This window comes from Phytobacter palmae, from assembly GCF_039409775.1.
Classification (GTDB): Bacteria; Pseudomonadota; Gammaproteobacteria; order Enterobacterales; family Enterobacteriaceae; genus Phytobacter; species Phytobacter palmae.
Map to the genome: position 1 here is coordinate 113,394 of NZ_JBCIVJ010000009.1, position 57,671 is coordinate 171,064.

Genomic DNA, 57,671 nt, shown 5'->3' on the forward strand with positions numbered 1-57,671 from the left:
GCAATCTTGCAGGCTATGACGCCGTTCTGGATTGAATACTCACTCTATGACGAGTGTCAGCGTCATATTTATCCGCTGATATTTGAAAATAGCTCGCGGGTTGAATTGACGTTACACCAGAGAATGCATCTGTGCGCCGCAGCAGGTAAGGCATCAACCTGGGCCAGAGGCCCAACGTCTGAAACCCATTTAGCCTGGCAAACCGCGCTGACGCTGGCAGAAAAACTCGACGACAAAGAAATACGCCTGCAGGCGCATTACGGATTATGGCTGTATTGCCTGCGCACGGGCGATCTGGATAAAGCGCGTGAGCATGCGCAGTCTATGTGCGAACTGGCGCGGGAAATCAATGATGCGCAGGCCCATGCCGCCGGGCTGCGTATTCTCGGCGTATCCCTGCATTTTTCAGGTCAACATAGCGAAGGTCGCCAATATCTGCTGCAATCTCTGGCCTGGTACGAGCAGGAGAATATGAGTCATCCTTTCCGTTTCGGGCTTGATCAAGAGACCGCCGGTATGGCTTTTCTCTCTCGCTTACTCTGGGTTCAGGGGGAGTATAAGGCCGCGAAAAAAATGGCCTTACGCGGTGTTAAAAAAGCCGCGCGTTTGCAGCATGCCTGTTCTCTTTGTTGTGCACTGGCCGAGGGGGCCTGCATGACTGCGGCACTGGACCGTCATCCACGCTGGGTGATAAGGGCGGCAAACTGGCTGGTTCACCTGGCGGAAAAACATGATTTGTATTTCTGGAAGACCTATGGGGAGTTGTTTCTTGTCTGGGCTCAGCAGTTCAGTGATACCGATGTCAGTCAAACGACGCTGTTTAGCTCGCTGCGGGCGATGGGACTGGACTGGCAATATTCCCCTTTGTTATCCGAAATTGATGCCAGCCTGGCGCAGCAAATCGCCAGCCGGGAGCAGGAAAACTGGTGCGCGCCTGAGCTGATGCGTCTTTGCGCCACACAATTACCACCTCAGAAACAACGCTTGCTGCTGACGCAGGCTCTGGATAAAGCGCGGCAGCAACAGGCTCACGGTTGGGCCCTGCGTATTGCGTATTCACTGGCAACAGCGCAGGCCGCTGCCGGCGAAAATGGCGCGGCTAAACAGGTATTACTGGAAGCGTTACAGGGTGTCGATGTCTCAGACAGGACGACAGATGTCAGAAAGGCGTTGGCCCTGTATGCCCGAACCGCGCGTTAATATTTTCGTCTTACGGCAATAAACATCCCGCTGAGTACGAGCGCAGCCCCCGCTAAAGAAATCAGCGTCCAGTTATACCCGGCATGCAAAAACGAAACTGGGGACGTATCGTTAATATCTCCTCTATTGGCGGCATCTATCCTAACCCGCACCTTACCGTCTCACATGCCCTTAGCGCGGCCATCAACAACCTGACCCGTAGCTTAGCGCTGAGCGTGGCGCCGGAGGGCATTCTGGTCAATGCCATTGGCGTGGGCGCTGTTGCGACGGATAACTGGGCGCAGAATATGCTGCCGAATGTCCGTCTTCGTCGTCCTGAACTGGCGGAAAAAACGGACGAAGAGGTGATGGCGCTATTGGGCAAAGAGAAAACCCCGGTGGGGCGCTTTGGGCTTCCTGAGGATATCGCTGCGATTACGGCATTTCTTCTTTCTCAAAGAAATCAGTTTGTTACCGGACAAACAATTGAAGCGTCAGGCGGAGCAAATCGCTTTATGTGATCTCTTACCTTCCCTGAAACGCTATTCCCGGACGTGAAGCATTGCGTCTGGTTGAACCGCGCCGCCAGGTCGGTGCGGTTCGCCCCCCGGATATGGGGGAGGCCAGGCTAAGCGAATGAAGAGGATTGCCGGTGGGGATAACCCGAGTTGAAAAAGCTAACACAGTGCCGTTATTTTACATGTGGCTACGTTAGCAGAAGACAACGCGCGTAACCCAGGCTTTTCGCACATTGCTGGCGCCATTAATATTCTGAATGGTGAACGGCAAAAATCCGCAGAATGCTAATTAATAACATGCTGAGCTTTGATATTTCAAATATCCACAGATGGCAAAATATACTATATCTTTTGATTCGATATCAGGTAATTTGGGCTTAAATAACTTTGCAGGGTAATGATTATCACGATAAGAACCCAGTAATGTGCAGGCTTGCTCACATTATTTATGTAACATCATTTGTTTTACTGGAATATATTTTCTCTGGATCTTTTTTTCGATTTTTTCATTAAATTAAATTACGTAACTGACGATAAGTAAGTTGATGGCCAGGTTTTTCTGATTCCTCAAAAGAAATTAAAAAACTGCAATCGGACAAGAAGTAAAAATGAAACAATTTTTTGAAAATTAAAAAATCACCGAGGATACCGCTATGTCGAAGCTGTTACCGTCAATAAAAAATCTGCCTGTGGCTGCTAAACTGTTCGGCGGGTTTGCAGTTTTAATCCTGATTATTGTTTTGTCCTCCCTCATCAGCATTCAACAGTCTTTCAGTATTCGTGACCATGCGTTAAAGGGGAAATTAATCAACGAAATCAGCACCGATCTTAATACAGCTCGACGTAACCGTTTGACTTATCAATTAAATCATGATGAAAAATCGCTTCAGGCGAATAGAGTCGCCATCGAAAAGATGGATCAAAAAGCGATTACGGGGCTGGATTTTACCTGGGACAGCGATGCCCGTGTTTTATTTGATGAATTGCGCAGTTCTATTCCTGACTACGCCAGTCATCGGGATACCTTCGTTAAACTCGAACAGGCGACCGTCGGGAAAGCGCAGAATTTAACATCGCCGAATCTGAAAGCGGTACTGGATAAATTCAGCTCCCGCCTTGAGCAGCAGGAAAACGTTTCAAAGGATGAAGTCGCGTTACTTAATCGCCTTAATAGTCTCTGGGCCGCCGTTTATCAAATTCAGTCAACTGCCGGTAAGCAGGGGATGGATACCTTTAAGGCGCAAAACGATGAAGCGACGAAGATTGTACATGCTGAAAACATAAATCTTATCGCCGAAGACAAAGAGATGGCCCAGGCATTCCTTAACGGGATGCAGGAGAATGTCACCGCATGGGCGAGTGCTCAGAAAGAATCGCAGAATGCCGCTACAGAACTTACGGGCGTTGCAGAAAAAATTAATACCATCACTGCGGATTTAGTTTCGGGTCAGACTCAAAAGAACATCGATATTATTCAGCGTGTAATGATGATTATGGGCATTGTGGCCATTTGCGCAGTGCTGACAGGTTTACTGGTTGCCTGGCTGCTGACCCGGCAGATGACTCGCCAGATTAAACACAATTTAACCCTGGCAGAACGCATTGCCGAAGGCGATCTGACCGCCAACATTGTGCCGCAGTCAACCGATGAACTTGGTCGTCTGACAATGGCAATGGGCGTAATGAACGATAAGCTTCGTGACATGATCACCCAAATTAAGGAGTCGGTAATACACGTAGCGAATGCTTCGTCGGATATTTCCGCAGGCAATACTGATCTTGCCTCTCGTACCGAAGAGCAGTCCGCTGCGGTGGTCGAAACGGCAGCGAGTATGGAAGAGTTGACCTCAACGGTTAAACGCAACGCAGACAATGCGCGTGAAGCCAGCCAGCTCGCAGGCGTGGCGGCAGAGCATGCACGTTCCGGCGGCAAAATTGTCTGGGATGTCGTCAGCACGATGGAAACCATCACCGAAAGCTCCAACAAGATCACCGATATTATCAGCGTAATAAATGGGATTTCCTTCCAGACCAATATTCTTGCGCTTAACGCTGCTGTTGAGGCGGCACGCGCAGGTGAGCAGGGCCGCGGATTCGCAGTGGTGGCAGGCGAAGTAAGAAACCTTGCCCAACGTAGTGCGCAGGCCGCCAAAGAGATTGAAGGGTTGATAAAAGAGTCCGTGCAACGTGTGACAACCGGTTCAGAAATGGCCAATAAAGCCGGTTCGACCATGGAGCAGATTGTCTCCTCAGTCACCAATGTCAGTGGGATCATGAACGAAATCTCAAGCGCCTCAGAAGAGCAGAGCAGGGGTATCGATCAAATTGGCAAAGCGGTAACGGAGCTGGATTCCACGACCCAGCAGAATGCCGCGCTGGTTCAGGAGTCGTCTGCGGCGTCATTATCACTGGAACAACAGGCTGAGCAGCTGGCACAACTGGTTTCCGTGTTCAAACTGAATTCAGACACCACTAAGCCGAAATACGCACCCGCGGCAGCGCGTACCAGGGTTAGTCTGCGACCCGCAGCGTCAACGGCTAATGGCTCTGACTGGGAATCGTTCTGACATTCAGCCAATAAACACAGTGCCCTCTGATAGATGAGGGCACTGCTTCACATGCAATGCGAGACCCGAAATACGCCGGGCGATGCGTCTGGCTGTCGGTTGAACTCATTCTTCGGGAAGCGCAATCGCGTAGCCCCCCTCAGTTTTGAAAATCCCGGCAAACCCAACCTGGCCTAAATGCATGCCTGCAATCAGCCATTTTTCACGCACGGCCTGAGCAAGTATCTTTTTCCGGGTATCTTCGGCCTGAGCGGGATCGGCATCAAACAAGATGGTCGCGGCGGGTTGTGCTGTCTGAATATAGGGATAGTGAACGATATCGCCCCATATCAGTAAGCTTCTTTCATCCGAATCAATGCGAAACCCGCAGTGCCCGGGCGTGTGGCCCGGTAACCAGACCGGAGAAATTCCCTCAGCGATGTTCTCCTCGTTAAAGAAGCGGACATTGTGTGCATAAGTATCCAGCGTTTGACGGGCCAGTCTGAAATTACGCTGGCCGCGCTCACTCGCCATGTTTAGCTTTTCATCATCCCGCCAGTAATCCGCTTCGCGATAATGCAAAAGGAGTTTTGCATGTTCAAAGACAGGTCGTCTTTCAGCATCAAGCAGACCGCCAATGTGGTCCGGATGGCAGTGCGTTAATAATACGGTGTCCACATCGTCCTGGCTGACCCCGACGGCTGCGAGGTTGGTTTTAAGTTCTCCCCCTGCCTTGTTCAGACCGCCTGTACCGGCATCAACCAGAATGGTTCGCCCCCGGCCGCGGATAAGATAGCAGTTGATATGGATATTGCCCGGTTCTGCGATCCCGGCATGGTACTGAATGGATGCGGCATCCGCTGTTGCAATGCCTGAGAGTAAATCCAGACTGGCAGACATAAAGCCGTCACTTAGCGCCGTGACCTGAAAATCGCCAACCTGGCATGACGGGAAAGAGGAAGCGTTCATTTTTACCCCACAATTCGTGTTGTGCGTCCGGGTGCGAAGCTGCGAATGCGCGCCATTAACCCCCAGGCCTGTCGGCGAGAGAAAATGCCGCCTCCATTGTGGCGATAGGCCTCACAGTCAGACACATTCGCATCCTTCACCGTATGAAGGGCACGAAAGCGCTGAGACGAACGAAATCCGCTCACAGAGACCAGCGCCGGTACTTTTTCCTGACGATAAAATTCATTCCAGCCTCCCTCGCTCTGTGGCCCGGTATATGAGCACTTCACGAAATAGAACATTTTCCTGACTCCTCATGCATAAACAGCAGCCCATGGCCTGGGCTGCTCAATGATTTCTTCTCATGCTACGAGCTGTTTTTAACGCGATAAATCGATAATATTTCATTAATCAGTGACATTAACTCACTACATGGCGTTATCAGTGGCGAAGAAGAGTCTCGTTTATGCGCAGAAAAATACCCAGTAGCACTTCCCTGCAGGCGTTTGATGCCGCCGCACGACACGGCAATTTTGCCAGGGCCGCGGAGGAGCTCTCCCTGACAGAAGGGGCGATTAGCCGCCAGATAGCTCGCCTTGAATCTTTGCTCAACTGCAAATTGTTTGACCGTACGGGAAGCCGCGTAAAGCTTAATCCTGCCGGAACCCGCTATGCCCGTCATGTGCACGAAACCCTGGAGCGGCTCGAAAGGGATACCCAATACATCATGGGATTGCCAGAGGGTGGCCGGAGTCTGGATATTGCCGTCCTGCCGACCTTTTCCAGTCGATGGCTGATCCCCCGCCTGAAAGGCTTTACGGCATTGCACCCGGACATCAGCTTAAATATCGCGGCCAGCACCGACCCTTTTATTCTGACCGGAAGTGGCTTTGACGCCGTGGTTCATTTTGAGCATCCTGCCTGGGCTGGCATGCGCGTGCAGTTCCTGTTTCAGGAAACGCTGGTTCCGGTCTGTCATCCTTCGCTGTTATCAAAAGCGGATATTTTTCAGCAGTTAAATACCCTGGCGCGTATTCACAGACGGCAGAATCCGGAGGCGTGGCCTCTGTATGCACGGGAAAAGGGGATAAGCCTGGATAATCCGGGCCAGGGTGTACGTTACGATCTCCATGAGATGGCCATCGCCGCCGTTCTCGCGGGGCAGGGGGTGGCGCTGGTGCCACGGATATATGTCGAAAATGAATTGAAACATGGTCTGCTCGTCTCCCCCTGGCCGGAATCCGTAACCCTGAGCAAAAGATTCTGTTTAATCAAACCCGCTGAAACGGGAATGAATAACGCCGCAGTAGAGGATTTCGAGCGCTGGTTGCTTAATGAAATAGCGCCCCATCCCGAAGCCCCGGCGAAGGCGCCCTGACAAGCTACAAGCCCGGTCTCCTGGCTCAGTGACACTACAAATATTAGTGGTGATTCGCGATTATCTTGCTGTTGACCTCAAGTTAACTTGAGCTTTTATGATGCCAGCCACAAGTTGACACGGAGTTATTCTGAATATGCAAGATATTGATGTTGGATTTACCCATGTTGCCTTTATGGTCAGGGACCTGGACAAAAGTATTGCTTTTTATCGCCGCTATGCCGGCATGGAGGTGATACATCTGCGCGCACCCGACCTCCCTGATGCCCGTAAGGTCGCGTGGTTAAGCGATCATACACGCCCGTTTGCGCTGGTGCTGGTTCAGGCCGATACCGTGACAGATACGCCGCTGGGCCATTTTGGTCACCTTGGCGTCGCCTGCGCAACCCGCGAAGAGATTGACCGTAAAACGGAGATGGCAATAGCGGAAGGCGTATTACGAAAAGCACCGGAAAACCTGGGCGACCCCGTCGGTTATTATGTGTTTTTTGCCGACCCAGACGGCAATACACTAGAACTGTCATTCGGTCAACGCGTCGGACTCGAAGCGATCCAGGCTGAAAAGCGGGATGCCCGTTCACAGGAAAGATAAACAGGCAAAGAGCGTGCCGCCTCGCAGATTCTGGTTTGCGGGGCTTTCAACATAGTGATGCGCTAATTGCCCGGATAACTAAAGAGAAGAGAGGATACATGGCACTGGCGTTGCCGCTACACACCCGAAGATTGTTATTACGCGCACTGATACCCGCTGATTTGCCGCAGCTTGCGCGCTACCGTAACCAGCCGGAGGTGGCCCGATTTCAGAGCTGGGATCACTATACCCTGCATGATGCGCAGAAATTATATGCGCAGCAGTGTTCGCTGGCATTCAACAGCGAGGGAACCTGGTATCAACTGGCCGTTGAGCGACTGAAAGATGGGGCGCTGATTGGCGATCTTGGTATCCATTTCTTTGACGAGGGAAGACAGGCCGAACTGGGTATGACCTTTGATCTGCAATATCAGAAGCAGGGGTATGCCAGGGAAGCAATAAATAACCTTATTGCCCTGCTTTTTAATGAGTTTGCCAGGCATCGCCTCACTGCTGTCGTTGACACGCGCAACACATCGGCGGTGAATCTGCTGGAAAAGCTCGGTTTCCGCCGTGAGGCACATTTCCGCCAGAATATCTTCTTCAAGGGCGAGTGGGGCGATGAGTATCTCTATGCCCTGTTAAAGAGCGACTATTTGGCTTCTTTATCATCGCCCGGGTAAATCGTCTCCTGCGGCACATTCTTTTATCGGCAATCGACTCGTACAGTCGGTTGTCGGACAACATGCTTGCCGTATCTGCTGCCCGCAACCTGAAAAGAAATTCATTATGCCGACAGATGGTGTTATTTCACTGGCACAGAGGATCGCAGTTATGGTGATATGAGTAATCACTCATTAACAGGGCGAAGAGAATGCGTAACCTGCCACCGACTGCCACCCTGCGCACCTTTGAAGTCGCCACGCGCCATGCCACCTTTACCTCTGCCGCCGAAGAGTTGTGCATTACCCAAAGCGCCGTCAGTCATCAGCTAAAAAACCTGGAGGATCTGTGGGGCCTGCAACTTTTTCAGCGCGGTAAAACCCTGAGCCTGACACCTGCTGGCGCCGCGCTCGCGCCGCTGGTGCGCGAATTTTTCAGCAAACTGGAGACCACGCTTGCCGATCTGCGAGAGCAAAATGGCCGCGTGCGGTTGCGTGTAAATACCACCTATTCGTTTGCCCTGAAATGGCTATTGCCCCGTCTGCCAGCGCTGGCGCGGTTACATCCGGAGATTCTGGTGTCGCTGGACAGTTCGGATAAAGTCATCAATTTCGCGGGAACCGAATCCGATGTGGCCATTCGTTTTGGCCACGGTAACTATCCCGCGCTCTTTACCGAATTTTTGTTTCGCGAACAGATATTTCCGGTGGCCAGTCCGTCACTTTTACAACGTTTTGGCACCCCCACCGAACCCGCTGAGCTGTTGCGCTACCCGCTATTGACCCGTGACGGTGCTGACCTGGTGCCCAAATGGGATGCCTGGTTTGAGCAAACCGGCGTCAATATCAATGTCCTGCATGAGAGTGTGCGCTTCGCGGATACCAATATGACGATTGAGGCCGCGCTTCTCGGGCAGGGAATTGCGCTGGCGCGCAGCGGACATGTAGAAAAAGAGATTGCCGAAGGGACGCTGATTCGACTTTTCGACATCCGCTTTCCTTCACCGGCGGCCTACTATTTTGTCTGCCCGCAGGGGATCGAGACGCAGGCGCACATTATCAAGTTCCGCCAGTGGTTGCTGGACGCGTCTCTCCAGGCGCAGCGGCATTATCGATAAAGTATGAGCATTTGTTCATGCCAGGATGATAACTCTTCACTGTTCAACAGGGTAAGCGCTGTTTAGCATCAGCGCATGCCTGTAACCATTATTTCACTGACCCTGTTTGCAGCCTTGCTGCATGCCACCTGGAATGCACTCTTACATGGAGGCACTGACAGGTTATGGTCGATGACCATCATGTGCGTTGCGATTGCCGTGACAAGCGCCGTCGTTGCGCTGTTTCTGCCGCTACCTGCTCGCGCAAGCTGGAAATATGCGCTGCTATCCGCCCTGTTGCATGTGGGCTATAACTGGTGTCTGGTACGCAGTTACCAGAGTGGAGAGCTTAGTCAAACCTACCCGGTTGCACGAGGGTCTTCGCCACTTCTGATAACCTGCGCGGCGGCGCTTTTCGCCGGGGAAAAAATCGCCCTGCATACGCTTGGCGGCATCGTGCTTGTTTCGTCCGGGATCCTGATGCTGGCATTCAGAACCCGTCGGCTGGCAATGCCGGGAGTAAAACAGGCCCTGGCGACCGGAGCTTTTATCGCCGCTTACAGCGTGGCAGATGGAATAGGGGTACGCCTTTCCGGTAATGCGCTCTCTTATACCGTATGGATGAGCATGCTCTGGGGGGGACTGATGCCTGCGCTTTATATCAGCCTGCGCGACAGCAAAAGTTTGCTTCGCTGGCGGCCGGGTTTACTGAGTGCGGCGGTGGGTGGGCTGGTGTCGCTACTGGCATATGGCATCATTATTTTCGCCATGGATGCAGCACCAATGGGTGCCGTCTCTGCGCTGCGCGAAACCAGCGTGCTGTTTGTGGCGATGCTCGGTTATCTGTTTTTCGGCGAAGCGTTGACCTTTAGAAAATTACTGGCGTGCGCGGTGATTGTTACCGGCACACTGATCATGGGCTAAGTGAATCAGGAGAACCAACGATGTCAGAAAATCCGACCATCGCGCTAATTGGACCCGGCGCGATCGGTACAACCATTGCCGCCGTGCTGCATGAGGCGGGCCGCGCGCCGCTGCTTTGCGGACGTACGGCTCATCCGGCGTTAGTGTTACGTCACGATGAGGGCGAAATTGTGGTGCCGGGGCCGGTATTAACCGAGCCGGCGAAGATCAAACATCCCGTCAGTCTGGTTTTTGTGGCGGTGAAAACAACTCAGAATGCCGACAGCGCGGGCTGGCTGAGCGCATTGTGTGACAGAGACACGGTAGTCTGCGCGCTGCAAAACGGCGTGGAGCAAAAAGCCCAGCTTGAACCCTGGGTCAATGGCGCAACGGTACTGCCATCGGTGGTCTGGTTTCCGGCCCAGCGTGAGCCGGATGCCTCCGTCTGGCTGCGTGCCAGTCCGCGACTGACGCTGCCGGATGTCCCGCAGGCAAAACGAGTCGTTGATGCCTTGCATGGCACGCGCTGTGCGGTTGAACTGTCGGCAAATTTCCCTTCTGTCGCCTGGCGTAAGCTGCTGCAAAATGCAGCCGCTGGCCTGATGGTACTTGCCAATCGCCGCGCCGGAATGTTCTCCCGTGAAGATATCAGCGAGCTGACGCTGGCCTATCTGCGTGAGTGTCTTACCGTTGCGCGGGCTGAGGGGGCGGAACTGAACGACGAAGTTGCGCAGGAAATCGTGGCGGGTTTTCAGCGCGCGCCAGCTGATTTAGGTACATCAATCCTCGCTGACCGTCAGGCTAACCGGCCAATGGAGTGGGATATTCGCAACGGTGTCATACAGCGCTACGGCCACCGCCACGGTATTCCTGTTCCCATCAGCGATGTACTGGTTCCACTGCTGGCAGCCGGCAGCGAAGGGCCGGGTTGACGCACCCTCCGGGCTACTTACTGACGCTTACAGCAACTGGACACCGATGGTTTTAAGCCGTCTTTACCTAAGACGGCTTGCGATGTACCTGTTGGCAGGGCGACACTATCTGGCGAAGGAGACGCGGGTGACGTTGTCACCGTCTTCAGGCGTTTCGGCATTGGGGTTAATGCGCCGCCGCTCCCCCTCCCATAAGTGAACCATACCCGGTATGGCAACCCTGTTTGTGGCGTCTCTCTCCTGGCACCCTTTGCCTCCACTCTATCCCGCCGTCCGCGCCTTTGCGGACTGGATCGCCGACACGCTGCATTATTTCTGGCTTGCCACCGCGCTTAAAAATTATACTGGATATTTAACCAGGTAATTGTATACTAATTCTGCAAGTTGGTGGTTTTTAGCATAAGTGGTGAACGCTATGGTGATTCCTTTGGATACTCTCAATTTGAACGATCGGTCGCCAGTGATGAGCAGCCGTGAAATCGCAAAGCTGACAGGGATAGCCCACAATGAAATCAAACGCATGGTCAAAAGCCTTGAGACAACTCAGCGCCTGTCGCAGCCGGTACAGACGCAGCTCTATGAGCGAGAAGGGGAGATGCGTCAGGAGTTCCTGCTCAACAAGCGGGATTCAGTGTTGACCGTTGCGCGCATTTCGCCCGGTTTTACTGCCGATCTCCTGGATAAGTGGCAAGAGCGTGAGCGGACCCTGAACCTGCCGGACTTCACCAACCCTGCGGCGGCGGCCCATGCCTGGGCCGAACAGTATGAAAAGCGTCAGCAGGCAGAAGCGCAGCTCGCGCTGACGCTGCCAAAGGCTGAGTTTTTTGACTGGTTCGTCAACGTTGATGAGTCGCTGGGTTTCCGTCAGCTTTGTAAAATGCTCAAGGCCAAAGAGCCCGAGTTTCGTCAGTTTTTGCTGGAGCGCAATATCATGCAGCGGGTCAGCGGCACATTACTTCCGGCGAAACAGTACACCCAGGCAGGGTATTTTACGGTGCATGATGGCGTAGGTGAAAATCAGCGCACCTGGTCACAGGCGCGCTTCACGGCGCGGGGAGTGAAGTGGGTTGCCGGGCTGTGGGCCGGGCATCTTGCGTCACGTCAGATAGATCTGCGCCCGCCAGAACGTACTGAACCCTCCGCGCCCGGTCGCAACTGGCTATAAATGTTGCGCCCGGGTGTCCATACTTTTGTGGATGCCCATTGCCATCACCTGCGCCGGGTGGAACAGCGACAAGCTTTCCACCTGCGACAACAGCAGGACTTTGCGGAAATCTACTGCCGCGCGCACGTCAATATCATGGTCGGCGTACCATGCGCTGTAGTTGTGCTCAACGTGCAGATCCAGCGTTTCGCGGTCACGATAGCCGCTCAGCATAGGTATCAGCACAATGTTATTGGCATCTCCACTGTCGAAGGTGGCGGTGTGGATCATCCCGATATAGATACGTTGCGACGTCAGGGTTATCCAGGCGAGATCGCCTTTCTCCATACACTGATAAACCAGCCCCTCAACCCCGTTGGCACGGGATAAATGCTTGTACAATTCTCTGCGCCCGCTGGTGTCAAGACGCGCGGCGGGTGACCAGTTTGAACGCCATAAACAGAAAAAGACGGCGAAGGCCAGCATAATGACGACCGGTGCCTGGATGCCCAGAAAGGTCCAGTTCATAAACGTCATATGCCAGTGGTGATACTCCGGGCCAAAGATACCGGGTAAGGCATTCGTGACGAGTGAGCTTACCAGCAATACCAGCCATAAAACGGCGGTCGCCAGCATACCCTGTAAAACAAAGACGCAGCCATAAAGGGCGACCAGAAAATAGACATCCCAGCCAAAACTGCGTTTGAATTTGAAGCGGGTTGAGAGATCGTGCGAGCTATACCAGTAACCACAAACCATCAGTACCATAAAAATCGCTGTGCCCATCCCTAAGCCCTCTTTAAGGCATCGACATGCCGTTTGAAATCATCCTGGACCTTCTGGCAATGGATATTCACCGACGTGTTACCATCCGCATCAACAACAATCCGTTCGCCATCCTCAATGGCGTCCTGAATTTCACTGTGGCTCATCACCTGCAATAAGGCGTCCGGGCTGGCAAATAAAGATTTAAAAAACGTTCTCATCAAAAAACCTCCGACACTAAGTATAGAGGCAAGTGGAGACTCTTCCGGTGACAGCAGGCGTGAAGCCGGGTTTGATAAGCAAATCCAGATTATCGCTACCCGGCGCAAGGCGGGTATAACGACAAAGAAAAGCGGCCTTACTGGTTCTCTTCACGCTTCTGGCGAAGCGTCAATAAAGGCGTGACCGAAATACCATGGACGAACACGCTGAGGGTCACAACCGTGATGGCAATATCCGCCATCCTGTTGGCATCGCTTCCCGCCAGACCATTAACCCAGGCATAAGCGATATAGTTGAGGCTACCGATACCACGGATGCCGAGCCATCCGAGGCTAATCCGGTGAAACAGTGACTCTTTCGTACGCCATGTCAGGATCAACACCGCCAGCGGCCGGATGACAACAAAGATAATGAATGCCAGCATCAGAGCGGTCGCGTCCCAGTGCAATGCGAAAGTCACCCCCAGCACGGTGACCAGCGTGGCTGCCAGCAAACGCTCCACCGTATCCCCAAAAGACAAGGCATCGCCGATAACCAGACCGACTTGCTTTATCGGGTTACGCTCTTCAAGCGCATGTCGGGTATGGGGATTGACCTGCATTTCAGCAGGCAAATCATCGTCTTCCTCCTCAGAATGACGCTTCTGTACGCTCACTTCCGCACTACGCAAGCCGACACCTGCGGCAAAGGCCGCCAGAAAACCGGAAGCGCTCACCGCCATGGCCAGGGAAAAGCTCAGACAGATGAGGGAGAGGGCGATGAAGTCGCTGGGGGCCACTTCCCCTTGCGCATGGCGGGAACGGGTCGCTGCAAGGCCAATGACCCGGCCCAGGAGAAAACCAATCAGCAACCCGCCAACCAGCGCCCAGACCAGATCAATACTTAACCAGCGTAGCCATTCATCCCCGCTTATCGTATCGCCTGCTTTATACCAGATCAGCGCCAGCATCAGAAACGGCAAGGCGGTGCCATCGTTCAGCCCGGCCTCGCTGGATAAAGCGATTCGCAGCCGATCATCATCGCGCGCGTCGTTGATTGCCACCAGGCTTGCCAGCACGGGGTCTGTCGGGGCCAGGATAGCCGCTAACGCCAGTGAGAGGGGCCAGGAGAGGTCTGCCAGAAAATGGGCCACAACCATGATACCCCCGATGGTTAATAACATACCGGGCAGGGCCAGCACTATTCCCATCTTCCAGTAAGGGGAACTGAGTGGAAGGCGGATTTTAAGGCCGGTAATAAACAGGGATGCCGCCATGGCAATTTCGGTTATCCGGCTGGTTAAGGATGCGTGTTCGACGATATCCAGATTTATCAGGCCAAGACCCCACGGGCCGCAGCCAATACCCACGATAAGATACAGCCCAAAGACCGGTACCGGTACGCGGCTAATCCAGCCATAAGACAACGACATCAAAAGTAATAAAACACCGGTTGCTGCGGTCCACGCCAGGTATCCCATACATCTCCTCAATCCTCTGCACAGCGCCTGTTCATCGAAAGGGTATAGTCCTTAACCGCCCGTTCTTCCAGGCCGCACAAGCGGTGTAAAGTACAAATAACGATTTCATGTTGCTGAAAATCATCATGTTTTATGACCGAAATACTCCCGATTCTGGTTTTGAGTACGCCCTGGGTGAAATTTCCTAAGCTTTATTGACGTGAATTTACAAAAGGGGTGGGCTGTGTCTCAATCAACATCGCTTTTATGGCTGCGAGTCACTGCTGTTGTGGTGATCCTTTTCGGACTCGGATTTTTGCTGCCCGGCGGCTGGCTGGCTTTAATTGGCGGTTCGCCCGGATATCTGCTTTTTGGCTGCGGTTTCTTGTTCAGTGGTGTGTTGTTGTGGCGCAGGCGTCTGGCAGGGGTCTGGATTTATCTTTTAACGTTTGTCCTGTGTGTAATCTGGTCGTTATGGGAAGTCGGTCTTGATGGCTGGCAACTGATGCCTCGCTTACTGGTGCCTGCGGTTTTGGGTATATGGATAAGCATGCCATGGGTGATACGTCCCCTGACGCTCGCTGCACCGGCCAGACGGAACGGCAGCGCCGTCGCCCTGGTTTATGTGGTCGCTATTATCGGCGTTTTCTGGAGCGGCTGGCAGATTTCAGATGCCCGATTTGTCCATCACCAGTCGTTCCCGACAGAAAAAACACCCTCCCTCGTGGACGGCGAAAACGAGTGGAAATATTACGGTCGTACTGCCGATGGTCAGCGATATTCACCGCTGACCCAGATAACACCTGCGAATGTCGCGCAACTGAAGCTGGCGTGGCGCTTTGACTCAGGTGACGTTATGCAAAAAGGGGAGGATAAAGCCGGACGTGAATTTAACCTTGAAGTGACGCCCGTCAAAGTGGGCAATGCGCTGTATATCTGTACCCCCCATCGCCAGGTGATCGCCCTTAATGCCACGACAGGCAAGATGTTGTGGAAATTCGACCCGCAGAACGATACCTCGGCAAATGAATATCTGGCCTGCCGTGGTGTGGCGTGGAGCGAAAATAGCGGGGATACGATTTGCCCGCAAAAAATTATCACCACCACGGCGGATGCCCGGATGGTGGCGCTCAACGCGCAGACGGGGAAACCCTGTGGCAACTTCGGTCATAATGGCTTTGTCAGCCTGACCGATCATCTGGGCGAGGTGCCGCCTGGTTTTCATTTCATCACCTCACAGCCGATGGTCATGGACGGGCGCATTGTGCTGGGAGGCTGGATATACGATAACCAGTCCACCGGTGAACCCTCTGGCGTTGTACGGGCCTATGATGTTAACAGCGGTGAGCTGGCATGGGCCTGGGATATGGGGCGCAATCCACCCACGGCGCCGCTTAATCCCGGCGAGAACTATACGCGCGGAACCCCGAACGGCTGGGGAACCTATACCGCAGATGCGCAGCTGGGATTGGTTTATATTCCGTTAGGCAATGCCACGCCTGATTATTATGGTGCGGGTCGACGCCCCTTTGACGACCGTTACTCCAGCGCCATTGTAGCGCTGGATATTCGTACCGGTGAGGAGCGCTGGCATTACCAGACGGTACATCATGATGTCTGGGATTATGACGTGCCTGTTGGTCCAACGTTAATCGACCTGCCAGGGGATGGCGGCGAAACGATACCCGCGCTGGTGCAGACCACCAAAATGGGCCAGTTATTCTTACTCGACCGACGAACGGGCAAACCGCTGGCGCAGGTTAACGAGAAACCCGTTCCACAGCATCCCTCGCTGCCAGGCGAGCGGTTATCCTCAACACAACCCGATTCCGTGGGGATGCCGGATCTCTCACCGCCTGATTTGCGCGAAACCGATATGTGGGGGGCCACCCCGTTTGATCAGCTCTGGTGTCGCATTCAGTTCCACCGTTATCGCTATCAGGGGAAATTCACGCCGCCTGCTGAGGGCACGTCTATTGCCTATCCGGCATTTGACGGTGTGATTGACTGGTACGGCGCCTCTGTCGATCCGCGCCATCACGTGCTTATTGCCAACACCAGCTATATACCGTTCACCATGCAGGTCATGAAGAGCGAAGAGGCGGTTAAGCAGGGATTAATGCAGAAATGGGCCGGCTGGGGGAGCGGAAAACCCTATCCCAAACCGAAAGAGTTTTCCGTCGGGCCGCAATATGGCACCCCCTGGGCGGCAATCGTTAAGCCCTGGCTTGGAGCGCTGGATGCCCCCTGTAACGCGCCGCCGTGGGGGAAAATTTACGCCATCGACCTGGTGAGCAAAAAGATTATCTGGGAGCGTCCGGCGGGAACCACCCGGGACATGAACATTTTCGGTAGCCATACCAATCTGCCTCTGCCAACCGGGATTTTTATGATGGGAGGAGATGTCATTACCCAAAGTGGCCTGATTTTTACCGGCGCCACTGCGGATGATTATCTGCGTGCGTTTGATGAAGCCACGGGCAATGAACTCTGGCGCGCGCGACTTCCTGCGGGAGGTCAGGCAACGCCGATGACTTATCAGGGCGATAATGGCAAACAGTATGTGGTTATTGCTGCCGGTGGACATGGTGGTCTGGGTACCCGCTCAGGAGATGCATTAATGGCATATGCCTTACCCTGATTAGACGGTGTGCTATCACGATATCCCGGCGGCGTATTTTAATTCCGCAGACCTGCTTATTCAGCAGGTCTGCTTTTATCTGCCTGAAAAGGGGCTAAATGCGAGCCTCTCATCTTTTTTTAATTTTCGTATAACCAATGTGCAATAGACCAACAAGCGCAGCGGTTTTTCAGATTTAACGTACCGTTTGCCGCCTGGCTTATTTTTCACAATAACGTCTATAGTTACTCTCTTATTGAAAACAGGAGGAGGTTTTTATGCTGTATATTGAAAAAGATGATCCCCGTGAAGCGCCAGAATCGGGTGATAAAAAACCTGATCCGGTTAAAAAATAGAAGAGTGTAAAGGCCACGTCAGGTGGCCTTTTGTTTTTCTAATCAATCGCCTGGGCTCGTTCTGGTGTGGGGCTGGTTGTGATGTTTTTAAATGCCATAGTGATTTGGCTTTTGCAGGCAAATATAAAAAGATGCATTAATGTGCGTGGGTGATTGCTATTTTTCTCTCTTCACCGCAGGGCCTGTTATTTATCATGGCAGCGCACTTTTCCCGCTTCGCTTTGTAACGTTTAGTCATACTCTTTTTTAGAGCGATATCGTTTTTTTCACTACGAATAAAGAGACAAAAATATTCTCTGCTTTGCCACTCGTTTACGCAAAGACTATTTTTAAATTCCATAACAGATACGTCACCCATGGCTTTAGTGAAGTCGCGTTATTCATCGAAATGAGACGTAACGCATTTTACCGGAACGGGAGTGCGCGTACATGACTGGTTTGAGGAAGCAAAATGAGCCTGCAAAAATGTACCGTCATTTACGACGGCAAGGCCCTTGTTGGGCCGGCGGACATCCCGCTTATCGATTTTCTTGATGCCTGTCATATCACCTTGCCCCACGTCTGCTATCACCAGGCGCTGGAGCCACTGCAAACCTGTGATGTCTGTTGGGTTGAACAGGAAGGCGTGCTGGTCCGGGGCTGTACATTACGCACCCATGACGGGATGGTCATCAATAGCGCCGATCAACACGCGCGTGCCGCCAGAGAGGAGGGGATGGATCGCCTGCTGGCAAAACATGAACTCTATTGTACCGTGTGCGAACACAACACCGGCGACTGTACGCTGCATAACACCATGGTTGATATGCATATCCCCATTCAGCGCTACCCTTTTTTGCGTAAGCCTTATGTGAAGGACGAATCCAATCCGTTTTACACCTATGATCCCGACCAGTGCATTCTGTGCGGCCGCTGCGTGGACGCCTGCCAGAATGTTGAAGTCAACGAGACATTGAGCATTGATTATACGATGGCCCATCCACGGGTGTTATGGGATGGCGGTAATCGTATTGCAGGCTCCAGCTGCGTCAGTTGCGGCCACTGTGTAACCGTGTGCCCTTGTAATGCGCTGCTCGAAAAAACCATGCAGCCCGATGCCGGTCCGTTCACCTCCATGCGCCAGTCCCTCAAACGTCCGCTGATTGATGTTATCAAAACGCTGGAGAACGCCACCGGTGCTGAAATTATTTCCGGTATTTCGGTCATTGATACCCAACTGCGCCAGCCGGAGATCAAACGAACCAAAACGGTCTGTACCTACTGCGGCGTGGGGTGCAGTTTCGAAATGTGGACCCGCGATCGCCATCTCCTTAAAGTCCAGCCGCTCATTGATGCCCCGGTGAATGGCATTTCGACCTGCGTGAAAGGCAAATTCGCCTGGGATTTCATTAATGATTCTGAACGGCTGACCACGCCGCTTATCCGCGAAAATGACCGGTTTCGTCCGGCAAGCTGGGAGGAAGCGTTAACCCTGGTGGCGCAACGCCTGTTGGCTATCCGTGATGAAACCGGGCCGGACAGTATTGGCTTTATTGGCTCCAGTAAAGGCAGCAACGAAGAGGCGTACCTGACGCAAAAAATCGCACGCCTGGTCATCGGCACCAATAGTGTCGATAACTCATCGCGCTACTGCCAGAACCCGGCGACAGAGGGGCTTTTCCGCACGGTAGGTTATGGCGGCGATGCGGGCACCATACGCGATCTGGAACAGGCGGAACTGATCGTCATTGTGGGCAGCAACACGGCAGAAAACCACCCGGTCATTGCCTCTAAACTCAAATCCGCCCGCAAACATCGCGGACAAAAATTGCTGGTGGTCGATCCGCGCCGTCATGAGATGGCAGAGCGCGCCGATCTGCATTTACGTATCCATCCCGGCACTGACCTGGTATGGGCCTGTGCGATGTCACGCTACATGTTTGACCACGGCTATGCCGACGAGGCGTTTCTTGCCGCACGCGTCAATGACGTTGAGGCTTACCGCCATTCGCTGGCGCCGTTCACCCTGGACTATGCCGCGCAAATTACCGGTATCGAGGAACACCAGCTGCGCGAAGCGGCGGATCTGATAGGCCAGGCGGGGAGCATGTGCATCCTGTGGGCCATGGGGATAACCCAGCACAGCCATGGCGCGGACACCAGTACGGCCCTGTCCAACCTGCTGCTGGTAACCGGTAACTATGGCCGACCCGGTACAGGGGGCTACCCCATGCGTGGTCACAACAACGTACAGGGGGCGAGTGATTTCGGCTGCCTGAAAAATTTCTATCCGGGGTACGAATCGGTCAGCGATCCGCAGGTGCGCGAAAAGTGGGCACGGGCATGGGGTGTGGCGCCAGAAAAGCTCTCACTCGAAGTGGGTGAAGACAATTTCATGATGGTCAAGCTGGCGGGCAGCGATCAACTCCGCGCCATGTATGTTATCGGTGAAGAGACTGCTTTTTCTGACGCGGACACAGCCAATGTGCACCAGGGATTTACAGAGCTGGACTTCCTGGTGGTGCAGGATATCTTTTTCAGTCGCACGGCGCAGTTTGCCGATGTGGTTCTGCCAGGGTGCCCGAGCGTGGAAAAAGAGGGGACTTTCGTCAATACCGAACGACGCATCCAGCGCTTTTACCCGGTGATGCCGCCGCTTGGCGACAGCCGCCCGGACTGGCTTATCCTGACGCAGCTGGCCGCGAAGATGGGATTTGACTGGGGTTATACCCATCCGGGGCAAATCATGGCCGAAGTGGCAAAGATTGCCGTCAGTTTTGCGGGGGTCAGTTACGAACGCCTGGAAGGCTGGAAATCACAGATTTGGCCGGTTAGCCCCGAGGGGGTGAGTACGCCGTTACTTTATACCGACCGCTTTAAATTCCCCGACGGGCGTGCCCGTCTATACCCTCTGAGCTGGCAGCCGCCAGCGGAAGAGGCAGACGCCGAATTTGATCTCATTTTGAATAATGGTCGAATGCTAGAACACTTCCAGTCGACCAACCAGAGTGGCAGGGGGGGACGAACTACCAGCCTCTCTCCTGAATGGTATGTGGAGGTGAGCCCAGAACTGGCGGCGGGACGCAGCCTGAATGACGGCGACTGGGTCAGGCTTCGCTCCCGCAGGGGGACGCTTGACGTCCCGGTGGTCGTCACGGATCGGGTGCAGGGTAAGGTGCTTTTCATCTCTATCCATCAGGGCAAGCCGGGCATTAATCAACTGACCGGCGAACATCACGATCCGTCGGTCAATACCCCGGCATACAAAGAAATTGCCGTTCAGCTGCAGCCCCTGCAACGACCTGCTCATCCGGCTCCCTTACCAGAGCATAATTTCCGTCATGGCAAGCGAACCCCCATCGACAAGGTGCCCGTGGAAGAGAAATGGCGTCGCGATGATTATGACGAGCCACCGGCACATGAACCACATCCGGAGAGATTCTGATGGCCAAATCGATAGAGTATCAGCCGGAACCGGCAAAAATCGGGCCGGACGCCCACGACGAGCTGGAACGTCTGCTCGAAACCTTGCACCAGCATGGCGTATTGCGTTTAGTCAACGATCTGGTAGCGGCAAATAACGAGGTCGCGCAGGTTCTGGTGAAGGGGCTGCAACGGGAAGGGACATTAAATGTCATCCAGAATGTGTCGGTGATTGTACTGGCGCTCTCATCCCTGCCACCGGAGCGGGTCTATAAGCTGGCTTTTGGCCTGCGGGATATGGCGGATGCGCTGAGCCAGCCTGAACTGCATCATGAACAAAAGGCGCCGGGCATCCAGGGGGTCTGGAAAATGTTGCAGGATGATGACCTGTGGCGCTCGCTGCAGCCGGTTCTAAACGGGCTTAAGGCCTTTTCCCGCCGGATGGAGGAGCAGGTCGATAAGCCCATCTCTTCCTTTACCGGCAAACCCAGCGACGCGTAGCATGAACCCGGAAACCGCACTGCTGCTGGCACGTGGTCAGTTTGCTTTTACCATCGGCTTTCATATTGTGCTGGCCGCTTTTACCCTGGGGCTGGCGCAATTTTTGATGGTGCTTGAAGGCCTGTGGCTCTGGCGCAAGCAGCAGGTCTGGCTGAGCCTCTGGCGCTACTGGAGCAAAATATTTGCCCTAAATGTGGCGGTGGGTGTGGTGACGGGGGTGGTGATGGAATTCTCCTTCGGCACCAACTGGAGCGGGCTGGCCAGTCGCACGGGGGCCGTGCTGGGCCCTATGCTCTATATGGAAGTGCTGGTGGCTTTCTTCCTGGAAGCGGGATTTATGGGGGTGATGTTATTCGGCATGGGAAAGGTGCGCCCGTGGGTCCACTTTATGGCCACCTCGATTGTCGCGCTGGGATCGTTCTTTAGCGCTTTCTGGATCCTTGCGGCAAATTCATGGATGCAAACACCGGATGGCTTTTTGATCAATGCGCAGGGGCATTTTCAGCCTGTCGACTGGTGGGCGGCAATTATCAACCCCTCGTTTCCGTGGCGGATGGCGCATATGGTGGCGGCCACCATGCTCGGCACCGCCTGCCTGGTGGCTGCCTGCGGCGCGTGGCATTTACTGCGTGATGCGCGCCATCCGGCGGCACGGCAGATGTTTTCTCTTGCCATGTGGATGCTGCTGGTGATGGCTCCCCTGCAAATCGTGTTGGGTGATCTGCACGGTGAAAACACGCGCGATTACCAGCCGGTAAAACTGGCGGCTATTGAAGGCAACTGGAACCCGCCGCCGCCGGGCGAGGGAGAACCGATGCGCCTTTTTGCAATCCCGGATATGGAGGCGCGTCGCAACCGCTATGAAGTGGCGATACCCGATGTTGGCTCTCTCTACCTGCGCCACAATCTGCAGGGCACTATTCACAGTCTTAATCAGTATCCCCGGGATGAGCTACCCTGGGTGCCGCTGGTCTTCTGGTCTTTTCGGGTAATGGTCGGCCTGGGACTATTGATGGCTTTTGCCGGGGTTGCCGGGCTGGTGGTGCGCCTGCGCCGTCGTCTGTGGCATGCGCGCTGGCTGCTTCGCCTGATGGTGCTGATGGCCCCTGCGGGGTTTGTCGCCATGCTCGCCGGGTGGGTCGTGACCGAAGCCGGGCGACAGCCGTGGACCGTCTATGGTCTGCTGCGTACGGCACAGAGCGCCTCGCCCGTATCGCCATCGCTGGTGCTGGGGTCGCTGATAGGTATTGTGACGGTCTATCTTGCGCTGTCTGGACTGGGGTTGTGGTTTTTGCTGCGTATTCTGTCACGTCCGCCACAACGGGACGAAGAGGAGGCGATGCCGGATGTCGCCCGCCGTACAGGGGAGGGGGCACAAAATGAGTGAGCTTCTGGGGCATCCCTGGTTACAGACACTCTCTGCCGCAGCGCTGGTCGGTAGTCTGTGGATCTATGTTCTGCTTGATGGCGCGGATTTGGGAACAGGCATGTTATGCGCATTCCAGCGCGATGCCGCCGCCCGCCATCAGCTGAACCTCTCCCTGCTGCCCGTGTGGGATGGCAACGAAACCTGGCTGGTGCTGGCGGCAGGGGGCCTGCTGGGGCTATTTCCGCTGGCCTATGCCATTATTCTTAGTGCGTTGTATGTGCCGGTCTTTGTGATGCTGCTGGCGCTGGTGGCACGTGGTATGGCCATTGAGTACCGGCACTATGCGCCACGCCTCTTCGACGCGATGCTGGTGGTCGGGTCAATACTGGCAAGCGCCTCTCAGGGCGTCATTGTCGGCAGTCTGATTACGGGTATCCCCAATGACGGTCAACAGTTTACCGGGACTGGCCGGGAATGGCTGAGCCCCTTCCCACTTTTTTGCAGTGTCGCGCTGATGGCAGGCTACTGCCTGATGGGGGCAGGATGGCTGAACTGGCGTTGCAGCGCAGAGGTGGAATCGCGCGCCAGAAGCCTCATTCCCTGGTTGAGCGCACTGACGACAGCCCTTGTGGTCGGAGTACTGGCCTGGACTTTTTTTCTCCATGAAACCTGGCGCCATCATCTGCTGAATCCATGGCTGTGGGGGCCGTTAATCACCGTTGCGGCGGCCGGAATGGCCCTGTTGTGGATTGGTCTTGTACGACAACAGGCCTTCTTGCCGATGGCGGCTATCCAGATAGTGGTCAGCTGCGCATTCGCAGCGCTGGCCTTTACGTTATTCCCTTTTATTGTGCCCGTGAATGTACTCATTCAACAGGCGGCGGCACCAGTGAAGACGCAACAGTTTCTTCTGATCTGCTTTGGCCTGTTGGCGCCGATAACCTTAGTCTATAACACCTGGGCGTTTCGCGTATTTAGCGGCAAGATTCATTAATTTTCCGGCGGTCAACAAAAGCATTCGGGAATGGTCGATAAATATACGCAGTCTCTCCAAAAGATATTCCGCTGCGCTTGTTGTTTTTATTTTATTGACTATCGGGAAGAACGTTGAATGGAAATCTTATTTTTGTTCTATCCTTTATATTCTTAATGGGTAAATAAGGTGGAAGTAATCAATGCGGCCTTAATAAAAGGGTGGCAGATAATTCAGATTAATACGCAAAATTTACCGTTCTGTTTATTCGACGCCGTTAATCAGGAGACGCGCCTATGAAAGCACTTACTTATCATGGACCTCATAACGTTAAAGTTGAAACAATGCCCGACCCCGTTCCTGAAGCCCCTGATGATATTATTCTGCGTGTAACCGCAACGGCTATTTGCGGCTCAGATTTGCATCTCTATCACGGTAAAATCCCTGGCACACATCATGGCGATATTTTTGGTCATGAATTTATGGGCGAGGTTGTTGAAGCGGGCCCGGAAGTAAAAAATGTCCGTCCAGGCGATCGCGTTGTTATCCCGTTTGTGATTGCCTGCGGCGACTGTTTTTTCTGCCGACTGCAACAATACTCCGCCTGCGAAAATACCAACAGCGGCAAGGGGGCCGCGCTTAACCGCAAGAGCATCACGCCGCCGGCGGCCCTGTTTGGCTACAGTGACCTGTATGGCGGTATTCCTGGAGGACAGGCGGAATATGTCCGTGTCCCGAAGGCAAACACCGGCCCCTTTAAAGTTCCCGCGCACTTACCGGATGAAAAAGTGCTGTTTCTCTCCGACATCCTGCCAACGGCCTGGCAGGCGGTGAAAAACGCGGAGGTGAAAAAAGGGTCGAGTGTGGCAATTTACGGCGCCGGGCCGGTAGGGTTGCTGTCGGCGGCGTGCGCACGACTGAACGGGGCCGAGCAGATTTTTATGATAGATCACAATGACTATCGGCTGGCGTTTGCCCAACAACGCTATGGCGTTATTCCCATTAATTTCGATAAAAATGATGATCCTGCCGCCTGGATAATTGAAAACACGGCGGGCCATCGTGGTGTTGATGCGGTGATTGATGCGGTCGGCTTTGAAGCGAAAGGTAGCCTGACTGAGACAGTCATGAGCAACCTCAAGATTGAAGGCAGCAGCGGCAAAGTGCTCCGGCAAGCCATTGCAGCCGTGCGCCGTGGCGGTATTGTCAGCGTCCCTGGCGTCTACGCCGGTTTTATCCACGGATTTATGTTTGGCGATGCCTTTGATAAAGGGCTGACCTTCAAAATGGGGCAAACCCATGTCCATGCTTTCCTGCCTGATCTGCTTGAACTTATTGATCAGGGCCACCTTTCTCCGGAAGAGATTGTCACTCACCATCTCTCCCTTGAAGAGGCGGCGCGGGGATACGAAATTTTCGACAAGCGCCAGGAAGAGTGCCGTAAGGTTATTCTGGTACCGGGGCTGGGCGCAGAGAAAGCGACCATTTAATGGGAAATGGCGGTAGCCTGCGCCACCGCTTTTTTATTAACAGGAGGTGAATAATGACGACGCCCGATTTATCTAACGCCAACGAACTGGGGCGATTATTAACTGAAAAGAAACTGAGGCTGACCACGGCAGAATCCTGTACCGGTGGGTTAGTCGCCTCGTCGCTTTGTGCAGCTGACGACACGCCCTCATTTTATGGCAGTGGATTTATCACTTATACGGACAGCGCGAAAATCACGATTCTTGATGTCAAAGAAGAGACGATTTCAGCCCATACCGCAGTCAGTGAACAGACGGTAAAGGAGATGGCCGCTGGCGCTATTGCCCGTTCCGGGGCCGATGTCAGCGTTGCCATCAGCGGTTACGCCGGGCCGGATGGCGGTGAAGACGGCACGCCTGCCGGGACAGTCTGGTTTGCCTGGCAACTGCCTGACAATGTTATTGTCGCCAAAGTAAAACATTTTGAAGGCGACAGTGAATCGGTTATTAAGCAGGCAGCAAGTTACGCATTAGCTACCTTAATTATGCTATTAACGGATGAGCAGTAAAGGCCTCTCTGTAGTCAGGTATGAAGCCCTGCCATTGTCATCAGTAATTTAATCAGTGTGCTGGCGATAAATAATGCCAGCACACTGCCAAACCACAGTGAAATAAACCATATGATCTTTTTCGCTGTGCCGCTCTGTTTAATATTCATCAATGATATCCCTCCCCATGTTCAATTTTTCCGCGAAACACGTAATAGCTCCAGAAGGTATAGACAAGGATGACGGGAATAATCAGTAACGCGCCTACCAACATGAATCCCTGACTTTGCGGCGGTGATGCCGCCTGCCAAAGCGAAATATCTGGCGGAATAATATTTGGCCATATGCTGATGCCGAGCCCGCTAAAACCGAGGAAAATTAAACCCAGAGTCAATATAAAAGGCAGCGTATGATGATGCGGGTTATGTAATGTGCGCCACAATCCTGTGCTTAACACCAGCACCAGCAAAGGTACGGGTACAAAAAACCACAGATTCGGAAAGCTAAACCAGCGCGTGGCAATCGCATCGTGGGTGAGCGGTGTCCAGAGACTGACAATCGCCATGGCCAGCAGTAAACCAGCAAGTAATGTCCTGGCGGCAACACGCATTTTATGCTGCAAAGCCCCCGCGCTTTTCATCACCAGCCAGGTTGCGCCAAGCAGGCCGTAAGTCACCACAAGCCCGAGACCACAGAACAGATTAAATGCCGTTAGCCAGTCCAGCGCGCCGCCGCTAAAGGTACGGCCTGTAACGCTAAAACCATTGATAACTGCGCCTACGACCACTCCCTGCGTAAAGGTTGCAAGCAGGGAACCTGCAAGAAAGGCTTTATCCCAGAATGGTTTATGGCGAGGTGTCGCTTTAAAGCGAAACTCAAAGGCGACACCGCGAAAAATAAGACCAATGAGCATAAGCGTGAGTGGAATAGCCAGTGCGTCGGTTATCACCGCGTAGGCGAGGGGGAAAGCGCCAAACAGCCCGGCCCCCCCGAGCACCAGCCAGGTTTCATTACCGTCCCAGACCGGTGCGACGCTATTGACCATGATGTCCCGTTCCCCCTCGTCCTTGATGAGCGGAAAAAGGATGCCAATGCCAAGATCAAAGCCGTCCATCACGATATACATCAGCGTGGCGAAAACGATAATGACAAACCAGATAAGTGATAAGTCGATACCCATTATTTTCTCTCCCCGGTTTGCAAGCTTTCACCAGCCGCTGAGAGCGGGCGTGCCGGTCTGCCGTCTGTCGGATGTTCATCCCATGGCTGCGGTCCTTTTTTAATCAGGCGCGCGATATAGCCATAACCCACACCGAAGACGGAGGTGTAGACGATAATAAAAGTCGCCAGACTCAGGCTCATCTGCAATGTGCTGTGTAAGGAGACGGCGTCAATCGTGCGCAGCAGGCCATACACCACCCAGGGCTGGCGGCCTGACTCCGTCGTTACCCATCCGGCAAGAAGGGCGACAAGACCTGCCGGGCCCATCCACAGCGCAAAGTGCAGAAATGGCCTTGAGGTGTACAAACGGTGTCGATATCGCAGCCACAGGGACATAATACCCAGCGCAATCATCAGTAATCCCATCCCGACCATCAGGCGAAAAGACCAGAAAACAATGGTGGAGTTTGGCCTGTCTGCTTTCGGGAAGTCTTTTAACGCCGGAACCTGTTCGTGCAGGGAGTGGGTCAAAATCAGGCTGCCCAGTGAGGGAATGCCAACAGCATAGCGGGTTCGTTCTTCCTCCATATCCGGCAGACCGAAAAGCAATAAGGGGGTGGCTTCACCGGGCGGATTTTCCCAGTGCCCTTCAATGGCGGCTATTTTGGCCGGTTGATGTTGCAGGGTATTAAGTCCATGCATATCTCCCACAAAGGCTTGCACCGGAGCCACTACCAGCGCCATCCACATCGCCATCGAAAGCATCTTTCTGATGGCAGGGGTGTCATTACCACGCAGTAAATGCCATGCCGCAGAGGCGCCAACAAAAAGGGCGCTACTTAAAAAGGCGGCAATCGTCATATGCAGTAAACGGTAAGGGAAGGAGGGATTAAAGATCACGGCAAACCAGTCGGTGGGCACCACCTGGCCATTAACAATCGAGAAGCCTTGTGGCGTATGCATCCAGCTATTGGATGCCAGGATCCAGAAGGTGGACATCAGTGTGCCGAGCGCCACCATACAGGTAGCCAGAAAGTGCAGACCCGGGCCTACCTTATTCCAGCCGAAGAGCATCACCCCTAAAAAACCAGCTTCAAGGAAAAAGGCCGTCAATACTTCATAGGTCAACAAGGGGCCGGTAATACTGCCGGCAAACTGGGAAAACCCGCTCCAGTTGGTCCCGAACTGATAAGCCATGACCAGACCGGACACCACGCCCATCCCAAAGTTAACCGCAAAAATTTTTAACCAGAAATGATACAAGGCGCGCCAGTCAGGATTTTTGGTCTTTAGCCATAACCCCTCCAGTACCACGAGATAGCTGGCGAGCCCAATCGTGATAGCCGGAAAGAGAATGTGAAAAGAGACCGTAAAGGCGAATTGTATTCTTGCCAGATGAAAGGCATCTAATTCAAACATCGCGATCCCCTTATCAAAAAAACACCCCTTATATAAGGGGTGAATAACACAGGCATGCGACTGCAGATGTTATTTGGGTTGTGGTTCCCCATTTCCGAGCTCGGCTCCGGTAAGTGGGTCGACAGAAGGGTCGGATTGAGTACGTTTCGCCATGGCTTTAACCAGCGCCTGCTGTTCTTTGCTGAGGGTGACAGACGCTAAACCATCTCCCCCGTCAACGGCGGGTTGCGGATCGGCAACATACTCAAAGTTTTCATCGCTATTCCAGCTGCCACGCGGGTCATCCCCTTCGGACATGTTGTAATAGACGTTGGTGTATTGTTCGATAGGCGGCAATTTGCCCGGCGGGAAATTGTTACGAATCGAATACAACGCTTTCTCGAAGGAGAGCATATGCGCGGCTTCACGGGTCATTAAGAAACTCAGCGCATCTTTTACACCCGGATCATCAGTAACGTTAATCAGACGCTCATAGATAATTTTGGCGCGAGCCTCGGCAGCGATATTGGAACGCAGATCAGCCGTCACTTCGCCGATGGTGTCAATATAAGCCGCAGTCCAGGGATAACCCGCCGAGTTTGTTAAGGCCGGGCCGCCGCCGTAGAGCAGGGAGGTAACATGGCTGTCATTACCATTCTGCGTTAATGAACGGTAAAGCTCAGCTTCGTTCTCCGTGCCCTCTGCAAGCTCACCTTTAGCGCCTTTATTGAGCATTCCCACCAGGGAACCGATGATTTCAAGGTGGCTCAACTCCTCAGTCGCGATGTCCATCAGCATCTCTTTGCGACCGACGTCATCGTCACCCAGCCCCTGGGTGAAATAACGGCAGGCTGCGGCTAATTCGCCTTGCGGTCCACCGAACTGTTCCAGTAACAGGTTGGCCAGGCCAGGATTAGGTTCACTGACGCGAACGGTATATTGCAGCTGTTTAACGTGTCGAAACATAATGTCTCCTGATGTGGCGTGTTATTTTTTCGCTTCGACGCCATCGGCGGCATCACGCAGTAAAAATTGTTCGGTCACATCCGGCAGATGCTTAAGTGCCCAGTCGGCCATTGCCTCTTCCTGAGCAAGAATTTGCTCAAAGGTCGCCACGCTTGCGGTGTCGCCGACCTTTTTTGCCGCGCTGATTAAGGAGGTATAACAGGCGATTTCGAACTGCTCGAAAACGTAGCTGCTAATCGCCCCTTTTACGATCTCGTCAGAGGCAAACATACCGCCTGCGGCCTGACCCATGGCGCTCATTTTGCTGGTGGCATCTTTCATGATGGAGCGGTTAATGCCATTGCGATCGAGCACCTCTTCAAGAAGGGTGATTTGCCCCTGAGTCTCAGTCAGATGCTGTTCAATTCGCGCACGCAGGTCCGGGTAATTATCGATACGCTTGCTCATGGCGCTGAGCATTGATTCGGCCTGTTTTTCCATCGCGTGGGCATCGCGCAACCAGTCGTGATAATTCTCTTGTGGGGTCATGATCTTTTCCTTTCATCGTCATTTTTACTTACCAGTAATTGAAATTAAGCGAATAAGTTACGAGGGCGTTTATTCGCCTTCGGCTTTCTTATTAATCGATGAGGTTGCAATTTTCGTCAGGAGGTTGTCTGTGGTTTTTTCTTCTTCAAGTGTCGCGGAAAGCAGGTCATGTGCTTTTTTAAGCCCTAACTGACTTGCCAGCGTACAGAGCGTGCCGTAAGAAGCAATTTCATAGTGTTCAACTTTCTGCGCAGCGGCAATAAGCCCGGCGTCACGAACACTTCCTTTTTCTGTGGCTTCGATAACTTCATTTGCTTCATCAATAAGCCCTTCCATCGCATGGCACTTCATACGTTTGAGCTTGATATTCGGCTCCGCTTCAACGAGCTGATCGAGACGCTCAATTTGCCCCTGCGTTTCTTCATAATGCTTTTTAAACGCATCAGTAAGTTCAGGATTAGATGATTCGCGGGCAAGTTTCGATAATGCACGAGTGAGCTGCTTTTCTGCATTGTAAATATCAGACAGACTATGGATAAAGAAATCAGTCAGTGAATTGATCTGCATATATATTACCCTCGAAGTTGGCGAAAATAATAGCGAGCCGTAGCCGACTCGCTATCAGTATTGCTATTAAATTAAATGTTAAATTTTGAAAATCGGTGAAAAGTTAGTTACCCGATTTGCGGCCGCCGCCATGGCTTTGTTGACCGCCTTTTTTACCTGCTTCGGAGGCGCGCTGCGGATCATTTTTAAAATTACCGCCGCTATTTTGACCACCTTTACGACCTGCTTCGGATGCTTTTTCACGATTTTCTGCGAAATTACCAGAACCGCCACGATGTTCAGCCATGTTATTTCTCCAGTTTCGTTGTTTAAATAAAACGACATTTTTGCATCTCATGTCGTCGGTGTTCGTATTCAAAATTAGCCGAGGACTGAAATTAGTCAAAGCGAAGCGGGAAAGTTATTTCTGCCTGAGAATTAACCGTGTGCTTTTATTTTATTCGGTAGTGGTATTTTGCATATATCTTTTTAAATAAGGGGGTTAAGCCATAATTCCATGCAAAAGAATTAATAACTTGCGTTACCATCTATCAAATCCTGGGATCCAGGCAGCTTTTCTTGACATAAATTGACATTTCTCGCCTGTTTTTTGTCTGCGATTGATAACGTATTTTAATGATTTTAAGACTAATCTCAGCGGCCCGCTCCCGGAATAAATTGCAGAAAAATGACGGAGATACCCATTTAGTGGTGGTACGTTTATGGACTCCCGGAGAGAGAGAAAGGCTCTGATTAGGTACGATAATTTATAGAGGGCATGAAACCACAGGCGCAGAGGGAACAAATCCGTTTGAGGGTGCCCAACTGCATGTTGATAATGCTTATTAAGATACGAACCCTGTACAGCGTTGCGTTCAGAGCGGCTTATCCTGTCAGTGCTTCACAAAGAAGATAGCGGTGACGTGACGGCATTGCCCCGAATAAACGCGAGTAAATAGTGAGATGAGTTGGCGAACAAACCTCGCCGTTATATATAGAGTGAGAAGAGGGTGTGTTGTGAAGAGGTCGCAATATCCGTTGCCTTTACTCTCCTTGATTCGGTAACTTCCGCTTTGCTAAACATCGCACCAGTCTCAATTGCCAGGGGGCAAGGCGAAGCGGTATATCTTCGCTGTCATCGTAATAAATGGTGATGGGATCTGGTGAATTAGCGGTAGCGTTATCTGCTCTGTCTGAATCGTCCTGTTGCGGGGTGTCTTTTACTGACATGAAAAACTCTCTTGTTTCTTACTATTGTGCTGCGCTCGGGGGGCACTCTTTATATAGGGTATGTATGGCAGGTAGTCCATGTATGAGATTCTGGATTAACAAATGGTTTAACATTCTCTTTACAGTTGTTGGTATCTTTCTGAAAAATAATAAACGAGCCGTTACCGACTCGCTTATTAAATATCAGTCAGGGCTGAATTGTCAGAAGCTAAAGCGAACAATTATTTTTTGTCGCCGCTGTGGCTGTTCTGGCCACCTTTTTTACCCGCTTCTGATGCACGTTCAGGGTCATTTTTAAAATTCCCGCCACTGTGCTGTCCACCTTTTTTCCCTGCTTCTGAGGCTTTCTCACGATCTTCTGCAAAATTACCTGAACCACCTCTATGTTCCGCCATTTTAAATCTCCCGTATGGGTTTTTGATATAATCGATACGGCAAGTAATACCATATCAATCGCGTTCAGGAATTAACTCTAGCTGTTCTTATAAATTCGTCAAAGCGTAGCGCGGAAACATTTTGTCGTAAAGGGAGTCAATATATTTCGGGGTTTATGGCGATAAAGATTTGCATTAAAAATAAAACGTTATTGAATCAATGGAATTGGCGTAAAAGCGAATCCGGTGATATTGATGACAGATGTTATTTGTTGTCGGATGCTGCTGGTTTTCTGTGCGCTCAAAGTTGGATAAATACAAATCTTTACAAATGTTGAGGGAATAAATTCTACGCTCAGTAATAACTGCGTATTAAATCGATGCCGGGTGGACAGGAGATTTTCTGTTTTGACGTGCCCACTCTTTTAATACGTGGTTGTCGAGCGTGACTTCGGAACATAAGAAGTTGATTTTGCGTGAGAGGGTGAATGTCAGATGACATGAGACACTTATCAACATGAGGAGACGAATATGCATTCCGAACATCAGGATTGTATTGATGCCTGTTATCAATGTGCCATAGCCTGCGAGCACTGTGCCGCGAGCTGTCTGAACGAAGACGATCTGGCGATGATGCGCAACTGCATCAAGCTTGATATGCAGTGTTCTGCCCTGTGTCGCCTGGTGGGCCAATTTATGACCCTCGAGAGCGATTATATAATGCCGCTTTGCCGCGTTTGCGTGGATGTCTGCAGAGCCTGTGCCGAAGAGTGCGGAAAACACCAGCATGCGCATTGCCAGCAATGCGCTCAGGCCTGTCGGGCCTGCGCGCAAGCTTGCCTGCAAATGGTCGCCTGACTCCGGGGCGAGAAAACCCCGGTTCGGCATTATTCCGGAACCGTGCCTTCCCCTTGTTGGGAAGGCCATTTCCAGTTTTGTACCTCCGGAAGGTCCTCGCCATATTCCCGAACATATTGATGGTGCGCGGCAATTTTCTGCTGTAGCGCCTCCAGAATGTCATCCACTTTTCCCTGTAATGACGGTACGCGTAAAAGCGCCTCCTGGGCGAGATGAAAACGGTCGAGGTTATTAAGAACCGTCATATCGAAAGGCGTGGTGGTAGTACCTTCTTCCATAAAACCGTGAACATGGAAATTTTGATGATTATTACGCAGATAAGTGAGGCGGTGAATCAGACTCGGATAGCCGTGGAAGGCAAAGATAACGGGTTTATCACGCGTAAACATGGCATCGAATGCCTCTTCACTCAGGCCGTGCGGATGCTGGTCCTGCGTCTGTAGCGCCATTAAGTCCACCACGTTGACCACCTGTATGCGCAGATCCGGCAGATAGCTGCGCAGAAGGTCAACGGCGGCCAGCGTTTCCATAGTCGGCACGTCTCCCGCGCAGGCCATCACCACATCCGGCGCTTCGCCTTGCGATACCGTACCGGCCCAGTACCAGACGCCCATCCCGGCGGCACAATGTTTTGCCGCGTCATGCAGATTCAGCCACTGAGGCGCAGGTTGTTTTCCGGCCACGATGACATTAATGCGATCCCATGTTTTCAGACAGTGTTCGGCAACACACAGCAATGTGTTGGCATCCGGTGGCAGATAAATACGCACGATCTCAGCTTTCTTGTTGGCGACATGATCGAGAAAGCCCGGATCCTGATGACTGTAACCGTTATGGTCCTGTCGCCAGACATGGGACGAGAGCAGGTAATTGAGGGAAGATATCGGCTCACGCCAGGGGAGATGGCGAGACACTTTTAACCATTTCGCATGTTGATTGAACATGGAGTCGACAATATGAATGAATGCTTCATAACAATTGAACAGGCCGTGACGCCCGGTGAGCAGATAACCCTCAAGCCACCCCTGACACTGATGTTCGCTGAGGATTTCCATGACCCGGCCATCGGGCGCAAGTTGCTCATCATAGGATTTAAGCGGCTCCTGCCAGGTACGGCTGGTGACATCAAAAACACGGCTTAGCCGATTTGATGCGGTCTCATCCGGGCCGAACAGGCGGAAATTATCCGGGTTACGCTGAAAAATGGCGGCAAGCCATCCGCCCAGCGCGGCGGTGGACTCCGCCTGGGTATCGCCTGGTGAAGTGACCTGTACGGCATACGGGCTCAGTTCAGGGGTAATAAGTTCTTTGCGCAATCGACCGCCATTTGCCCATGGCGAAGCCCCCATCCGTTTATCCCCCGTCGGGGCGAGGGCCCGCAGTTCTGCATGCAGGCACCCCTGCTCATCGAAAAGATCGTCCGGGTGGTAGCTGCGCATCCAGTGTTCGAGGATGTGTCGGTGTTCTTCATTTTCGCGGCACGATGAAACCGGAACCTGATGCGCGCGCCAGAAATTCTCCACTTTTTTTCCGTCCACCGTTTGCGGCCCGGTCCATCCTTTAGGGCTGCGAAGGATAATCAGCGGCCAGCGTGGTACGGACTCTGCGGCGTTGCCGCTTCGTGCCGCTTGTTGGTAATCACGGATGGTATCCAGCGCGTTATCCAGCACCTGCGCCATCTGGCGGTGCATAATTTTTGGCTCATGCCCGCTGACCAGCAGGGGCTCGTAACCATAGCCGCGGAATAACTGGCGCAGGTCTTCGTCGCTGGCGCGACCGAGAAGTGTCGGGTTCGCAATTTTATAGCCGTTGAGATGGAGTATGGGCAGAACCGCGCCATCCCGGGCGGCATTAAGGAACTTGATACCATGCCAACTGGAGGCTAGCGGCCCGGTTTCCGCTTCACCGTCTCCAATGACGCAGGCGGCGATCAGCGTTGGGTTATCGAACACGGCGCCGAAAGCATGCGCCAGCGAATACCCTAACTCTCCCCCCTCGTTAATAGAACCGGGCGTTTCAGGCGCCGCATGGCTGGGGATACCGCCGGGGAAGGAAAACTGGCGGAACAGCTTTTTCATGCCTTCGCCATCCGCGCTGACGTCAGGGTAGATTTCGCTATAGGTGCCCTCAAGCCAGGTATTGGCCACCATCCCCGGTCCGCCATGTCCGGGGCCACACACATACAGCATATCGAGATCGCGCTGGCGAATAACACGGTTCAGGTGGGCATAAATAAAGTTCAGACCCGGCGTGGTTCCCCAGTGTCCCAGCAGGCGGGGTTTAATATGTTCTGGTTTGAGAGGATCGCGCAGGAGTGGGTTATCCATCAGGTAAATTTGCCCGACGGAGAGATAATTGGCCGCTCGCCAGTAGCGGTCAAGCAGGGTGAGGTCATGATCAGTAAAAGTGTTTATCCGGGTCATGCAGTTCTCCATACAAGGGGTTGTGCGTGTCACGCAGATTCAGACGCAGTACAGGCCAAGTATAGACAGGGGGATTTTAGCGACGGCATCACGCCGAAAGGGGGGAAACATCCGCACCGTCGTGCGGATGAGAAAGAGGAAAGGTGTGGCAATGAAAAGATAGATTCAGGCTGACGACAGAAATCAGAGCATACCCGGATAAGTCATCTGCTGAGCGCTCATATCAAGTTGCTGTTGCACCGCCTCGATATCTTTTTTCATGTCGCGGTCATCCTTGTCATCCTCGCGCATTTTGCTTTTGACCATCGACAGTAATGAGCGCAACTCACGCTCGACATCTTTTAACAGCTGCGCGTCTTTATGACGCGAATCGCGCTCCTGCAACTGTTCGCGGATACCACTATAAATCGCCTTCGTGGTGTGGCCGCTATCCTCCGTTTCGCTGCCATCGCTCGCTGATTCGTCCTCTGCCGGGGCACCGGTGGAGGATTGCGCACCGGCAGGCGTCGCGGCTTTGCTCCCGGCGTCGCTCTCTGTCAGAGACTGGATAGCGCTGTAGGCGGCCGTAGTGCTGTTACCCGTGCTGGTGCTGGTGCTGTCGCTTTGCCCGAGTTGGGATGCCGCCTGACCCATCTGGGCTGAGAGTTGCCTGAGCTGTTTAAGGACGTAAGCAGAGGCGTTGCCAAAACGCATCAGCAGGGCTTTAAGACGTTCGATTTCTCGTTTTATCGCTTCCAGTCTGGCGCGCGCGTCGGCTTTGCGAGAGGCGGCACTGAACTCATCCAGCCGACTAATGGCCTCTGCGTCGTTCTGGAGGCGGGCGTAGTACTCTTTCGCCTGCTGGCTTAATGAGACAGTACTGTCGGCGCTGTCCGTTGTCTGTGGTGCCAGCGCCGCCGCTGAATTTTGCTCGCGGTTTCGGGACGTCTTGTCCGATGTCGCGGTGGATAACGAAAAGCTGGCATTACCTGTCAGGGTTGGTCGTAGCATGCGTATCACTCCGGAGGTCCATTCATTTTATTAACGGCAGGCTGACCGGAATGCTTTAACAACATTCGCATCCTTTCCGGACATTTGTCCCGCGAAAGGATGCGAAAAGCAGAAAACATCACGGCTGTGGCGGAAACTGACCTAATTGCATAAACAAACCGAGCCAGTCTTCCATATGCCAGGTGGTCGTAATACGCTCACCGTTAAGCTGATGCATTTCATGCAGGCGAATACTCACCGCTTTACCGGTTGCGGCAATACCCATAAAGGCGCCTTTATGAGTACCGGTTATTTCGGCGCGCACGGCAATGTGCCCCGGCACCTGAATTAAATCATGAATAACGATGCGAACATCCGGGAACGCCGCGACAAACATATTAATGATTGGCTTGAGCCCTTCCGGTCCTGGCTCCTGGCCGGGCGCTAATGGGATGTCAGCCCAGTCTGCGGTAACGGCCTCATTGACTAAGTCCGGCTGTTGCAGGCTAAAAGCCTGGTAGAGCGTTTCGACGGCTTTACGTTCTGCCAAAAGGCGCTGGGCGATTTCAGGATTGTCTGACATTGTCTTACCTCGGGTCTGGATACTTTTTTGTGAATAATCTGCACTACGTAGTCAGTATCCCATCGGCAGGTGGTATAAATAAAATAGATAACAGATATAGAGGAATATTCGTTTTATGGATTTTAGAGGGCTTGATCTGAATCTGCTGGTGGCCTTTGATGCCTTGATGGAAGAACAGAATGTGACCCGTGCCGCCATTCGGGCCTCGGTGAGCCAGCCTGCGATGAGCGCGGCGCTGTCGCGCCTGCGAACACATTTTGCCGACCCGCTCTTTATTCGCAGCGCTTCGGGTCTGGTGCCGACCGCCAGGGCGAAGGAAATTGCGCTTCATGTAACGAAAGCGCTACAGGAGCTGACAAACCTGCTGGCGCCGGATGATGCCTTCGCGCCACAGGAGAAAAAAATCTCCTTTACGCTGGGGATGTCCGAGTACCCGACCATGGTGTTGCTGCCGGGCATTATGCGCGTTATCAGCCAGCACGCGCCCGGGGTAACCCTCCATGTCCACACTTTTGTCGATCGCGATGAGGCGGTGTCGATGCTGGATGCCGGTAAAGTTGATCTGGTTATCGGCATTGCGCCAACACAGTCGGAGAGCCGAATCCTGTCGCAGCCGCTTATCAGCGATGAGTTTGTTACCCTGGTGCGTGGTGACAGCGACGCGGCCCGCAACGGCATGACGCTCGAAACCTACCTCAGCATGGGACATATCCTGGTGTCGCCTGAGGGAAATCATTATGGCCTCGTGGATGAGTGGCTCAGGGCCCGAGGGTTACGCCGGGAGATTCGCCTGACGTTACCCGTGATGGTTGCCGTCTCCTCGATTGTTCAGCAGACAAATTATGTCGCGACAGTGCTCAGGCGTAGCGTGTTTGCCAGCGAGCAGAGTCAGGATGTGGTGATGCTTACGCCGCCGGTCGAACTGCCCTCTATTGAGTTCAATTTGCTCTGGCATCGCCGTTCCGACGGAGGCAGTGCGCAAAAATGGCTAAGGAAGCTGATTTGCGCCTGTGCCAGTGAGCTGATGTAACGCTGGAGGAGGTCAGCCCCAGTCCAGCCCGCGCGGTGAGCTTGAAAAACCGACTTCCCGCAGCAGGCTAAAGAGCGGCATCTGGCGCACCGGAGTGTCATTAATCTCTTCCAGGGTGAAGTGCAGACGCGGCTCCCGCCGCAGCGCAACTGCCAGCGCCCGGAAAACCTGCCCGGCGATTGCTTCGTCATCGTCCATCCAGACAATCATCTTCTTTCCGCCCTGGGCAAGGTAGAGTCGCAGTATGCCCCCGGCAATGACCAGTAACGCGCCATTGCGGCGAGTGGGAACCAGTGAGGAAGAGTGAGCAGGCCATGGCAGTTGCGTACCAAAGGGGTTCGCCGGATCGCTGGCGGAGAGGGCGACCGGGGTGAAAACGGTTTTTTCAGGTAGTACCGTCGACAGTTCACGCAGACGGTCGATGGTCAGACGTTCGGCGAATTGCGTGCCGCCCATACCTTCCACAAAACGTCCGCGCAGGATGCGTCCGGCATCCTCCATGTTGCGATAAACAGTCTGCATTGCCGGAAAGCCGCCCGGCAGGTTCTCCATCATCACCGCCCGTCGGCTGACGATCCCGTAGCGGTCGAGCATATTATCCGCCTGCGCAAGCAACCAGTGCGTGTCATTGAGCTTCTCAGCGTGCAACAGCGACCAGCGCCCGGCAAGCGTCGGTGTGCTCAATGACATATGTGTCGTCAGGGTGGCGCGAGGTGCCAGCGTCGGGTGCCCGCGTCGGCTTCGGACGCGACGTTGAGATGAGGGACGAGACGAGCTCCCGGCGCGGGATAGCGCGCGCAGAGGTGACCAGATATCTGTGGTGATATACCCCTGCCAGACCAGCCCCCACAGGGCCTCATGCAGGGCGTCCGCCGTCAGCGTCACTGTTTCGTCGCCTGCGACGTGGCGCGATTCAATAAGCGCGCTTAGCTGGTGCGCGAACCAGGCTCCGCCGTTAGCGAGTAACGCAAGGATCGCCTGCTGGAGCGGCGAAAGCGCCGCGCTGTCTGCTTGCGGCACGATAAGGGTTTCAGCGGCATACTCCTGGATATGCAGGGCGACCAGTCCGTCATCGTCGCCGAGTTTTTTCTGCCCGGACCAGATCACTTCGCCGGTGGAAAGCAGTTCATCAAGCATCTCCGGGGCGTAATCCCGCACGCGCGCGGGTAAAATCTGGCTTTCCCATAGCGTGGCCGGTAAACCCAACCCGGCCAGTTGTTCGATAACGCGCAGGACACCCTCAATACCTTCAAACACGCCGCCCGCCAGGTCGGTGTGAAATGCCGGACTGCCATCCGATCCGGCAAGCAGTCCCTGGCGCTCCAGCAGCAGGCGGGTAAAGGCCGTCGCCGGCACCGGACGTGTCGCTTCGCGGGCCGCCTGGAGCGAGCGGATACGCAGGCGGCGGAAAATCTCTTCGCCCACCCAGTCTGAGGAGGAGGGCGCATGTGGCTGCGCGACCTGTGCGGGTTGTCCGGCGCGCAGGCGCATGACTTTGCCCTGTTCGCGCAATTTTTCCAGCGCCTCCTGCGCTACCGCGACACCGAGGCCGAACGCGTGGGCTATCTGCTGGACGGTAAAGAGGGTGTGAGTCTGAACATAGCGCACAAACAGGTCAGCGAGCGGTGCCGCCACCGGATTGAGATATACAGCGCTCAGGTCCGCAGGTAAGCGCACCCCCAGAGCATCCCGCAGCCGTGCGGCATCATCCATGCAGGCGATGCGCTGGCTTTCGCCTGTCGTGAGCCAAAAGGCACGCCGTTCAGCCAGCAGTTCATCCAGCCAGGCGTTTACCGCTTCCTGACTCTCCCGGTGGCGCGCGGCGAGGTCGTCCGGGGTCATCGGTCCCAGCTCGCGCAGCAGGTCATAAAGACCTTCTTTGCCGCGGGCTTTGCGCTCGGGTGCAAGGCGCTGCAGCTCCTCCTCGATCTGGCGAATGACGCCAGGATCGAGCAATTCTCCGGGATCGGCCTGGCCCAGCAAGTTTCCCAGCAGTTCGCTATCCAGAGACAATACCGAGGCCCGGCGTTCGGCCAGCGGGGCATCGGACTCATACATAAATTCTGCCACATAGCCGAAGAGCAGGCTGGCGGCGAAAGGTGACGGGGTGGCAGTCGTGACCCCGGAAATCTGAACTTCCCCGGTATTGAGGCGGCGCATCAGCCTGTCCAGCGCGGGCAGATCGTAAACATCCTGCAGGCACTCGCGGACGGTTTCGAGCAGGATAGGGAAATCCGCATATCCGCGCGCTATCTCCAGTAACTGACCCGCCCGCAGACGCTGTTGCCAGAGGGGGGAGCGGCGGCCAGGCGTGCGCCCCGGCATCAGCAATGCGCGCGCGGCGCACTCGCGAAAACGGGCGGCAAAAAGCGCAGAGTTGCTGACCGCATCCCGGACAAGCCGGCTGAGTTTTTCAGGTTCGAAAAGAAACACGGCGGCGTCCGGAATTTTGCCCTCCGTATCCGGAAGCCTGGCGACGATGCCGTCATCACTGGCGACAATTGAGGCGTCAGCCCCCCATAACGCATGAAGACGTCCGGCGACCGCCAGCGCCCAGGGTTCATGCACCCGGCGGCCATAGGGCGAGTGCAGAATGATGCGCCAGTCGCCCATTTCATCGCGACAGCGCTCCAGCACCAGATGTCGGCTGCCCGGAATGATCCCCGTGGCATTGCGTTGCTCCTCGATGAGTCCTTTGAGGTTGGCGAGCGCGTTTGCATCGTGGCTCACCCCAGGCAAAGCCAGCGTGTCAGGTGAGGCAAGAAACGCATTGTCGGCAAGGGCATGCATAAAATCGCCAATCAGTTCGCCAAGTTCAGCCGGACGCCCGCTCCCTTCGCCGCGCCAGAACGGCAGTCTGGCGGAGCGACCTGGCGCCGGGGTGACAATCACCTGGTCGTGGGTGATTTGCTGGATACGCCAGGAGGTTGCCCCAAGCGTGATGATGTCATTGACGCGGGACTCGTAGACCATCTCTTCGTCAAGCTCGCCCACCCGCCGGGCACCGGTCTGTTCTTCCCCTTCCGGGAGCAGAACGCTGAACATGCCCCGATCAGGGATGGTGCCGCCGCTGGTCACCGCCAGCAGCTGCGCGCCGGGGCGCGCGGTGAGCTGGCCGCTCTCCCGTTGCCAGATAATCCGTGGACGGAAAACGGAAAAATCCCCTGATGGATAGCGTCCTGCCAGCATATCAAGTGTTGCGTCAAAGACCTCCCTCGGCAGCGCTTTCCACGGGGCTGCGCGCTGAACGGTGGCATACCAGTCATCCACATTCAGCGCATCCATGGAGACGGCGGCAACCGTTTGTTGGGCCAGCACATCAAGGGGATTTCGCGGTGGAGTCAGGGTCTCAAGTTTACCCGTCAGCATACAGTCGACCACTACCGTGGAATCAATCAGTTCGCGCCGGGTACGCGGATAGAACAGGGCTTTTGATATACCGCCTACCTGGTGTCCGGCGCGGCCGATACGCTGCAAGCCGCTGGCAACAGACAGAGGTGAGGCAACCTGAATCACCAGATCAACTGCCCCCATATCGATGCCCAGCTCAAGGCTTGATGTGGCGACCACGCAGCGCAACTCCCCCGATTTCAGCGCCTGTTCAGTGACTGCCCTTTGCTCTTTTGATACCGAACCATGATGGGAACGGGCGATAAACACCGTGCCGGGTTGCGTCCGGTTGGATGTCGCCCCGGATGAAGAAACATAGTGCGCAGCGTCGGTTTGCATGTCGCCAGTCTCTGTCATGCGCGCTGCATAGAGCTCATTGAGCCTGGCCGTCAATTTTTCAGCAAGACCGCGTGAGTTGGTGAACACAATGGTCGATTTATGGCTAAGTACCTGGTCAAGAATACCGGCTTCGATATGCGGCCAGATGGAGCCCTCTCTGCCAGCGTGGCTGATTTCCCCGGTACCGTCGCTGCTGGAGAGGACGTCATCAAGATTAGCAACGGGCACCACAATACGAATATCCGGGTGGCGAAGGGCCGGTGGATTGACCACGGTAACCGGGCGGCTGCCCCCCAGAAACCGGGCAACGTCGCCGGGCGAACGCACCGTCGCGGACAGCCCGATCCGCTGGGCAGGCCGGGCGAGGAGGGCATCTAACCGCTCCAGACTAAGGGCCAGATGTGCGCCACGTTTGTTGCCTGCCACCGCATGCACTTCATCTACGATAACCGTTTCGACGCCGCGCAGCGTTTCGCGCGCTCTGGAGGTAAGCATCAGGTAGAGCGACTCCGGCGTGGTAATGAGGATATCAGGAGGATTACGCACAAGCGTTGCCCGCTCCTGAGTGGATGTATCCCCGGTACGCATCGCCACGCGGATGACCACCTCCGGCGCGCCGTGTTTTTTACGCTGTTCGCTGATGCCCTGTAACGGGATCTGCAGGTTGCGCTGAATGTCGGTGCCCAGCGCTTTTATCGGCGATATATAGAGGATGCGCGTGGTTTTTTTCCGCTCGTCGCCATCCGCAGAAGGGGTATCACCTTCGCGGAAAAGCTGGTCGAGGGCATAAAGGAAGGCAGCCAGCGTTTTGCCGGAACCGGTAGGGGCGATGGCCAGCACATTCTCCCCGGCATTCGTCGCCGTCCATGTCTGCGCCTGTACCGGCGTGGGATGCCGGAAGGCACGGGCAAACCAGTCGCGGGTGGCTGGCGAAAAGATATCAGTGAGTACGGAGGGTAAAACGGTTTTCTTTGACATCTTTCCTGCTCCCTGTGATGTCTGCCGCGACCAGAATAGTAATAACGGGTAAAGGATAAGTGTAACGCAGACGCCGGGGTTTGAGCCGAAGGCTTTTTGCCATTAATAACAATGATGTGGTATGCCCCACGAAGGCGATGGTTTGCAGATAATTTCATATATCCGTACAGGAATTAAGGATATCCTTTCAGTGGCGTTTATTCGGGATGAGGGGTGAGATGAAGATCTACTGGAGTTATAAGGATATTCCTGAGCTGGCGGGGCTTCCTGCCAGCGTTGGCCATAAAAATTATAAACAAGCCCGATCGCTTGCAAACAGCCATATTGAGATGTGGCTGGGTGGCGTTCTCTATGTGGTTTTAGTCACAGGGCTTTCTGTCGCTTTTGATCGCGTTTTTCCGGGCAAAGGGGGATTCGCGCACAGTCTTGTTACCACTGCTTGTGCGCTGGTGCCTGGCATCTTTATCTGGTATCAAATCTCCATTTATGTGATGCGCAAATATTACAAACATATTCTCGCGCGCAGGTCGGCGGCGTCGGAAGACCTGGAGAAAGCAGCAGAACGGTTCATTGAGGAAGCAGATGAACGCGAGTTTCAGCGATGGCGCAAGCTGCGGCGGTATGGTTATATCGCGCTGTGTATCCTGATGCTGGCGGTTATCTGCAGTCTGGCGGCATCGGTGTAGCGATACGGAACCCGGCTGGCGGTGCAGGCGCCTGAACCGGGCGACCAGACGTTCAGGCCGCACGAAATAGTCCTCTCTCCCTGTGGAAGAGGGGCAGGGTGAGGGGAAAATGCGGCTCGGGAGGTGGGTTTCGTTCACCGTATGTTCGTGGCGAAATGGAAGCTCCGGGCACGTGAACGGGTAAAGGGGAACACCGCGTTTCCCTTTACCATCCCCGCGGCCTGCCCTTGTCATCGGGTCTGCGTCTCACCGTTTTCAGCGGGGACTCAACCCCCTCGCTGCACGCTCTGCGCCAGCGGGGGAGTGCCTTGCTGGGCGAGGTTAGTGACCAACCAGCAGAGCGGAAAGGCGCGCCTGTACATCGACACATCCTGCCAGCACCAGATTGCCCTTTAACAGACCGCCATCGTCCAGAAACGCATTACTGACACCGCCAGCCTCAACGATGAGCAACATCCCCGCCAGCGCATCCCAGCTATTCATATGCTCTTCGTAATAGGCATGCACCTGCCCGGTGGCCACGTGGGCGAGCATCAGCGCTCCGGCACCAAACCGGCGATACTCCATGCCTGCGTTGATAACCCGGGCAATCGCCCGGGTATAGTCTTCGACCGGCGCACGGCTGGAGCGACCCATACCGATGACTACTGTTTCCGGGTCCGGCTCACGCAGCATCAGACGCTTATCGTTAAGAAAGGCACCTTTGCCACGACGGGCAAAGAAAAATTCATCACGATCCGGGGCGTAAATTATCGCCAGCTCAATCGCATCCTGGCGAACATAAGCGAGCGAGATACACCAGTAATCCATCCCCTGAATATAGTTAGTGGTGCCGTCGATAGGGTCGAGCACCCAGATCCCGTGCTCGCCTGCCTGCAGGCCACTCTCTTCTCCGAGGAAACCATCCTGCGGGCAGTGGCTGTTCAGCCAGTGTTTTATCTCTTTTTCGACAAACAGATCGGCGTGAGAGACAAAATCCTGGCGGGCCTTTTTATCGACCTGTAACCCGGCATTACGTAATGTCTGCGCCTGTGCACCCAGATGGCGAATCAATGCACATAATGACTGCTGCTGTTCTTGCGTCATGGCCTGCTCTTATTGAGAAAACGGCGACGTGCGCCGATGAATTAATTGCACATCCACCCATGTCGTTCGCGAAGGCTGTAGCGGATCGTCAGCCCGTTCCAGCAGGCGGGTTAAGGCCTGGCGGGAAATCTCCGCAACATCCTGATGCAGGGTGGTCAGTTGATAACTGTATTGCGCCGTTTGTGGCGTATTGTCAAAACCAATAAGCTCAAAGTCCTCCGGCGCCTGTCTCCCGCGCTGGCGCATTCCGTCAAGAAAACCGCAGGCGAGCTGCGCATTGGCGCAGAAGATGCCCTCCAGAGCCTCATCGGCGCTGACGGCGGCCTGAAATCCCCCGTCATATCCCTCTGTGGGCGCGATGAGCGCCTGCAAATCGCGCGTGACATCCACGCCGAGTATCGAAAGCGCCTGATAAAAAGCATCACCGCGCACCCGTCCGGCCCAGGTAGAGTGGGACGTATTGAGCCAGCCGAAACGTCGACAGCCGTTGCCGACCAGTTGCCGGGCCGCGAGCGTCGCGCCGCAGACATTATCGGAACAGACATAATCGACGAACGGGATATCCGGCTGACGGTTGATACCCACTACCGGGATCTGCTGCGAAACGCACTCATTGACCAGCGATTCAGGCGGTTGGCCTGAGGTAACGATGACCCCGGAGACTCGAAACTGGGCAAAGCGGCGCAGCGTGAGAGCCAGATCCTGAGCGCTGCGAATTTCACTCACCAGGGCCTGAAAACCGCGACGCTGGATCTCACCAAGCAGCGCGTCGAGCAAACTACTGCGAAATGGGTCGCTGATGCGGGAGACCATAACCCCAATCAGATGACTGCGACGGCGATTTAGCCCCTGGGCGAGGAAATTGACCTGATAGCCAAGCTCTTCTGCCGCGCGCAGAACCCGCTCCCGGGTATCAGGAGAGATACTGCCATTATTGCTGAGCGCCCGTGAGACAACCGCCCGCGAGACGCCCGCCCGGAGGGCCACATCCTGCGCGGTCACGCTCTGTTTGCGAGGCAGTGAACTCATGCCGGGCGTTCCTCACAGGCAGGCTGTGGCCTGTCCAGTGTGACCTGGAGACCGTCATGACTGACGAACAGGCCATCCCAGGGCTGACAGGCGGCCTTGAGGTCATCAATAATCGCGTCGTAGCAATGGTAGAGACCGAAGGCCGGGATAGCCAGTCGTTGAAAAAGCGCCAGGCAGGAGGGGAAATCACCGTGAGAGGCATCCTCGCTGAGCGCAGTCAGTGAGGCGCACTCCTGAAAAGCGAGGTCCGCCCCGGCCATTAACGCGACGGACTGCGCTGTTGGGCGACCATCGCCGCTGTAAAACAAGGTGCGCCCGCCAATGGTGATGCGAATGGCGCGATTGGTCAGTTCATGCTGAGTTTCGGCTGTCTGGATCTGCCAGTCGTGCCAGTGCCATGCGTCTGTGATGTCGCGCCAGTCGAGATCAAAACTCAGGGTAGTCTGTGGCCAGTTGGCCAGGGCCGCCAGCTGCATCAATACCGGACGCTGCTGCGGCTGACTGTAGATAATCAGCGGTTTCTGGCGCGAGAAGCTTTTCCAGTAGTTCAGCAGGGCCGTCAGCCCGACACAATGGTCCGGGTGGACGTGGGTGAAATAGATAACATCGATATCGTTGATATCCCCGCCACGCTGCCACAGTGCCCGGGGGATCGTGGGGCCACAGTCAATCAACCATTGCCGGTTCGCATCATCAATAATCCGCAGCGCAGAGGTATTTTGTTCGCGGGAGAAGGCGCTACCACAGCCAGGAACATCTATTTTCATTTTCCCTCACCATAAATTTTTGACGCACAACCAGGACATCAGGGGTAATTGTTGCCATCAGTTTGCCCTCAGACCAGCGCAAAAAACCGGAGCGTACACAGGCTACATGACGGTGTTGAGCACTGTTCTGAGCCAGACTGACAAATAAAATGACCTGATGAGTAGAGTCTTAATTAAATTGTCACAAATACCCGACAAAGTAGGCTCACATAATGTCGAGTCAACATTGCATTTTTTTTACATTCAAATGAACACGTGTTCATTGAGGTAAAAAAGTAAGCAGTAATTTTTTTGGGTAGCAAATATGAGTTATTTACAGGTGGCCGGGCTTAAAATTAGCTATGGCGAAAAGGTTGTGCTGCATAATATTGATTTGCAGGTGGCAAAAGGGGAGATGATTGCCCTTTTGGGACCGTCAGGTTGTGGGAAAACAACGCTGTTAAATGCGTTATGTGGTTTTATTCCGGTGCAGACCGGGGTGATTAGCGTTGCCAGTCGCGATATTACCCACAGTGCCCCTGAGCAGCGCAATATCACTATGGTGTTTCAGAGCTATGCGCTATGGCCGCATCTGACGGTGGCACGCAACATTGGCTATGGATTAAAGCTGCGTAAATGGCGTCGTGATGATATCGACCGGCGCGTTACGGAGTTGCTGAACATCGTCAATCTCACTGGTCTTGCGGACGTGAAGGTGACGGAACTTTCCGGCGGTCAGCGCCAGCGCGTTGCCCTGGCACGCGCCCTGGCAATCGAACCTGACGTGCTGGTGCTCGATGAACCCCTGTCGAACCTGGACGCCAGAGTGCGTCTCAACGTGCGCCACGAAATTAAAGCACTGCAAAAACGCCTTGGCTTTACCTCATTAATTGTTACTCATGATCAGCAGGAAGCGCTGGTTATGGCGGATCGTATTGCGGTGTTAAATAATGGCCGCATTGAGCAGACAGGCACGCCGGAAGATATTTACCAGCGTCCGGCAACGCCATTTGTCGCAGATTTTATGGGGGCGGACAATAAAATTCCTGCTAATGATCTCTTCGCCGCGCAGGGTATTTCCCTGCGTACACAAGGGAGATATTCCGCTGCCGATTTCCGCGATCGCACCCTTTATTTTCGCAGTGCCGATGCCGCGCTCAGTACATTAAATACAAGCACGCCAGAAGAGGGGCTGACGCTCAATGGCGTCGTTGAGCAAAGTGCATTTCTTGGCAATTTATATCGCCACAGCGTGCGCTGTCATGATCGGTTATTACTGGCAGATTCAACACAGTGCTGGCCCGCGCAATCAACCGTCCGGCTCCACGTCCCGGCGCCCGCGTTACATATTTTTCCATCATCACAAGCAAGTTGACATCATCGTGTTCACTTTGGGGATAGACCATGTTTATTAAAACGAAAGCTGCGGTAGTGACTGCATTATTTCTGAGCTACGGCGCCCAGGCCGACACCATCCTGAACGTTGCCACAGCAGGCGATCAGAATATGGTGGATTACGTAAAAACCTGGCTGGGGCCGAAGTTTGAAGCGGCGCATCCGGGGGTAAAAGTGCAGGTGGTGGGTACCGGTCCGGGGGATGCCGGTTCGAATAAAATCATCGAGAAACTCACCGCGCAAAAAGAGAGCGATGCGAAGACCTGGGATATTGATGTGGCAGTTGTTCACCAGAAAGCCGGTGGCGAACTGGTGGAAAAAGGGTTGCTTGCGAAATACCGCCAGCAGATCAGCACCGGCAGCATGGTGAGCGCGGATAACGCGAAAAATGCCCTTGGCGTCAATGTCGACGGTTATGTGATGCCAATGTTTTTAAGCCAGACCGCTATCGCCTGGAACAGCGAGGCGATCAAAAACCCGCCAGCTTCCTACGATGAGCTGGTGAGCTGGACGCAGAAAAATCCGCAGGCATTTGGCTATAACGGTATCAAGAACGGAATGTCCGGCGTGAGCTTCGTGGTGGGGTGGATGTATGCCTACGGTACGGATGCGCAGCGTCTGTCCGCACTGCCTTACGACAAAGGGGTGGAGAAAAACTGGAGCCAGGCGTACGAGAAGTTAAAAGCATTTAATAAGAACGTCACCTTTACCCCAGGCAATGCCGGGACGCTCGATATGCTCAGCCGCGGCGAGATAACCATGGGGCCAGTGTGGGTGGATATGTTCTACAGCTGGAAAGATCAGGGCAAATTGCCGCCGTCGATCAAACTGGCGCTGCTGTCACCGGGTATGCCGGGACAACCAATGTACTACGTAACCCCGGCGAAGGCGGCAAACCCGCAGCTGGCACGTGAGTTTATCGAGCTTGCGACCAGCCCGGACGTGCAGGCGCAGGGCATTGTGAAACAGTTTAACTGGTATCCGGGTATTGATGCCGAACATGTGAAGCCGAAGCTGGACCCGGCCACCTGGCAGAAGTTGTTCGCGGAAATCTCGCCGAAGGCTCTGGCGGATTACGGCAAAAGCTTCCCGATAACCCCTTATTTTGACGACATAAAAGAAGGCTATGAAAGCCAGGTCGCCAATTAATTTTTTCAGGCTGCAGGTGCGATGGCTACGCTCGTTCGCCGCCTTCCTGCTGGGGTATACCGCTAATGTTCAGGCGCGGCAAGAGGCCGCCCTGAGCTTTATTTTGTCGCTAACACCAGGTTTGCTATGCGCCGTTCGCTGAAATATCTCTTACTGGTCGCGCCTGCCGCGCTGATGATTGCCGTACTCTTTTTATACCCGCTGGGGTTCTCGCTGATTGCTGCGTTTACCGACGACGCGCGTCACTTTACTCTGGCCCATTTCACTAAAGTCTATGCGCTTTATTCCAGCGATATCGCCTTTACGCTGGTGATTGTCCTTACCTCAGTAGCGCTGCTGGCAGTGATTTCCATCACCCTCTCGGCGGTGATCGCGCTGTCACCCTGTCGGCCCATTGTGCGCATGCTGGGTTTTTTGTACCGCCTGCCGCTGTTTATCCCCTTTATTGTGGCTGCGCAGATGATGCGCACTTTCCTGGCTAAAAACGGCCTGATGAACAATGCGCTGGTGGCAACCGATCTGTTTACGCCGCTGGAGACGGTCTCCTGGCTGGGCTGGAAAGGGATCATCATTACCTTTGTCTGGAAACAGCTGGCGTTCGCCACGCTGCTTATCTGCGGCGCGATGGCGGCGCTGGAGCAGTCGCAGATCCTGGCCGCGCGAAATCTCGGAGCCTCGCGTCCACGCATTCTGTTCGACATTATCCTGCCGCAGGTGCTGCCGGCAATTGGCGTGGCGCTGGTGCTTTCGACCGTGACCATGATGTCGGTGCTGTCTGTACCGCTGATGATCGGTGTGGGTACGCCAACAATGATGACTGTGGATATGGCGTTCCGCGTTAATTCCTACGGCGATTATGCCGTGGCCAATGCGCTGGGCGTAGTGTCACTGCTGATTTGCGGTGCGCTGTCGTGGTTCTACCTGCGCCACAGTCTGCAACAGAAGGGGGGCGAATGATGAAAGAGGCAACGATGATATTACCGAATACATGGCTGGCGAAAGGGCGCAGAAAATTGAGCGCCAGCCTGCCCCTGCAGACGCTGCTGTTGCTTTTTATGCTGCTGGCGATGTTTGGCCCGTTGCTGAACTTGCTTATCTGGACGGTGGCGGAGAGCTGGTTTTTCCCCCATGCGCTGCCCGGTCAGTGGGGGCTCAAATACTGGTATCAGGTGTTTAGCCCCTACAGCGATGTTTCCGGCTCGCTGCTCACCAGCGTGTTTATCGCCGTGTTGTCGGTGGCTGTGTGCCTGCTGATTTCGGTCCCGGCGGGTTATGCGCTCTCAAGACGAGGGATGCCGTTGCGGGTGTTTTTTATGCTGCTGTTTTTGATTCCGCAGGCATTTCCGAACCTGACGGTGTATATGAATATTGCCCGCCTGTTCTATCAGTGGGGGCTTAATGGCACGGTTGTCGGCGTGGTGCTGGTGCACAGCGTCCATGGTCTGATGTACTCAGTATGGATCTGCGTGGCGGCGTTTTCCGCCGTGGACCCCTTGCTGGCGAGGGCTTCGCGTAATCTCGGCGCCGGGCCTGTCTATACCTTCTGGCATATTGTGCTGCCGCAGGCCTCGCCGGGCATTATTGCCGCCAGTATTTTTGTCTTCCTGGAATCGCTGGATGAGTTTACCGGCACCTTTTTCGTCGGCGCGCCGGATATCACCACGCTGCCGCTACTGCTGTATAACGCCAGTATGTCGGGCAATTATCAGGTGTCGTCTATTACCGCCCTGATTTTACTGGTGCCGTCGCTGCTGTTTATGCTGATTATTCATAAGTTTATGCGCCCGGAGATGCTGTCGAAACTGGGGAAATGACGCAGGAGCATTAACGTGATGCAACGGCCTCTGCTCTTGTGAATTCCTCATTTAAATCACTACAATGCAAAACCATTATCGATGACATGTTGAGAATCTATGGAGCGCATCAGTGACATCTCGCTTTTCCTGCGGGTGGTGGACTTAGGCTCAATCAGCGCCGCCGCGCGCAGTGAAAATTTGTCTCTGGCGGTGGCCAGCAAGCGAATACAACGGCTGGAGGAGAGCCTGCGCGCGCGGCTTCTTAATCGCACAACCCGGCGTCTTTATCCCACCCCGGAAGGGGAATTACTGGCTTCGCAGGGTCGGCCCTTGATTGAGGCGCTAAATGCCCTTGGCGAGTGTCTGCATACCAGCCGTTCCGAAGTAACCGGGACTATCAGAGTCACAATGTCAGCGTCCTTTGGGCGCTTATATATTTCGCCGCTCCTGGCGGAGTTTCAGTCGTTACATCCGGACGTTAATTTCGTGGCGCACCTCAGTGATGAAGTCGTTGATCTGGTGAAAGGGGGGTACGACCTTGCTATCCGCATCGGCAACCTGAAAGATTCCAGTCTGGTGGCGCGACGGATCGCGCCAAACCGACGCGTGTTGGTGGCCTCACCCTCGTATCTGGCGCGTCGTGGCGTGCCGCAGCATCCGGCTGATCTGGCTACGCATGATGGATTACTCATGACGGATGCCGATGGCAAGCGGGATATCTGGAAACTGATAACAGCTGAGCAGGGGATTTTTCGGGTAAAAATAAACAGTAAGATCGAGAGTAATTTCGGTGAACTGTTACGCGACGCAGCGGTATATGGCCGGGGTATCTCCCTCCAGTCTGTCTGGCATGTTGCCGATGATCTCAACGCCGGTCGCTTGCAGGTTATCCTGCCTGATTATCCGGTACAGGAGAGTTTTATTCACGCGGTAACGCCAACACGGCTGATGCAGACGCCGCGCATTAAGGCCTTTATCGATTTTCTCCAGCAAAAGTTTGCCGAACCGGCGCCCTGGGAGCGACAGAGCGGGTAGCAGACCGGGAATGGCTCCTTCGACCAGGGCGGGCATGCAGAATAGTGCATTCTGTTGTCGCCCACCTGGTCGTTCTCGTTTTCAGCGTACATGACATTTTCCACCGCACAGTGAGAAGGTGAGTTTTACCGCACATACCTGGCAGAAAATAATTTCGCGCTCATACAGGCTATAACGGCATGGGTCTTATCAGCGATTGCGCAATTTACTCTGCTAAAATTTTTGTGATGTGTGTCGGTAATGCGGGAAATTATTTTATCGCGATAAAGCCATTGCGAATGCTACGTGGCCATATCTGTATTTTAGTAAGACGCCAGTAAACAAAGCCTGCTGTTTCTGGTGCTGAAACGTGTAATTCATCAGAGCCGGAATCAATAATCTCCCTGCGTTATTTGAACGCTATTTCTGTGCACTACACCTGGTAAAATAATCATCACGCCGGGCAATGCTGGCCGCTTGCATCTCCCGTCCCGCCTGGGCTCTACGGCTGCCAGCGTAATTACTACTCAGGTGTAATGACATTTTTTTATTTTCTTATGGCAAAATTAAAATAGTGAGTCTAACGTTTCTAAGCGTTTTTCTATATTTTATTGGCTTGCATAGTTCGTGTCTTAATAAATAAAAATAGGAGGAAAGTATGAAGTTTTTTTATTTAGTAATGCGTTTGTATGTCTGGTTTGTTTATTAATTTTTCGTCATATTGCGGCAATAAATTAATGAAATGCTCACTTCCGATATAAAGGTGCAGGGATGGTTATGATTACTCTTCGTCGACGTGTTAATTCAGCGAAACTATTTAAATCAGGAACCTGCTTATTTGCGGTGAGCATGATATGGCCGATTTTTGCCTATGGGGCGAACCCTGCCTACGATGAGCTGATTATTCAGGCGCGAAAAGGGGATCGCCAGCCGCTGTTAACCTATCTCAATGCCCGCGAGCAAAATGCGCCTCTGACGCCAGAGCAAGTTGCCGACTGGCTACAGGTATCCGCATGGGCAGATAACGATGTACAGACGCAGGAAGTATGGCGGCGCTATCAGGATAAAATGGCCTTCCCGGTGCGCGGGCAAATAGCCGCGGCACGCGCCTTGCGCAATCTGAAAAAGTGGGATGAATCATTAAACGTCTGGGAGCGCGTTTTGCGTGAGGATCCCGACAACACCGACGCGCGAACCGGATGGATAATGACTCTCGCCGATGCCCGGCGAAACGAAGAGGCCCTTACCGCAGCACAGCAGTGGGCAGCGCTGGCGCCGGGGCCGGAACGTGATGCGCTGTTGGCTTATGTTTACAAGGCGCAGGAGAAAAACTGGGATGCGTTACTGGCTGCTACCCGAGTTGATACGGCGTCACCGGTAAGAAAAAATGTGATTCCGACACTGCTGTCCGCCATGTCCGCTAACCGTATATCCGGCCCCGCGCTGACACTTTCCGAACGTAACCCGCAGTCCGATGCGATCGCCCGCCAGCTTGAACTCGATGCCGCCGCTCAGACAGTACGCGCGGCCTTTACGCCAGCCCGCAACGAAGAGGAACGGTATCTGGTGGCTGATAAAGCACTTGCCCGTTATGACGCATTTATCGCTGCATGGAAAGATAACCCCGGGGCGCAAAAAGATGTGCGGCGCGCCAGAATCGACAGACTGGGCGCCCTGGTCATTCGCAAACGGAGTGCTGAGGTCATTGCCGAGTACAACGCGCTGGAGGCCGATGGACAACATGTCCCCAATTATGCCCGGCGCTGGGTTGCTTCTGCCTGGCTTGCTGAGCGCCAGCCTGATAAAGCCGAAGCGATGCTGGAGGAGGTTTTCTTTCCGCATGGCCCTGTAGCGGTGATGCCGCTCAGCATGGATGACCAACAAGACCTTTTCTATGCCCGACTCGACAATAATCACTTCGATGAAGCAAAGCAGCAACTGAACACCTACATCAGCAAAAGCCCTTACATGATCTACTTCGAGGGTTCATCCACACCGCAACCTAACGATAACTGGCTGCTCGGTCAGTCATTGCTTATCGACTATTTCTTAGCAACCAATGATTTAAACGCCGCGCAACAACAAGCACAAACGCTGGTGAGCAAGGCTGCTGGTAATCAGGATTTGCGTATTGCTCTGGCGTCGGTTCTGCTGGCGCGGGGCCTCCCGCACGCAGCAGAACGCGAGCTTAAGCTTGCTGAGGTCATTGAACCGACCAACCTGACGCTGGAGAGACAGCAGGCATCGACGGCGCTTGAATTGCAGGAGTGGCGGCAGGCCAGTGAACTGACAAGTGATGTAGTAGCACGCAGTCCCGATGATTTCGCCACCCGGCAGCTTGAACGTCTGCTGGCGGTGCACAACAAAGCGGAGCTGCGTGTCAGCGGCACGCAGGGGATTTCGTCGGACAACCCCATTAGCGGTAAACATGATTTCACTCTGAATACCACCCTGTACAGCCCGCCCATTAACGATAACTGGCGACTCTTTGCGGGCTTTAATTATGCCAGCGGTGAATTTGAAGAGGGCAAGGGCATTAACCGCGATATCGGTGCCGGTGCGGAATGGACCTCTCGTGATAACTGGGCCGAACTGGAAGTGTCCGGGCGTAACTATGGCGACGGGCAGAAAATCGGAGGACGGCTTTCTGCCTGGCACGATTTCAATGACAACTGGCGAGTGGGTGGTTCGGCGGAGCGGTTGTCGCGTAATACGCCGCTGCGTGCGTTACGCAACGGCGTGAATGCCAACGGCGGCGACCTCTGGCTGCGGTGGTATCACAACGAACGTCGCGAGTACCACTTTTCACTTGCGGGCGCCCATTTTACGGATGGCAATGATCGCCTGGAGTACGGCATCAGCGGCAAAGAGAGATTATGGACCCAGCCGCGTTTTACGCTGGATTTCATCCCCGCGATCAACGCCAGCCACAACAGCAAAGACAATGTGCCTTATTACAATCCCAGGCGTGACGTTTCGGCCGTTGCTGGCCTGCGTGCGGAGCACGTGCTGTATCGCCATTACGATACCGTCTGGAAACAGCAGTTTATCGCCGGGGCGGGCGGCTACTGGCAAAAAGGACACAATAGCGGTGCCATCACGCAACTTGGCTACGGGCAGCGCATTCAATGGAATAACGTAGTGGATGCCGGGGTGACGCTCTCCTGGGACAAACGTCCTTACGATGGCAAGCGTGAGCGAAATATCGCCCTCGCTTTTGATCTGAATGTCAGGTTTTAAGGACGATCATGTTTAAACACTGGCTACGTATCGCAATTATGACTGCGGGGTGGGTACTGGCAACCGCCTGCATAAGCGCGCCAGCGCCACGCTACCTTTCCCCCTCCGAAAGGGCGCCGCTCTACGCACAGCAGCCCTGGCCGAAGAATAGCTTCCTGGTGCTGGCGTATCATGACGTCGAGGATAACGCGGCGGACCAGCGTTATCTTTCAGTGCGCACCAGCGCGCTTAACGATCAGTTTGCCTGGCTGCATGATAATGGCTACCACGTGGTAAGCGTGCAGCAGGTGCTGGATGCGCACGCCGGAAAGAGTGTCCTGCCGCCGAAAGCGGTACTACTGACATTTGATGACGGTTACAGCAGCTTTATTCGGCGCGTTTTGCCGCTGCTCAAATCCTATCAATGGCATGCTTTATGGGCGCCTGTCGGCATTTGGGTTGATGCGCCGGCAAATGTTCCGGTTGATTTTGGCGGGCTCAAAACGCCACGCGATAAATTCGCGACATGGCAAATGGTGCGTGAAGCGAGCATGTCGTCACTGGTGGAAATTGGCGCACATACCTGGTCTTCGCACTATGGGCAAAAGGCGAATCCACAGGGCAGCCTTGAGCCTGCTGCGGCTAATCGCGGATTCAATGACGTTACGGGGCAATACGAAACCGATACGCAGTTCGAACAACGCATGAAAACTGACCTTGTGCGTATCAGCCGGAAAATTACCGAGGTGACGGGGCAACCACCGCGTGCGTGGGTATGGCCGTATGGTGCGGCGAGTGGCACGACGTTGAGGCTGGCGCAGCAGCAGGGTTATCAGATGGCCTTTACTCTCAATCAGGGGCTGGCCAATGCGGCGAATCTGGGAAATATTCCCCGTATGCTTATCTCCGGTAATCCGTCGCTTCGTGAGTTTGCCGACCAGGTAGCGCAGATCAGAGAGCCTGAGTCCATGCGGGTTATGCATATCGACCTGGATTATGTATATGACAAAAACCCCGCCCAGCAGCGTAAAAATATCGATGTGCTCATTCAGCGCGTTTTTGATATGCACATCACCCATGTTTTTTTGCAGGCCTATGCTGACCCAAAAGGTGATGGCAATGTGCAGGCGCTCTATTTCCCGAACCGCTGGCTGCCGATGCGCGCCGATTTATTCAACTTTGTCGCATGGCAACTCCAGACCCGCGCTGCGGTGAGTGTGTATGCCTGGATGCCGGTGCTGACATTCGATCTCGATGCTTCTGTTCCTCGCGTGACGGCGTGGTCGCCTGGACTCGGGCGTACAGCGCCTGACAGCAGGCATTATGCGCGGCTCTCCCCCTGGAGCGCCGTGGCCCGTAAGCGTATCAACGACATTTACGAAGATTTGGCTCGCCATGCCAGCTTTCAGGGCATTTTGTTTCACGATGACGCATTTCTGACCGACTATGAAGATGCCTCTCCGGCTGCGCTGGATGCATATCGCGCGGCCGGGTTTCCGCATTCGATTGCGCAGATTCGCGCCAATCCTCAGCTACTTGAGCGCTGGACGCGCTTTAAAAGTCGGGCGCTTATCGATTTCACTGAACAGCTGACGCAAACCGTACGATCCATTCGAGGTCCGCAAGTGAAAACGGCGCGCAATATCTACGCGATGCCGGTTCTGGAGCCACACAGTGAAACCTGGTTTGCCCAAAACTTGAATGATTTCCTTGGCACCTATGACTGGACGGCACCAATGGCGATGCCGCTCATGGAAAATATTCCGCCGAAAGACGCGAACAACTGGCTGGACAGGCTGGTCGGTCGCGTGGCCCGTTACCCCGGCGCGCTGCAGAAAACGGTCTTTGAGTTGCAGGCGCGTGACTGGCGCAAAGGGGCAGGGCAGGACGGCATCAGTGATGAAATGCTTATCGGGTGGATGCAACAGCTTAGGCTGAGTGGCGCCAAAAACTTTGGCTATTACCCGGATGATTTCATCAACAACCAACCCCGGATGGCGGAGTTACGTCCCGCTTTCTCATCATACTGGTATCCACAAAAATGACCGATCGCATCATCGCATTCCTGATCCTTTGCCTGATGTTCAGTTTTCCGCTCGGCGTGGCGGTGGTTTTTACAGGTGAAGTGATCCTGGATTTCGTCTTTTTCTGGCCATTGTTTATGTCTGCACTGTGGATGAGCGGCGGCCTCTATTTCTGGTTTCATCGTGAGCGGTACTGGCCCTGGGGAGAAGGGACACCCGCACCAACGCTTGAGGGAGATCCGCTGATTTCCATCCTTATACCGTGCTTTAACGAAGGGCTGAATGCGCGGGAAACCATCGAGGCCGCCCTGGCCCAGCGTTACCAAAATATCGAAGTCATCGCCATTAATGATGGCTCGAAAGACAACACCGGCGTCGTGCTGGATCAATTAGCTAACGAGTATACGCGGCTGCGGGTCATTCATCTGGCTGAAAATCAGGGAAAAGCGATTGCGCTTGCAGCCGGCGCAGCTGCGGCACGCAGTGATTTTCTGGTCTGCATTGATGGTGACGCTCTGCTGGATAAAGATGCGGCGGCATATATGGTCGCGCCGTTATTGAATCACCCACGCGTGGGCGCCGTTACCGGCAACCCGCGTATTCGCACGCGATCAACGCTTATCGGACGGGTACAGGTCGGCGAGTTTTCGTCAATCATCGGGTTGATTAAGCGAACCCAACGTGTCTATGGGCAGGTTTTTACGGTTTCGGGGGTCATTGCCGCGTTTCGTCGCCGTGCACTGGCAGAAGTGGGCTACTGGAGCCCGGATATGATCACCGAAGACATTGATATCAGCTGGAAGTTGCAATTGCGCCACTGGTCCATCTTTTTTGAACCCCGGGCGCTGTGCTGGATACTGATGCCTGAGACGTTAAAAGGGCTCTGGAAGCAGCGTCTGCGCTGGGCACAGGGAGGGGCCGAAGTCTTTATTGTCAATATGCGTCGCCTGTGGGGCTGGGAATACCGGCGCATGTGGCCGCTATTTATTGAATTTTGTATGTCCAGCGTGTGGGCATTCGCCTATGCGATGACAATTGTGCTCTTTCTCATCGGGCTTATCATTCCCATGCCCGATTCACTGTATGTTCAACATCTGTTTCCACCTGCGTTTACTGGCCTGATGCTTGGCGTCGTTTGCCTTGTGCAATTTGCGGTCAGTCTGTTTATTGAACGGCGCTATGAAAAAGGCATCGCCGCGTCGTTGTTCTGGGT

48 protein-coding genes (2 of these 48 cut by a window edge) are annotated in these 57,671 nt (G+C 54.1%); 28 read left to right on the plus strand and 20 right to left on the minus strand.

All coding sequences use genetic code 11. The features are described 5' to 3' along the window. The 3 genes from AAIG39_RS12960 to AAIG39_RS12970 all read left to right on the plus strand — a co-directional run. Positions 1–1,200, plus strand: partial view of an ATP-binding protein gene (locus AAIG39_RS12960; RefSeq protein ID WP_343194037.1) — the final stretch only. It extends 1,548 nt beyond the left edge of the window; the window shows 1,200 of its 2,748 coding nt (coding positions 1,549–2,748); its start codon lies off the left edge, out of view; it ends in the stop codon at positions 1,198–1,200. An 83-nt stretch (positions 1,201–1,283) separates the two neighbouring features. Beyond that, complete coding sequence (locus AAIG39_RS12965) at positions 1,284–1,700, plus strand: SDR family NAD(P)-dependent oxidoreductase (RefSeq protein WP_343194038.1); 417 nt, start codon at positions 1,284–1,286, stop codon at positions 1,698–1,700. Positions 1,701–2,350: 650 nt separating this feature from the next. Continuing rightward, on the plus strand, positions 2,351–4,264 hold the full coding sequence (locus AAIG39_RS12970; protein WP_343194039.1) for a methyl-accepting chemotaxis protein: 1,914 nt from the start codon (positions 2,351–2,353) through the stop codon (positions 4,262–4,264). Positions 4,265–4,369: 105 nt separating this feature from the next. On the opposite strand, the gene AAIG39_RS12975 is transcribed toward AAIG39_RS12970, so the two are convergent. Then, complete coding sequence (locus AAIG39_RS12975) at positions 4,370–5,212, minus strand: MBL fold metallo-hydrolase (RefSeq protein WP_343194040.1); 843 nt, start codon at positions 5,210–5,212, stop codon at positions 4,370–4,372. 2 nt (positions 5,213–5,214) lie between these two features. Beyond that, positions 5,215–5,493: a hypothetical protein gene (locus tag AAIG39_RS12980; protein ID WP_425503310.1), complete on the minus strand. Its 279-nt coding sequence runs from the start codon at positions 5,491–5,493 to the stop codon at positions 5,215–5,217. A 164-nt stretch (positions 5,494–5,657) separates the two neighbouring features. Between AAIG39_RS12980 and AAIG39_RS12985 the strand changes: the two genes are divergently transcribed. The 7 genes from AAIG39_RS12985 to AAIG39_RS13015 all read left to right on the plus strand — a co-directional run bounded on the left by AAIG39_RS12985 (position 5,658) and on the right by AAIG39_RS13015 (position 11,899). Beyond that, positions 5,658–6,569: a LysR substrate-binding domain-containing protein gene (locus tag AAIG39_RS12985; protein WP_343194041.1), complete on the plus strand. Its 912-nt coding sequence runs from the start codon at positions 5,658–5,660 to the stop codon at positions 6,567–6,569. A 136-nt stretch (positions 6,570–6,705) separates the two neighbouring features. Continuing rightward, positions 6,706–7,161, plus strand: coding sequence for a VOC family protein (locus AAIG39_RS12990; protein ID WP_090084896.1), 456 nt, complete (start codon positions 6,706–6,708; stop codon positions 7,159–7,161). 104 nt (positions 7,162–7,265) lie between these two features. Further along, the gene (locus AAIG39_RS12995) at positions 7,266–7,823 is read left to right on the plus strand and encodes a GNAT family N-acetyltransferase (protein WP_343194082.1); all 558 of its coding nucleotides are present in this window, start codon (positions 7,266–7,268) and stop codon (positions 7,821–7,823) included. A gap of 191 nt (positions 7,824–8,014) precedes the next feature. After that, positions 8,015–8,920: a transcriptional regulator GcvA gene (gene gcvA / locus AAIG39_RS13000; RefSeq protein WP_343194042.1), complete on the plus strand. Its 906-nt coding sequence runs from the start codon at positions 8,015–8,017 to the stop codon at positions 8,918–8,920. Between the two features lie 75 nt (positions 8,921–8,995). Continuing rightward, positions 8,996–9,823, plus strand: a complete 828-nt coding sequence (locus AAIG39_RS13005; protein ID WP_343194043.1) for an EamA family transporter — start codon at positions 8,996–8,998, stop codon at positions 9,821–9,823. Between the two features lie 20 nt (positions 9,824–9,843). Beyond that, on the plus strand, positions 9,844–10,734 hold the full coding sequence (locus AAIG39_RS13010; protein WP_343194044.1) for an oxidoreductase: 891 nt from the start codon (positions 9,844–9,846) through the stop codon (positions 10,732–10,734). 415 nt (positions 10,735–11,149) lie between these two features. Then, a complete protein-coding gene (locus AAIG39_RS13015) occupies positions 11,150–11,899 on the plus strand; it encodes a phage antirepressor KilAC domain-containing protein (protein ID WP_343194045.1) in 750 nt (249 codons plus the stop codon). Here AAIG39_RS13015 and AAIG39_RS13020 read toward each other — a convergent pair. The 3 genes from AAIG39_RS13020 to AAIG39_RS13030 form a co-directional block, all read right to left on the minus strand. Further along, positions 11,894–12,664: a hypothetical protein gene (locus AAIG39_RS13020; protein ID WP_343194046.1), complete on the minus strand. Its 771-nt coding sequence runs from the start codon at positions 12,662–12,664 to the stop codon at positions 11,894–11,896. The genes AAIG39_RS13015 and AAIG39_RS13020 overlap by 6 nt on opposite strands. A gap of 2 nt (positions 12,665–12,666) precedes the next feature. Further along, positions 12,667–12,864 (minus strand): hypothetical protein, encoded by a 198-nt coding sequence (locus AAIG39_RS13025; protein ID WP_039079301.1) that lies wholly within the window; start codon positions 12,862–12,864, stop codon positions 12,667–12,669. 137 nt (positions 12,865–13,001) lie between these two features. Continuing rightward, positions 13,002–14,324 (minus strand): cation:proton antiporter, encoded by a 1,323-nt coding sequence (locus tag AAIG39_RS13030; protein ID WP_249568976.1) that lies wholly within the window; start codon positions 14,322–14,324, stop codon positions 13,002–13,004. A 223-nt stretch (positions 14,325–14,547) separates the two neighbouring features. On the opposite strand from AAIG39_RS13030, the gene AAIG39_RS13035 reads away from it, so the two are divergent. The 7 genes from AAIG39_RS13035 to AAIG39_RS13070 all read left to right on the plus strand — a co-directional run bounded on the left by AAIG39_RS13035 (position 14,548) and on the right by AAIG39_RS13070 (position 25,562). Beyond that, positions 14,548–16,944 (plus strand): membrane-bound PQQ-dependent dehydrogenase, glucose/quinate/shikimate family, encoded by a 2,397-nt coding sequence (locus AAIG39_RS13035; protein WP_249568975.1) that lies wholly within the window; start codon positions 14,548–14,550, stop codon positions 16,942–16,944. Positions 16,945–17,730: 786 nt separating this feature from the next. Beyond that, the gene (fdhF, locus tag AAIG39_RS13045) at positions 17,731–20,703 is read left to right on the plus strand and encodes a formate dehydrogenase subunit alpha (RefSeq protein ID WP_343194047.1); all 2,973 of its coding nucleotides are present in this window, start codon (positions 17,731–17,733) and stop codon (positions 20,701–20,703) included. Continuing rightward, positions 20,703–21,182, plus strand: a complete 480-nt coding sequence (locus AAIG39_RS13050) for a helical membrane plugin domain-containing protein (RefSeq protein WP_343194048.1) — start codon at positions 20,703–20,705, stop codon at positions 21,180–21,182. Before fdhF ends, AAIG39_RS13050 begins: the two co-directional genes overlap by 1 nt. A gap of 1 nt (position 21,183) precedes the next feature. After that, positions 21,184–22,569, plus strand: coding sequence for a cytochrome ubiquinol oxidase subunit I (locus tag AAIG39_RS13055; protein WP_343194049.1), 1,386 nt, complete (start codon positions 21,184–21,186; stop codon positions 22,567–22,569). Next, on the plus strand, positions 22,562–23,545 hold the full coding sequence (locus AAIG39_RS13060) for a cytochrome d ubiquinol oxidase subunit II (protein WP_090084875.1): 984 nt from the start codon (positions 22,562–22,564) through the stop codon (positions 23,543–23,545). Before AAIG39_RS13055 ends, AAIG39_RS13060 begins: the two co-directional genes overlap by 8 nt. Before the next feature lie 275 nt (positions 23,546–23,820). Further along, positions 23,821–25,014, plus strand: coding sequence for a zinc-dependent alcohol dehydrogenase (locus tag AAIG39_RS13065; protein WP_090084874.1), 1,194 nt, complete (start codon positions 23,821–23,823; stop codon positions 25,012–25,014). 53 nt (positions 25,015–25,067) lie between these two features. Beyond that, complete coding sequence (locus tag AAIG39_RS13070; protein WP_249568970.1) at positions 25,068–25,562, plus strand: 2-oxo-tetronate isomerase; 495 nt, start codon at positions 25,068–25,070, stop codon at positions 25,560–25,562. Between the two features lie 14 nt (positions 25,563–25,576). On the opposite strand, the gene AAIG39_RS13075 is transcribed toward AAIG39_RS13070, so the two are convergent. The 8 genes from AAIG39_RS13075 to AAIG39_RS13110 all read right to left on the minus strand — a co-directional run bounded on the left by AAIG39_RS13075 (position 25,577) and on the right by AAIG39_RS13110 (position 31,765). Continuing rightward, a complete protein-coding gene (locus tag AAIG39_RS13075) occupies positions 25,577–25,711 on the minus strand; it encodes a DUF2474 family protein (RefSeq protein WP_343194050.1) in 135 nt (44 codons plus the stop codon). Beyond that, positions 25,711–26,721: a cytochrome d ubiquinol oxidase subunit II gene (gene cydB / locus AAIG39_RS13080; protein ID WP_090084869.1), complete on the minus strand. Its 1,011-nt coding sequence runs from the start codon at positions 26,719–26,721 to the stop codon at positions 25,711–25,713. Before cydB ends, AAIG39_RS13075 begins: the two co-directional genes overlap by 1 nt. After that, positions 26,721–28,121 carry a cytochrome ubiquinol oxidase subunit I gene (locus AAIG39_RS13085; RefSeq protein WP_090084867.1) on the minus strand — a complete coding sequence of 467 codons (1,401 nt, stop codon included), beginning with the start codon at positions 28,119–28,121 and terminating at the stop codon, positions 26,721–26,723. Before AAIG39_RS13085 ends, cydB begins: the two co-directional genes overlap by 1 nt. A 69-nt stretch (positions 28,122–28,190) precedes the next feature. Then, positions 28,191–29,066 (minus strand): manganese catalase family protein, encoded by an 876-nt coding sequence (locus AAIG39_RS13090; RefSeq protein WP_039079290.1) that lies wholly within the window; start codon positions 29,064–29,066, stop codon positions 28,191–28,193. Positions 29,067–29,087: 21 nt separating this feature from the next. Continuing rightward, entirely contained in the window at positions 29,088–29,594 is a 507-nt protein-coding gene (locus AAIG39_RS13095) for a ferritin-like domain-containing protein (protein WP_090084865.1), read from the minus strand. 69 nt (positions 29,595–29,663) lie between these two features. Further along, positions 29,664–30,161 carry a YciE/YciF ferroxidase family protein gene (locus AAIG39_RS13100; protein ID WP_090084863.1) on the minus strand — a complete coding sequence of 166 codons (498 nt, stop codon included), beginning with the start codon at positions 30,159–30,161 and terminating at the stop codon, positions 29,664–29,666. Positions 30,162–30,264: 103 nt separating this feature from the next. After that, positions 30,265–30,447 carry a con-10 family general stress protein gene (locus tag AAIG39_RS13105; RefSeq protein WP_343194051.1) on the minus strand — a complete coding sequence of 61 codons (183 nt, stop codon included), beginning with the start codon at positions 30,445–30,447 and terminating at the stop codon, positions 30,265–30,267. A gap of 1,144 nt (positions 30,448–31,591) precedes the next feature. After that, the gene (locus tag AAIG39_RS13110; protein ID WP_064572407.1) at positions 31,592–31,765 is read right to left on the minus strand and encodes a con-10 family general stress protein; all 174 of its coding nucleotides are present in this window, start codon (positions 31,763–31,765) and stop codon (positions 31,592–31,594) included. Between the two features lie 510 nt (positions 31,766–32,275). On the opposite strand from AAIG39_RS13110, the gene AAIG39_RS13115 reads away from it, so the two are divergent. After that, the gene (locus AAIG39_RS13115; protein WP_090084861.1) at positions 32,276–32,602 is read left to right on the plus strand and encodes a four-helix bundle copper-binding protein; all 327 of its coding nucleotides are present in this window, start codon (positions 32,276–32,278) and stop codon (positions 32,600–32,602) included. A 29-nt stretch (positions 32,603–32,631) separates the two neighbouring features. Here AAIG39_RS13115 and AAIG39_RS13120 read toward each other — a convergent pair whose 3' ends face one another. From AAIG39_RS13120 to AAIG39_RS13130, 3 genes are all read right to left on the minus strand, one after another. Continuing rightward, the gene (locus AAIG39_RS13120; RefSeq protein ID WP_343194052.1) at positions 32,632–35,025 is read right to left on the minus strand and encodes a phosphoketolase family protein; all 2,394 of its coding nucleotides are present in this window, start codon (positions 35,023–35,025) and stop codon (positions 32,632–32,634) included. Positions 35,026–35,208: 183 nt separating this feature from the next. Next, a complete protein-coding gene (locus tag AAIG39_RS13125; RefSeq protein ID WP_343194053.1) occupies positions 35,209–36,015 on the minus strand; it encodes a hypothetical protein in 807 nt (268 codons plus the stop codon). 118 nt (positions 36,016–36,133) lie between these two features. Beyond that, the gene (locus AAIG39_RS13130; RefSeq protein WP_343194054.1) at positions 36,134–36,577 is read right to left on the minus strand and encodes an ester cyclase; all 444 of its coding nucleotides are present in this window, start codon (positions 36,575–36,577) and stop codon (positions 36,134–36,136) included. A gap of 115 nt (positions 36,578–36,692) precedes the next feature. Here AAIG39_RS13130 and AAIG39_RS13135 point away from each other — a divergent pair, with 115 nt between their 5' ends. Continuing rightward, positions 36,693–37,607 (plus strand): LysR family transcriptional regulator, encoded by a 915-nt coding sequence (locus AAIG39_RS13135; RefSeq protein ID WP_090084854.1) that lies wholly within the window; start codon positions 36,693–36,695, stop codon positions 37,605–37,607. A 12-nt stretch (positions 37,608–37,619) separates the two neighbouring features. On the opposite strand, the gene AAIG39_RS13140 is transcribed toward AAIG39_RS13135, so the two are convergent. Beyond that, positions 37,620–42,314, minus strand: coding sequence for an ATP-dependent helicase (locus AAIG39_RS13140; RefSeq protein ID WP_343194055.1), 4,695 nt, complete (start codon positions 42,312–42,314; stop codon positions 37,620–37,622). Positions 42,315–42,532: 218 nt separating this feature from the next. Here AAIG39_RS13140 and AAIG39_RS13145 point away from each other — a divergent pair, with 218 nt between their 5' ends. Beyond that, positions 42,533–43,000, plus strand: a complete 468-nt coding sequence (locus AAIG39_RS13145) for a hypothetical protein (protein WP_343194056.1) — start codon at positions 42,533–42,535, stop codon at positions 42,998–43,000. Between the two features lie 321 nt (positions 43,001–43,321). Here the strand turns inward: AAIG39_RS13145 and AAIG39_RS13150 are convergent, their stop codons facing one another. The 3 genes from AAIG39_RS13150 to AAIG39_RS13160 are packed head-to-tail and all read right to left on the minus strand — an operon-like array spanning position 43,322 to position 45,882. Beyond that, complete coding sequence (locus AAIG39_RS13150) at positions 43,322–44,086, minus strand: inositol monophosphatase family protein (RefSeq protein WP_343194057.1); 765 nt, start codon at positions 44,084–44,086, stop codon at positions 43,322–43,324. Positions 44,087–44,095: 9 nt separating this feature from the next. Then, complete coding sequence (locus AAIG39_RS13155; protein WP_090084848.1) at positions 44,096–45,115, minus strand: LacI family DNA-binding transcriptional regulator; 1,020 nt, start codon at positions 45,113–45,115, stop codon at positions 44,096–44,098. Then, positions 45,112–45,882 (minus strand): MBL fold metallo-hydrolase, encoded by a 771-nt coding sequence (locus AAIG39_RS13160; protein ID WP_343194058.1) that lies wholly within the window; start codon positions 45,880–45,882, stop codon positions 45,112–45,114. Before AAIG39_RS13160 ends, AAIG39_RS13155 begins: the two co-directional genes overlap by 4 nt. A gap of 304 nt (positions 45,883–46,186) precedes the next feature. Between AAIG39_RS13160 and AAIG39_RS13165 the strand changes: the two genes are divergently transcribed. From AAIG39_RS13165 to pgaC, 8 genes are all read left to right on the plus strand, one after another. Then, positions 46,187–47,236: an ABC transporter ATP-binding protein gene (locus AAIG39_RS13165; protein WP_343194059.1), complete on the plus strand. Its 1,050-nt coding sequence runs from the start codon at positions 46,187–46,189 to the stop codon at positions 47,234–47,236. 29 nt (positions 47,237–47,265) lie between these two features. Then, complete coding sequence (locus AAIG39_RS13170) at positions 47,266–48,405, plus strand: ABC transporter substrate-binding protein (RefSeq protein ID WP_343194060.1); 1,140 nt, start codon at positions 47,266–47,268, stop codon at positions 48,403–48,405. Positions 48,406–48,531: 126 nt separating this feature from the next. Further along, positions 48,532–49,362 carry an ABC transporter permease gene (locus AAIG39_RS13175; protein ID WP_343194061.1) on the plus strand — a complete coding sequence of 277 codons (831 nt, stop codon included), beginning with the start codon at positions 48,532–48,534 and terminating at the stop codon, positions 49,360–49,362. After that, the gene (locus AAIG39_RS13180) at positions 49,362–50,219 is read left to right on the plus strand and encodes an ABC transporter permease (protein ID WP_343194083.1); all 858 of its coding nucleotides are present in this window, start codon (positions 49,362–49,364) and stop codon (positions 50,217–50,219) included. The genes AAIG39_RS13175 and AAIG39_RS13180 overlap by 1 nt, the downstream gene beginning before the upstream one ends. Positions 50,220–50,318: 99 nt before the next feature. Continuing rightward, positions 50,319–51,236 (plus strand): LysR family transcriptional regulator, encoded by a 918-nt coding sequence (locus AAIG39_RS13185; RefSeq protein WP_343194062.1) that lies wholly within the window; start codon positions 50,319–50,321, stop codon positions 51,234–51,236. Between the two features lie 756 nt (positions 51,237–51,992). Continuing rightward, positions 51,993–54,455: a poly-beta-1,6 N-acetyl-D-glucosamine export porin PgaA gene (gene pgaA / locus AAIG39_RS13190; RefSeq protein WP_343194063.1), complete on the plus strand. Its 2,463-nt coding sequence runs from the start codon at positions 51,993–51,995 to the stop codon at positions 54,453–54,455. 8 nt (positions 54,456–54,463) lie between these two features. Continuing rightward, a complete protein-coding gene (gene pgaB, locus AAIG39_RS13195) occupies positions 54,464–56,479 on the plus strand; it encodes a poly-beta-1,6-N-acetyl-D-glucosamine N-deacetylase PgaB (RefSeq protein WP_425503311.1) in 2,016 nt (671 codons plus the stop codon). After that, a protein-coding gene (pgaC, locus tag AAIG39_RS13200; RefSeq protein WP_090084835.1) for a poly-beta-1,6-N-acetyl-D-glucosamine synthase crosses the window boundary here: on the plus strand, positions 56,476–57,671 show its 5' portion. Its footprint extends 139 nt past the window's final position; the window shows 1,196 of its 1,335 coding nt (coding positions 1–1,196); it begins with the start codon at positions 56,476–56,478; the stop codon falls past the right edge of the window. The genes pgaB and pgaC overlap by 4 nt, the downstream gene beginning before the upstream one ends.

Excerpts from the sequence above, each read along its gene's own strand:
- AAIG39_RS12965 (WP_343194038.1), top strand. The coding sequence starts at position 1,284 with ATGCAAAAACGAAACTGGGGACGTATCGTTAATATCTCCTCTATTGGC.
- AAIG39_RS12970 (WP_343194039.1), top strand. The coding sequence starts at position 2,351 with ATGTCGAAGCTGTTACCGTCAATAAAAAATCTGCCTGTGGCTGCTAAA.
- AAIG39_RS12975 (WP_343194040.1), bottom strand. The coding sequence starts at position 5,212 with ATGAACGCTTCCTCTTTCCCGTCATGCCAGGTTGGCGATTTTCAGGTC.
- AAIG39_RS12980 (WP_425503310.1), bottom strand. The coding sequence starts at position 5,493 with ATGTTCTATTTCGTGAAGTGCTCATATACCGGGCCACAGAGCGAGGGA.
- AAIG39_RS12985 (WP_343194041.1), top strand. The coding sequence starts at position 5,658 with ATGCGCAGAAAAATACCCAGTAGCACTTCCCTGCAGGCGTTTGATGCC.
- AAIG39_RS12990 (WP_090084896.1), top strand. The coding sequence starts at position 6,706 with ATGCAAGATATTGATGTTGGATTTACCCATGTTGCCTTTATGGTCAGG.
- gcvA (WP_343194042.1), top strand. The coding sequence starts at position 8,015 with ATGCGTAACCTGCCACCGACTGCCACCCTGCGCACCTTTGAAGTCGCC.
- AAIG39_RS13005 (WP_343194043.1), top strand. The coding sequence starts at position 8,996 with ATGCCTGTAACCATTATTTCACTGACCCTGTTTGCAGCCTTGCTGCAT.
- AAIG39_RS13010 (WP_343194044.1), top strand. The coding sequence starts at position 9,844 with ATGTCAGAAAATCCGACCATCGCGCTAATTGGACCCGGCGCGATCGGT.
- AAIG39_RS13015 (WP_343194045.1), top strand. The coding sequence starts at position 11,150 with ATGGTGATTCCTTTGGATACTCTCAATTTGAACGATCGGTCGCCAGTG.
- AAIG39_RS13020 (WP_343194046.1), bottom strand. The coding sequence starts at position 12,664 with ATGGGCACAGCGATTTTTATGGTACTGATGGTTTGTGGTTACTGGTAT.
- AAIG39_RS13025 (WP_039079301.1), bottom strand. The coding sequence starts at position 12,864 with ATGAGAACGTTTTTTAAATCTTTATTTGCCAGCCCGGACGCCTTATTG.
- AAIG39_RS13030 (WP_249568976.1), bottom strand. The coding sequence starts at position 14,324 with ATGGGATACCTGGCGTGGACCGCAGCAACCGGTGTTTTATTACTTTTG.
- fdhF (WP_343194047.1), top strand. The coding sequence starts at position 17,731 with ATGAGCCTGCAAAAATGTACCGTCATTTACGACGGCAAGGCCCTTGTT.
- AAIG39_RS13050 (WP_343194048.1), top strand. The coding sequence starts at position 20,703 with ATGGCCAAATCGATAGAGTATCAGCCGGAACCGGCAAAAATCGGGCCG.
- AAIG39_RS13055 (WP_343194049.1), top strand. The coding sequence starts at position 21,184 with ATGAACCCGGAAACCGCACTGCTGCTGGCACGTGGTCAGTTTGCTTTT.
- AAIG39_RS13060 (WP_090084875.1), top strand. The coding sequence starts at position 22,562 with ATGAGTGAGCTTCTGGGGCATCCCTGGTTACAGACACTCTCTGCCGCA.
- AAIG39_RS13065 (WP_090084874.1), top strand. The coding sequence starts at position 23,821 with ATGAAAGCACTTACTTATCATGGACCTCATAACGTTAAAGTTGAAACA.
- AAIG39_RS13070 (WP_249568970.1), top strand. The coding sequence starts at position 25,068 with ATGACGACGCCCGATTTATCTAACGCCAACGAACTGGGGCGATTATTA.
- AAIG39_RS13075 (WP_343194050.1), bottom strand. The coding sequence starts at position 25,711 with ATGAATATTAAACAGAGCGGCACAGCGAAAAAGATCATATGGTTTATT.
- cydB (WP_090084869.1), bottom strand. The coding sequence starts at position 26,721 with ATGGGTATCGACTTATCACTTATCTGGTTTGTCATTATCGTTTTCGCC.
- AAIG39_RS13085 (WP_090084867.1), bottom strand. The coding sequence starts at position 28,121 with ATGTTTGAATTAGATGCCTTTCATCTGGCAAGAATACAATTCGCCTTT.
- AAIG39_RS13090 (WP_039079290.1), bottom strand. The coding sequence starts at position 29,066 with ATGTTTCGACACGTTAAACAGCTGCAATATACCGTTCGCGTCAGTGAA.
- AAIG39_RS13095 (WP_090084865.1), bottom strand. The coding sequence starts at position 29,594 with ATGACCCCACAAGAGAATTATCACGACTGGTTGCGCGATGCCCACGCG.
- AAIG39_RS13100 (WP_090084863.1), bottom strand. The coding sequence starts at position 30,161 with ATGCAGATCAATTCACTGACTGATTTCTTTATCCATAGTCTGTCTGAT.
- AAIG39_RS13105 (WP_343194051.1), bottom strand. The coding sequence starts at position 30,447 with ATGGCTGAACATCGTGGCGGTTCTGGTAATTTCGCAGAAAATCGTGAA.
- AAIG39_RS13110 (WP_064572407.1), bottom strand. The coding sequence starts at position 31,765 with ATGGCGGAACATAGAGGTGGTTCAGGTAATTTTGCAGAAGATCGTGAG.
- AAIG39_RS13115 (WP_090084861.1), top strand. The coding sequence starts at position 32,276 with ATGCATTCCGAACATCAGGATTGTATTGATGCCTGTTATCAATGTGCC.
- AAIG39_RS13120 (WP_343194052.1), bottom strand. The coding sequence starts at position 35,025 with ATGACCCGGATAAACACTTTTACTGATCATGACCTCACCCTGCTTGAC.
- AAIG39_RS13125 (WP_343194053.1), bottom strand. The coding sequence starts at position 36,015 with ATGCTACGACCAACCCTGACAGGTAATGCCAGCTTTTCGTTATCCACC.
- AAIG39_RS13130 (WP_343194054.1), bottom strand. The coding sequence starts at position 36,577 with ATGTCAGACAATCCTGAAATCGCCCAGCGCCTTTTGGCAGAACGTAAA.
- AAIG39_RS13135 (WP_090084854.1), top strand. The coding sequence starts at position 36,693 with ATGGATTTTAGAGGGCTTGATCTGAATCTGCTGGTGGCCTTTGATGCC.
- AAIG39_RS13140 (WP_343194055.1), bottom strand. The coding sequence starts at position 42,314 with ATGTCAAAGAAAACCGTTTTACCCTCCGTACTCACTGATATCTTTTCG.
- AAIG39_RS13145 (WP_343194056.1), top strand. The coding sequence starts at position 42,533 with ATGAAGATCTACTGGAGTTATAAGGATATTCCTGAGCTGGCGGGGCTT.
- AAIG39_RS13150 (WP_343194057.1), bottom strand. The coding sequence starts at position 44,086 with ATGACGCAAGAACAGCAGCAGTCATTATGTGCATTGATTCGCCATCTG.
- AAIG39_RS13155 (WP_090084848.1), bottom strand. The coding sequence starts at position 45,115 with ATGAGTTCACTGCCTCGCAAACAGAGCGTGACCGCGCAGGATGTGGCC.
- AAIG39_RS13160 (WP_343194058.1), bottom strand. The coding sequence starts at position 45,882 with ATGAAAATAGATGTTCCTGGCTGTGGTAGCGCCTTCTCCCGCGAACAA.
- AAIG39_RS13165 (WP_343194059.1), top strand. The coding sequence starts at position 46,187 with ATGAGTTATTTACAGGTGGCCGGGCTTAAAATTAGCTATGGCGAAAAG.
- AAIG39_RS13170 (WP_343194060.1), top strand. The coding sequence starts at position 47,266 with ATGTTTATTAAAACGAAAGCTGCGGTAGTGACTGCATTATTTCTGAGC.
- AAIG39_RS13175 (WP_343194061.1), top strand. The coding sequence starts at position 48,532 with ATGCGCCGTTCGCTGAAATATCTCTTACTGGTCGCGCCTGCCGCGCTG.
- AAIG39_RS13180 (WP_343194083.1), top strand. The coding sequence starts at position 49,362 with ATGAAAGAGGCAACGATGATATTACCGAATACATGGCTGGCGAAAGGG.
- AAIG39_RS13185 (WP_343194062.1), top strand. The coding sequence starts at position 50,319 with ATGGAGCGCATCAGTGACATCTCGCTTTTCCTGCGGGTGGTGGACTTA.
- pgaA (WP_343194063.1), top strand. The coding sequence starts at position 51,993 with ATGATTACTCTTCGTCGACGTGTTAATTCAGCGAAACTATTTAAATCA.
- pgaB (WP_425503311.1), top strand. The coding sequence starts at position 54,464 with ATGTTTAAACACTGGCTACGTATCGCAATTATGACTGCGGGGTGGGTA.